Here is a 53,552-nt window from a genome sequence, read left to right on the forward strand (position 1 = left end):
CGATCACGTTGTAGCCGATCGTCGCCGCGACCAGCAGCCGGATCCGCCCGGTCAGTACGGCCCGCCGCTGCTCGGTCAACATCGCCGGAAGGGCCATCAGCAGCAGCCTTCGGTCGCGGCGTCCGGGCAGCCGGGTTCGGTGGCGACGGCCAGCACGGCGGTCCGGACGTCGTCGATCGCATGCCCGAGCCGGTGGTCGGCCAGTTCGTAGCGCTGCCGGCGGCCGTCCGGCGTGGCGACGACAAGGCCGCAGTCGCGCAGGCAGGCCAGATGGTTCGAGAGGCGGGACCGGCTGATGCCGAGGGTGTCGGCGAGGTCGGCCGGATGGGCCGGACCGTCGCGGAGCAGCAGGAGCAGCCGGCACCGGATCGGGTCGGCCAGCGCCCGCCCGAATCTCGTCATCGCCTCGATGTCCGTCGCCACGGTCAGCACATCGGTGACGATACAGGAAGTCCTGAACTCAGGAAATCCTGAACTCAGTCCTTGATCACGCGATACCAGTGCTCCGTGGTGCCGGGCAAGCGCTCGAGGCCGACCTCAGCGCCGCCGTCGTACGCTCGCGTGCCGGCGCCGAGCAGGACCGGCACGACGAAGATCAGGATCTCGTCGAGCAGCCCGGCCTCGAGACAGCTGCGCGCCGTGCCGGCCCCGAGCACGTTGACGTAGCGGTGCCCGGCCAGCTCCTTCGCGCGCGCCACCGCCTCGCCGAGCTCGGTGTGGAACTCGACGCCCGGCACCGGCCGCTCGGGCGGCCGCCGGGTCAGCACCAGGGTCGGCCCGCCGTACTGACCGGCGAACGCGCCCTCCTCCTCGGTGCCGCGATTCGGGTCGTCGCCGCGGAACGTGGTGCCACCGACCAGGACGCAGCCGATCTGGTCGACCAGGTTCGCCGCCGCCTCGCTCGGTTCGATCGGATGACGGTTCAGCCAGGACATGTCACCACCCGGGCCCGCGATGAAGCCGTCCAGCGACATCGCGGCCGAGTACAGCAGTTTCGCCACGGTGCTCCTCTCAGGGGGACCGGGTCGGTTCCATGATCACGTCGACCACCGACCCTTCGGACAGTTGCTCCGCGCGCCGGACCGCGTCCTTGACCGGCAGCGCGTACCCGCCGTCCTTGGGGAACAGCGAGGTCGTCCAGGTGGTGTCGCCGATCCGGGCCCGCACCGGGATCACGCCCCAGCCGTAGCTGAGCGCGGCGGACAGGTCGCGGAGCTGCGCACTGGCGTCCTCCGGCACGGTGATGAAGTGGAACGGCGCCGGCCCGCGCCAGTGCCAGATGTCGCCGGTGAACTCGAACGTCAAGCCGTCCATGACCCTCCTTCCAGGACGACCCTAGCGGTCGCCCCCGACAGCGCCTTGGAAGAATGCGCCCATGATCGACGGGGACATGATCGACGGCGAACAGCGACTCCGGTACGACGCACCCGCGGCGGACTGGCTGGCGGCGCTGCCGCTCGGCGACGGCCGGCTCGCGGCGATGATGTTCGGCGGGGTACGAGAACAACGGATCCAGCTCAACCACGGCTCGGCCTGGTCGGGCTCCCCGCGCAGCGGTGATCATGATCGGGCGGACGGTCCGGGCGTGCTGGCCGAGATCCGGAGCGCGCTGGCGGCTGGTGATCATGCTGCCGCCGAGACTGCCGCGGTGCGGCTGCAGGACGCGGACAGCCAGTCCTACCTTCCGTTCGTCGATCTCCACCTGGAGCAGGACGGGGTCGCCGAGCCGCTGGCGTACCGGCGCGAGCTGGAACTGCCCACGGCCACCCACACCGAGCTGATCGAGACCAAGCACGGACCGGTCCGGCGCACCGCGTTCATCGCCGCCGACCCGTCCGTCCTGGTGATCTTGGTCGAGTCCGAGCGGCCGACCGACCTGCGGCTTCGCGTCGAGACCCCGCTGCGGCTGCTCGGGACCCGCCGCGAACCGAACCTGATCACCGCGGACCTGCAACTGCCGAGCGACGTCGATCTGCGCCGCGACACGATCGGCTGGGACGACGACCCGGGCGCGGCCCTCCGTGCCGCCGTCGCCGTACGGTGGCAGCACGACGGCGCCGACCGTGCGAGCGAGGACGACCTCCGGGCCACCGGCGTTCGCCGGTGCGTGATCATGATCACCGCGGCCACCGGGCATCCCGGCCTGGCCGCCCTGGCCGGCGGCGGCGTGGAGCTCGGTGATCTCGATCGCTGCCGCCGCGATGCCGTCGAACGCCTGGACCGGGCCGCCGAACTGGGCCTGGGCGCCTTGCAGGCAAGCCATCGCGAGGACTTCGCTCGGTTGTACGGGAGGGTCGCGCTGAGGCTCGGCGGGACGCAGCAGGGGAGCGACCTGCCCACCGATCGCCGCCTGGAACGGGCCAACGCCGCCCCGGCCGGACCGCTGGCCGCGGACCTCGGGCTGGCCGAGCTCTTGTTCAACTACGGACGCTATCTCTTGATCAGCTCGTCCCGGCCGGGCGGTCATCCGGCCAACCTGCAGGGCATCTGGAACGACCGGCTGCCGGCGCCGTGGCGGTCCAACTACACGATCAACATCAATCTGCAGATGAACTACTGGGCGGCCGAGGCGACCGGGCTGACGGAGTGCCTGGAGCCGCTCTACGACCTGATCGACGTGCTCCGCCGGCGCGGTGCGGTCACGGCGCGGCAGAAGTACGGACTGCCGGGCTGGCTCGCCCACCACAACACCGACGGCTGGGGCTACACCGCGATGCCCGGGGCCGGGATCGGCCAGCCGCGCTGGTCGCTGTGGCCCCTGGGCGGCCTGTGGTTGGTCCGGCACCTGGTCGAACGGCTGGATCATCGCTGGGACGAGGACTTCGCCCGGGACCGGGCCTGGCCGGCCCTCCGCGGCGCCGCCGAGTTCGGCCTGGCCTGGCTGGTCGAGGCGGCCGACGGAACCCTCGGCACGGCACCCTCGACGTCGCCCGAGAACGCCTTCCTGATCGACGGCACCGCGTACGGCGTCGGCGTCTCGTCGACCATGGACCTGACCTTGATCAGCGACACCCTGCGGCAGTTGACCCGGCTGGCCGATCGGCTCGGCGTGGCCGACGATCCGGTGGTGACGGCGGCCGTGGCGGCCCTGCCGTGCATCCCTGCGCCGAGCCCTGGCCGCGACGGACTGATCAAGGAATGGCTGAGCGATCCGGAGCAGTCGGAACCGCATCACCGGCACGTGTCGCACCTGTACTTCTGCTACCCGGGTGATCATGACGACGCGAGCCTGGCCGACGGGGTCCGGGCCAGCCTGGACGCCCGCGGCGACGAGTCGACCGGCTGGTCGCTGGCTTGGAAGCTCGCCCTGCGCGCCCGCCTCGGCCAGGCCGACAAGGTCTCCGACCTGCTGAAGTTGATCTTCCGCGACATGACGACCGATCGTGGCGGCCAGAGCGGCGGCCTCTACCCGAACCTGTTCGCCGCCCACCCGCCGTACCAGATCGACGGCAACTTCGGCTACGTCGCCGGCCTGCTGGAAGCCCTCGTGCACAGCCACGGCGACACCCTCCGCCTGCTGCCCGCCCTCCCCGCCGAACTCCCGGACGGCACCCTGACCGGCCTCCGCGCCCGCGGCGGCCTGACCGTCTCCCTGCGCTGGGCCGCCGGCGCCCTCACCGAGGCGACCGTACAGGCTGACACCGACCGCACCCTCACCGTCAGCTGGCCCACCGGCGGGACCACCCTCCACCTGAACCCCGACACCGCGACCCCCATCCCCACCCCTTTCCGCTGAGCGGTCACCAAAGCAGCGGTTTCGGCGGCGTGTCGCTGCAGAATTGACCGGTCACTGGGGGTGAGGCGACTCGAGGTCAGTGCCAGGTTCCGCGCCAGTCGTACAACGGAGCCGTGGTCTGGTACTCGCGAAGCTCGGTGATGAGCCCGCCGCCGACGCGGGCCACCGTCGCGCCGTCGAACACGCCCCGTTCGCCCGCCCACGTGCACTCGAAGGTCCACTGCGCGACTTCCCGATCCTCCGTGCCGAAGTGATCACCGACCTCCCACCGATGCACCACCCCGCCCGCCCCGAACCATGCCTCGGCCCAGCGCCGGACCCATTCGCGCCCGCGATACACCGGCCCGTAGCACTCGGTGATCACGCAATCCTCCGCAACCACCGCGGCGATGCGTTCCAGGTCGGCGGCGACCCAGGCGTCCATGTATTCGGCGAGCGCACTCATCCGCTCAGGGTAGAAGGTCGGGTACCTTGCTCACTGCTCCGTACCGGTCGGGGCGAACTCCCGCGCTGCACCCGTACGGCAGAATGTCGATCATGAAGGCAGTCTCCAGCTGGTCCCTGCACCGCACCCTCGGCTCCTATCACTCGGGCTCGAAAGCCCCCGCGGACCCGGAGCAGTTCGCACCGCCGGCTTCCGGGCTGCCGCTGCTGGAGCTGCCGGCCGAGTTGCACCGGCGCGGGTACGACACGGTCCAGTTGTGCCATTTCCACCTGCCCAGCCGGGCTCCGAGCTACCTGGCCGAGCTGCGCGCCGCGCTCGCCGACGCGTCGATCACGCTCGATGCCCTGCTGGTCGACGACGGCGACCTGGTCGACCCGGAGGCCGCCGATGCTCATCAGGAATGGATCTCCGGCTGGATCGGTGACGCCGTGGCGCTCGGTGCGACCAGGGCCCGCGTGATCGCCGGGCGCCAGTCGCCGACCCCGGAACGGCTGGCCGAGAGCGGGCGCCGGTTGGCCGAGCTGGCCGGCCGTCATCCGGACATCAGGATCGTCACCGAGAACTGGCTCGATCTGACGCCCGGACCGGAGCAGGTGGAAACGATCTTGGACGCCGCCGGCGGCCGGGTCGGCCTGTTGATCGATCTCGGCAACTGGGCAGCGCCGGACAAGTACGCCTGGCTGGGCCGGATCGCCGGCCGGGCCGAGACCTGTCACGCGAAGTGCCATTTCGACGGCGACGAAGCCGACCGGGACGACTTCGCCGAATCCATCCGGGTGATCAACAGCGCCGGCTACACCGGCCCGCTCGCCCTCGTCTACGACGGTACGGAACCGGGGGAGTGGGACGCCCTGGAGACCGTCCACGCGATCGCGAGCGCCGGCCGCTGACCGCCGGGGCCTGTGCCGTGATCATGTCCGGTTGATCCGGTCCAGGAAGCCGTCGACGATCGCCTCGAGGCCCAGGCGGTACGTGTCGCGTACCTCGATCTCGAGCCACTCGTTCCCGATGGCGGCCAGTTCGGGCAGCGCGGTCATGTCGGCGCCGCGGAAGAACTCACCGCCCTGGATCCGCTCCGGATCTGGCCGTTCGGCCGAATGGGCCCGCACCAGGATCTCGCCGACCGTGTAGTACCAGATCGTCCGGAACAGGTCGACCGCCTGCACCCTGCTGCAGCCTGCCCGCAAGGCGCCGGACACCATCGCCTCGACCGTCCAGACGGCCGGTTCGTCGAGGCGGCCCAGGAACCCGTCCGCGGTGATCACCTCCACCGCCCAGGGCCACCCGGCCAGGGTGTCGTGCACGTAGAGGGCGGCGGTGACGATCCGGTGCCGCGGGTCGTCGGGCAGTCCGGGCCGCGGTGTCCGGGCCGCGCGATCGTTGATCAACGCGACGAGCAGGTCGTCCTTGTTGCGCACGTGGTGATAGAGCGTGGTCGGCCCGACCCCCAGTTCTTGGGCGAGCCGTCGGACGGTCAGCCGCTGCCAGCCGTCCCGGTCGATCAACAACTGCGCCGCGGCCAGGATCTCGCCACGGGAGGTCGCCGGCGGACGCCCTGCCCGGCGAGCCGGACCGTCGGCGGGCTGTGTGGACGTGGGGCGTGGCACGGTCCCATCATGCCGGGCCGCGACCGGAACGCTCGGCAGACCGGACCGATCAGGGGTGACTCAGGATCGTCCCCGACTGTGCCGGGCGGCCGCCGTTCCTATATTTAGGAACATGTTCCGAAATACACCGGGTCCCGGTCCGACGCTGGCTGCTGTGGCGGTCGTGCAGTTCCTCGTCTCGCTCGATCTCTCGGTGGTCAACGTCGGGCTGCCGCAGATCGCGGACGGCCTCGGGTTCACCGGCGTCGGCGTCACCTGGGTGATCCATGCGTACGCCCTCACCTTCGGCGGGCTGCTGTTGCTGGGCGGCAAGGCTGCGGATCTCTTCGGCCGCAGGCGGATGCTGCTGATCGGTCTCACCGGGTTCGGGGTTGCCTCGCTGCTGGGAGGCTTCGCCCAGGAGTCGTGGCAGCTGATCGCAGCCCGGGCCGGGCAGGGGATCGGAGCCGCCGCCCTGGCACCGGCCGCGCTGTCACTGCTCACGGCCACGTTCCCGTCCGGCCGGCCCCGTGTGCGCGCGTTCGGCATCTGGAGCGCGACCAACGCCGCCGGCGGAGCGCTCGGCGTGCTGATCGGTGGCTTGCTCACCCAGTACGCCGGCTGGCGCTGGGTGATGTTCGTCAACGTACCGATGGTCCTGGTGGCCGGGTTCCTGGCCCGCCGTGGCATCCCGGCCGGTGGCCGCAGCGCCACGGCACGGAGCCAGCCGGACGTGCTGGGCGCCGTCCTCGCGACCGCAGGCCTGACCATGCTCGTGTACGGGATCGTCCGCACGGACGAACTCGGCTGGGGATCGCCGATCACCCTGCTGACCCTGGCGCTGGCCGCCCTTCTGTTGATCATGTTCGTCCTGGTCGAACGCGGGACCAGGCGGGATCCACTGGTCCGGCTCGGCCTGTTCGGCAACCGGTCGGTCAGTGGCGCGAACGCCTACAACCTGCTGCTCGGGGCCGCAATGGCCTCGGCGTTCTACCTGGTGTCCCTCTATCTGCAACGGATCCTCCGGCACGGGCCGGCGCTGGCCGGGCTCGAGGTGCTGCCCTTCGCGCTGGGCGTGGTGGCCGGGTCGTTCCTCGCCGTGAAGCTCGGCTACCGGCTGGCGCCCAGGACGTTGTTGATCACCGGGGCCGTCCTCTGCGCGAGCGGCTTCGCCTGGTTCGCCGGGATCAGTCCGGACGGCTCGTTCCTGATCCACGTGCTCGGGCCGTCGCTCGTGACCAGTGTCGGCTTCGGGTTGTGCCTGGCCCCGCTGGTGTCGACCGCGACCGCCGGCGTCGCCGACCAGGAGACCGGCACCGCCTCCGGGCTCCTGAACAGTTCACGTCAGCTCGGCGCCACGCTCGGGCTGGCGGTGATCGGCACGACCGCCCAGCGCGGTGCCGGTCCCTCGCCCGAGCTCGCCGACCTCAGCCACGGGTACGCGCTCGGCTTCGGCCTCTGCGCAGCCCTGCTGATCGGGGCAGCCCTGGTCGCCGGCCTCGTCCTGCCGCACCGGGTGCGCGCCGTCGCACCATCCGGACCGTCGGCCCGAACCTCCTGAATTCCCAACCATGAAAGACATCCCGTCATGATCAAGCATCGATCCTGGGCCCTCCCGGCCTTGGTCACCGGCCTCGTCCTCAGCCTGATCGCGATCGCCGTCACGGTGGTCGACTACGCGGCCGGTGACCTCCTGCGCGGCCACATCCGGGCCGGCTATCCCACACTCGGCTCGGCGGAGATCGAGGGCGCCGCAACCTTCTACCTGACCTACCTCGCGACAGTGACCGGCCTCGCCGTGCTCTGCTGGGCGGTGACGATCTGGGCAGTCGCGCGGGGTCGCCGCTGGGCCCGATGGCTCGCGTCCGCGATCTTCCTCGCGGCGGTCGCCGTCAGCCTGATCAACCTGACGATCACCGACACCTCGGGCGACACCGGCCTGCCGCCCTTGCTGGGCTGGCTCGGCATCCTGCCCTGCCTGGCCGGCCTGGCTGCCGTCGTTCAACTGTGGCGACACCCCACCGTAGCCAACAGGTGACTCGGCGCGTCTGCCTGCAATGGCAGGCCCGCGACGCGAGACCGTGCCGATCATCGGTGACTCGATCTCGTACGCTTCTGATCATGGGACAACGTCTGGTCTTGGTCGGGGACTCGGTGACCGATTGCGGTCGGGACAGGGAGGACGACGGCGCGCTCGGCCATGGCTGGGTGTCCGTGGTCGGAGCGGAACTGCCGGATGTCACCGTGATCAACCGCGGCATCTCCGGCAATCGGGTCCGTGACCTGGTGGCCCGCTGGGACGCCGACGTGCTCGCCGCCGGGCCGGACACGGTCGGGATCATGATCGGGATCAACGACACCTGGCGGCGCTACGACCGCGACGACCCGACCAGCACCGAGGCCTTCGCCGCCGACTACCAGACCCTGCTGGACCGCACCAGAGCCGCCGGCGTGGGACGGGTGATCCTGCTCGAGCCGGTGCTGACCCCGGTCGAGGACGGCCAGTGGACCTGGCGGGAGGATCTCGATCCCAAGATCAGCGCGGTCCGGCGGCTGGCCCAGCGGCACGGTCTCGAACTGGTGCCCACCGACGCGGTGATGAACGCCGCCGCGGCCACCCGCCCGCTCGGAGAGCTGGCCGGCGACGGAGTCCATCCCTCCGAGGCCGGTCACCGAGTGATCGCGGACGCGTTCCTGCAGACCTATCGCAGCCGTCCGTCCTAGGCCTGCCGGACGAGGTCCGGATCCTCCCGGGGTTCGACGCCAGAGTCAGGAAGGTGCGTCCGGGTCGCCCCGGCCGAATCGCCGCGCGCGCTCCGCGTTCCACTCATCCATATTCCAGGCTCGCCGGGTTCGTCGTGGAGTCGGAGGAACGACTCACCGTCCGGATCCTCACCGTAGACACCCTCGTCCTGAAGCCGGGAGATCAACTCGTCGAGCGCGGATCGCAGCGCGGTGGATCGTCTGCGGTAGGCGGCGAAGTCGTGACCGTCACTCGCGATCAAGGCGGGCAGCTGGTCCCTGAATCCCTGCGGAAGCCATGCAAGATTCCGTAGACCACGCAGTTCCCGGCTGCGCCAGGGCCGCCACTTGCGGTGGTAGGCGAAGAGGGCTCGCGCGAGGTCCTGGTAGCCGGCCTGCAACCGATCGAAGGCCTCGGCGCCGCCCAACTTCCGCCAGTGGCGGTCGGCGTCACCAGCGGGGATGATCGAGATCGCCTGCCCGATCGCGTCGTCGAGGATGGCGAGCCGGTCCGGCTCCGGCATCGACGTCCGATCCTTGATCAGAGCGGCGATCTCACCCGTGCGGTCATAGGCGATCCACCCGTCGGCGAGTTCGGCCCGCCGGGGTTCCGGCCAGGTGAAGCCCGGCGATCGCCAGGTGGTGAGATCGAACCGGTCGATGTCGAGCTGAACACCCACGCGGTCCAGTTCCGGGTCGTCGGCGAAGATCGAATGGTACGTGTTGTCCGCCGGACGCCAGACGAACTCGGCCGGCAGCAGATAGGGATCGATCGGATCCATGAACACGACGGCATCGATGTCGGATCCGGGCACGGATTCATCGCCCTGGCGCGCAAGCCCGATCGCGACACTGCCCGTGGCCACAACCCCACGGACCGCCGCATGGGGAGCGAGCCGGGTCATCGCGAAGTCCAGGAGTTGGGCACGCTTGCGGTCCGACGGCGACTCCTTCCCCATGGTTCTGCACCATTCCAGCCAGGCGGCGGCGTGTCTATCCGAATTCGGAATCGTCGAGGTCCCGCGCGAGCCTCTCGACCGCGCGGTCGGGTGCCTCGACAACAGCGCTGTCCGTCATGGTGATCAACCAGGGGAGCGATTCGAAGGTACGGACGATGCGAAGCCTGCGCAGGCTGTTCCATCCGAGATGCTCATCCGTGGTCGTGCCGGTTCGTCGATCGAGCATGATCAGATAGGCACGGAACAGGTCCCGTTCGGATCGTCCGCTCTGGCTGGCCAGCGAGGGGAGCATTCCCGCGAGGTCGGTGTACAGCGGCCGCAGCGACATGGTCTCGAGATCGAAGGCGACGAGCTCCGACTGACCCTCGTGCCCCGACTCCAGCCACCCGACTTGTTGGTAGCTCAGCTCGTTGTGGTTCAGGGCCAGCGGTATCCCGTGGCTGGCGACGAGCGCCTGCCGGTAGGCGTCGAACCATCGGCTCGCGTCGTCGGTGGACGGCAGGAGGTCGATCAAGGCTTCGCGGATTCGTGCTCCGTACCCAGGATTCCCCGGGGGTGGCCGGAAGAGATCCTCCGGCGCTTCGGTGATGCTGTTGAGCTTCGCCATGAGGTCGAGGAGATCGTCGACGTCCCCGGCCGTCGTGCCGATGGTCGGCAGGAACTGCAAGATCATGATCTCGCCGGCGGTCGTGGCTGCCGTACCGAGGAGTGGTGCGACCGGAGCACCGTGCTCCCGAAGGTAACGGTACTTGGCGATCTCCGGTCGTTCCGGGTTGTTGATCTTGAGGAAGATCGTCCGCTGCTGTGACGGTCCGGCCCGGCCCTCGTACCGGATCGTCAGGATCTGCGATCGGCCCGTCTGGTGCAGTCCCCGGATCTCGTGGGTGCGGAACGCGCCGATCGGCCGGTGCAGGTCCGGGACTGCGCCGCGAAGATCGTCCCATTCCAGACCCCACGGCAGCTCGACCTCGGTCGCCTCGACCGGAGTCGGTGAGAGCCTTCCTTGATCACCGGAACTGGAGGCCACGGGATCCTCACTCGGGTCCCGACGGTGACGGCTCGACGTTGAGCGCCACGATCTCGAACAGCGGCCGCACCCCAAGCCTGCTGGCCAGGGCGGCCGAGGCCCGGTTGTCGTGGAGATGGCTGTAGAACGCGATCTTGCCGCTCTTCAGGACCTCGGTCGCCCACGCCTGCGCAACCAGGGTCCCGTAGCCCTGCCGCCGCTGGTCCGTCGCGGTCTCGATCCACAACTCTGCTGCGGTGCTGTCGCTGCGTGAAGACGAAGCGGACGCCACGCGACGACCGTCAACCAGGATCGAGAACGATTCGGCGCCGTCGCGCACGAGCGTCTGAGGTGCGTTCGCGGGCGCCCCGGCCTCGAAGGCGTAGGTGTGAAAATGATCCGCCGTCACCCGGAATCCGCGAAGACCGAGTCGCTCGACCAGATCGTCACGGTGATCGACGAGCTCATCGACGCCAAGCCCCACGAGCTCTTGGACGAACGATTCGGGCGCAGCTGCCGCGAAGGCCACCTCGGTCTCCCGCTCGCTGTAACGCACGGCGTAGCAGGCATGGAGCGGGTCAGGGTTCGGGCCTGCGGCGACCACCAACCGCCCGGCGTCGTCGAAGGCCTTGCATTCCAAGGCCAGTTGAACACGCCACAGGTCCCGGCGAGATCGGTCCGGCTTCACTCCTCCTTGATAACAGATCTCGTCAGGATGATCATCGGAGATTCCGGGCGTGTGGCACGATGCACGCGTGCAGACCTCGGTACGGCAAGCGTTGGTGGACAACGACTATCCGGGGCGCGGGCTCCTGGTGACGAGCACGCCCGCAGACGGACTTTGCGTCGTCTACTTCATGACCGGGCGCAGTGCCGCGAGTCGTGAGCGGACCTTGGTACTGGACGGTGACTCGCTCTACGCCCGGCCGCGGGGCACCACCGAGCATGATCCGTTGCGGCACTACCGGGCGGCGACGGTGGGACCCGAGTGGTGCGTCGTCGGCAATGGCGACCAGGTGGACACCGTGATCACGAACCTCGCCACGATGGCGCCGGCTCAGGCCGTGCAGGGAATCGCGTACGAGCCCGATCCGCCACTCCGGACGCCGCGGATCACCGTCGTCGCCTCCCGCACCGCGGCAGGACCGACTCTCATCGCCGGTTCGCGGGCGAGCCTGCTGGCCCCGGAGCAGACGTACGTCAGCACCCTGAGCGTGGGCGACGTAGGGACCGGATCCGGGATCCTGACGACGACGTACCTCTCTCGAGATCGGCAGGTCGTGGCGACCCATCAGCCGCCCGCGGAGGTGACCGTGGCAGCGACCGACGCGCCGGCCCTGCTCGAGCTCGTCTGGTCCTGCCTCGCGGATGATCTTCGCGTCGCCGCCGCGGTGATCAGGCCGACTGCGGCCGAGCCGCTCACGGCCGATCTCGTGCGCTCGGCCTGAGCGTCCGGGAATCAGCTCGTGTAGCGGGTGATCAACTCCACGCAGCGGCGGAACTGTGCCGGTCCGGCGGGGTTCCGCCAGCCCAGCATCTCGAGCATCCAGTCGATCGCGAAGGCGGGCACCAGTCCGGCCTCGGCGTCGGCGGGGTCGGCCACCCGGGCATATCCGTGACGGACCAGGTCCAGGCGGTCGTTGAACGGGGCACCCGCCGACACCTCCCAGCGGGCCAGGTCGAAAGCGGGCGGAGCGGTGCCGGCGAACTCCCAGTCGATCACGCCGGTCACCGCTCCGTGGTGGATCAGCAGGTTCTTGGGCATGAAGTCGCCCTGGGCCAGGGACTGCGGGGGAGTCGGCCGGGCCGAGATCTCGCGGCGCAGGAACTCCGCGCCGCGCTCGACGGTCGCCGCTGCCGCCGGGTCGAGCACGTCGCGGACGATCGCCGCGATCCTGGTGACTTCGTCGGGGTCCGGGCTGCGCAGCTCGTGCCGCAGCCCGCGTCCCTCGCCCGGGACGACACTGTGCACCCGCGCCATGACCTCGCCGGCGTCCACGATCAGTCGTTCAAGATCATCAGCGGCAAGATCACCGACCAGGTCCATCAACGAGCGCCCGGGCAGGAACTCCTGGACCGAGAACGACAACAGACCGTCCTCATGATCACGGTGGACCAGGCCGAGCACCTCCGCCGTCGGCACGCCGTTCGTGCGCGCCCGCGCCATCAGGTGCGCCTCGTCGATGAACCACGGCGTCGGCTGCCGGGCGATGCGGACGACCACGGTGATCGCCTCGCCGAGTTCCGCCCGGTAGGTCTCGTTCATCCCACCACCGGCCAGCGGAACGAGTCGCTCGACGCCGCGGCCGCAGACCGAGCGCACCACCGAGTCGATGATCGGGAGAGGCGTTGTCACCATGACCACGCAGTCTGGCCCAGCGCGCACCCTCAGGCCACCCGAATTCCCGAGACAACGACGGCGGACAGACGGTAGTTTCGTCACGATGTCGAACCAGTCCATGATCAAAGACCTGGTGGTCGTCGGTGCCGGCATCGCCGGCGCCTCGGTGGCCTACCACGCGGCCAGAGCGGGCGCAGCCGTGACTCTCGTCGACGCCGGGCGACCGGGCGGCGGCGTGACTCAGGACTCCTTCGCCTGGATCGGATCGGCCGGTGTACGGACCGGGCGCGCCGCCGAGCTGCGGATGGGTGCGACGGACGAGTACCGCCGGCTCGAGGCTGAACTGCCGGGACTTCCGGTGACCTGGTCCGGTTCCCTGTCCTGGCACTCGGGCCGGAGCGCTCCCGAGCCCGGGCCGGGGGAGGAGCTCGTCGACGGAGCCTTCGCCGCGAAGCTGGAGCCGAACCTGCGGCAGCCTCCGGAGTGGGCCGTCTGGGCGCCCGGCGACGGGGCCGTCGACGCGGTCGGCGTGATCGAACGGATGATCACCGGCGCGCGGGCCCACGCCGCTCAGGTGCACCTGGACACGCCGGTCATCGCCTTGCGACGTAACGCCGAGGGCCGGGTCGTCGGAGTCGAGACCTCGGCCGGCATCCTCTCCGGGGACGCCGTCGTGCTGGCCGCCGGAGTGGGTACGGCCGAGGTGGCGGCCTCGCTGGGCGTCGAGGTCCCGGTCGGCCCGTCGCCCGCGACGCTCTTCCGGTTCCGCGCGCCGGCCGGTCTGGTGAGCCGGGTCGTGAACTCCGAGCACTTCGATCTTCGGCAGGTCGCGCCGGATCGGCTCATCGCTGCGGCCGACTCGGCGGAGCCGACCCTTGCCGCGATCCGGTCGACCTTCCGCGGCGCCGACGACGTCGAGCTGCTCAGCGCCCGGGTGGGTGCACGGCCGATGCCGGCGGACGGCGAGCCGATCATCGGGCCGGTCGCCGAGGCGCCGGGCCTCTATCTGGCGGTGATGCACGCGGCCGTCACGCTCGGACCGGCCGTCGGGCGGCTGGTCGCGCAGGAACTGGTCGGCGGCACCACCGAGCCGTTGCTCGCCGGCTGCCGGTTCGACCGTTTCTGAAGCCCTGGTACGGATTTCAGGATTCGGCTTGCGGCGGCGCTGCCGGAAGCTGCACCGTGGCGCGGAGCCCGCCGTCCGGCCGGCCGGTCAGGGTCAGCGTCCCGTCGTGCGCCTGGGCGATGCTCTTGACGATGGCCAGGCCGAGGCCGACGCCGGAGTGATCGGTACGAACGCGCTGGGTGCCGCGTTGGAACGGTTCGGCCAGTGTGGCCACCAGCGCCGGCGTGAGCCTCGCTCCGGTGTTCTCCACGGTGATCAACACGGTCTCGGGCAGGGCGCGCGTGGTGATCCAGATGGACCCCTGTTCGGGCTGGTTGTGCACGATCGCGTTGTGGACGAGGTTCGTCGTCAGCTGCAGCAGCAATGCGTACGAACCGAGCGTCGGCGCGACGTCTCCGGAGGTCGTGATCGCCACGCCGTTCTGCTCAGCGAGCGGAAGCAGACTCTCCGTGGCCTCCTCGGCGATCAGCGACAGGTCGACCGGTTCCTTGGTGAACGTCCGCTGGTCGGCCCGGCTGAGCAACAGCAGTGCCTCGGTGAGGTCGATGGCTCGGGTGTTGACGTGCCGGAGCCGATCGACGAGTTCACGGCCGTCGTGATCGGGGTCGCTGTGGGCCACGTCGAGCAGCGTCTGGGTGATCGCCAGCGGCGTGCGCAGCTCGTGCGAGGCGTTCGCGGCGAAGCGCTGCTGCTCGGCGGCGTGGGTCTCGAGCCGCGCGAGCATGGTGTCGAACGCGTCGGCGAGCTCGCGCAGCTCGTCGTCGCGCCCTTCCAGGTGGATCCGGTGCGAGAGCGAACCGTTGGCGGCCAGCCGGGTCGCATGCGTGATCCGGTTCAACGGCGCCAGCATGCTGCCGGCCAGGAGCCAGCCACCGACCAGGCCGAAGATCAGCAGGAAGATCACGGCCCCGATCGCAGGCGGGGTGAAGGCCCGGATCAGGTCGGACTGGTTCGGTACCGCCGCCGACCGTCCTCCCGAGCCCGGCACGAGGATGACCTCGGGGACGTACCTCAGCAGGAAGACCCAGACCACCGCGAGCAGGACGCCGCCGGAGGCCATGATGCAGGCGGCGTAGCTGAGGGTGAGTTTGAGCCGGACGCTCAGCCCGGGCGCTCTAGCCACGGGCCACCGGGGCCGGACATGTCACGCCGTCGACGATCACCACATGCATGCCCTCAGTAGACAGGATCCGGCCTTTCCTTGGCATATCGACATCCGGCGAAGCGATCGTCCCGGTTCACGCTGAAGATCTTGGCGCTGCCCTAGGCTCGTCGAGTGCGCGACGACCTGTGGGCGGTGACGGAACGACTTCTGGCCGAGGCGCTCGGCGAGAACGTACGCATCGTCGGCGCGGTCGACCTCGGCGACGACTGGGCACCCGTCCAGCGGCTCAGCCTCGACAACGGTTCGACCGTCGTGGTCAAGACCAGGCGGGAGGTCGCCGGCCCATGGGGTGATGACGCGGCAGCCCTGGACAACGAGCGGCGGGGGATCGCGCTGGTGACCGAGCTCGGGGTCGAGGTCGCCCCGCAGCTGATCGCCGCCGACCAGAACGTCATTCTGATGACCGACGTCGGTACGGGCCCGTCGGTGCAGGACGTCCTGTTGTGCGGGACTGCCGAGGAGGCCGCCGCCGGCTTGACCGCGCTGGCTCGCGCGGCGGGCCGCCTGCATGCGGCGTCGGCAGGCCTGGAACCACCCTGGCGGAATCGGACGACCTTTCTCGACCGGGCCTTCGAGTACTGGCCGGAGTTGCGCAACGCGGCCGACGGCCTCGGATTTCCCGCGCCGCTGGGAGTGACCGCCGATCTGGAGGAGCTGGACTGTGCGCTGACGAATCCGGACCTCCGCGTGTTCGTCCAGGGCGATCTGGGTCCGAACAACGCCGTGCTCTCCGGCGACAGCGCGCGACTGGTCGATTTCGAGGGCTCCGGATTCCGGCACTTCGCCCTCGAAGCGGCCAATCTGCGCCTGCCGTTTCCCGCCTACGGGCATTGGGGCGTGCTGCCGGCCGAGGTGACGGCGGCGATGGACGAGGCCTACCGCGCCGAGTTGGCGGTCGGTTGGCCGGCCGCACTCGACGACGCGTCGTACGAGGCCGAGATCGCGACCGGCTGCGCGGTGTGGGCGATCATCCGGGCGCACCGGTTGCCGGTGATCGCCCTGCCGGGTCAGGACCCCGAACTGGCCTTGCGCCGGCGTACCCAGATCGTCCAGACGCTCACCTCCTTCGCCGACACCGCCATACGGGCCGGCCGTTACGAAGGCCTCGCGCGATGGTTCGTCGCGATCGCGGATGAGATGCGCGAGCGGTGGGCCGAGGCCAGACAGCCGCCGCGAACCTTTCCGGCGTTCACGGCGAGTGAGGTACCGACTCCGTAGCGCGACGGCTACTCGCCCGCCCAGGGGACGCCTCGGGTCACCAGATACGTACGCAATTGCGCCGTGTGCAACTGCAGGCGGACCAAGCCCGTGACGAGCATTTCGCCGAGCGGGGTGCCATGGTGCCGGTGCGATGCGGCGACCGGCTGCTCGGCCTGTTCGTCGGTCAGCGTGGCGAAGAGGTCGTCGGCCTTGCGCAGGCAGTGATCGACGTACGCCAGCAGTTCCTCGCGGGAGTACGTCGGCGGCACGACGTCGGGATCCTCGTCATGTGGATCCAGCGGTGGTCGCGGCACCCAGCCCTGCTCGGTGGCTGAGAGCTCCGCATCGGTGAAGAACAGGATGTGCGCTGTCGTCCACCACACCGAGCCCTGGGCCCGTCGCTTCCGCTCGGCCGTGGCCTCGTCCTCGAACGGAGGTGAGCCAGATCGATGCCATCGCCACACCGTACGAGCGGGCACTGACAAGGCCGCGCTCGATCGTCCCAGGCAACGACTTCGGTCTGCCTACTCGTCCAAACGATCCCAGGGCCCTTCGGGCGTGCCGGAGTCCTTCACGATTCTCGTCCGCCGAGTTGATGCCGGTACGGATGTCGTTCGCGCAACGCCATGCGAAATAGCCGGCCTGAACGCACAGCCGGGCCCGCAGATAGACCGCGAATCCCAGCCGAACCTCGTCGATCATGCTTGGCCGTGCCTGGAGATAGGCGGCGACGAGCGACTCGCCGGGCGTCAACGCTGCGCCGTCGTGATTGACGGCACGGTCGACGAGTTCCGGGCCGGCGTCGTCGATCGGACAGCGGAGATACATGGCCGCGGAGCTGAGGTCGTACAGCGCAGGGCCGTACATCGTGGCGCCCCAGTCGATCAGGCCCGTGTCGTTGCCCGCGACGAGGAACGCACTCGGGGGACGGGTCGCCGTGAAGCCCGGCCCAGGTCAGCGATTGCTCGGCATGAAGCTGGTCGAGGTCCCTCCGCGACGAGCGAACCACCGACGGTCATGACCGGAGCGCCGACCGAGATGCCCCGGCGGTCCAACAGGGCAGCCAGTTCGAGTCCGCGGATGAAGCCCTGGTCGCCGACGGACACCGATTTCAGGGCGAACCTGCCGGCCTCGGTGATCACCGACCAGGTCTCCGAGTTCATCGCTCCGGTCAGCGGCTCGACCTCGCCAACCGTGAGCGCCCAGTGCGTCTCGATCAGTCGGCGGAGGTCCATGCTGGCGAGCCTGTCAGGTTCACGCAGCTCGGGGCGACAGGTTTTCGGCGGTCTCTGAATGCGGTTGCAAAGTGCGGTGGGCGTCTGGAACCGTTGCCGAACATGAGGCTCCTCTTGATCATCGGGCCGCCGGCCGTCGGCAAGATGACGGTGGGCCGGGAGATCGCCGCGAAGAGCGACTTCAGGCTCTTCCACAATCACCACACGATCGAGCCGCTGGTCGAGGTGTTCGGCCACGGCTCCGAGCCGTTCAACGTCCTCAACGTCGAGTTCCGCCGCCGTGTGATCGAGGAGGCGGCACGCCACGGACTGGATTTGATCTTCACCCTGGTCTGGAACCTGCAGGACCCGGCCGACACCGCCTACGTCGAACAGTTGGTCGCCCCGTTCCAAGAATCGGGTGGCAGCATCCGCGTCCTCGAGTTGGCCGCTGATCTTGAAACGCGGCTGGTGCGCAACCGCGGCGAGAGCCGGTTGGCCGCGAAGCCGACCAAGCGGGATCTGGAGTGGTCCGACGGCAACGTACGCAGCATGGAGGCGTACCAACTCGCGACGGATCCGACCGGAGCCACACCGACTCCGGCCGACGCGTTCCTGAGCCGCTATCCGTACCTGCGCCTCGAAACGCGGGACCTGACGGCGGCCGAGGCAGCCGAGCTCGCCCTCGACTGGCTCGGCCCGCGAGAGTGATCGGCGGTGACCATGGAGAATTCGATCAAGATCCCGGCGATCCTCCGCAATCACGCGATCGCGGCCGGGGCCGCAGGCTGGCTTGATGATCTTCCACGGCTGATCAGTCGCTTCGAACAGCGTTGGGACATCACGGTCGGGCGCCCGCTCAGCGGTGCCACCGAGGCGTACGTCGCGGAGGCGACCACCGCGGCCGGGCAGCCGGTCGTGCTGAAGGTTCTGGTTCCCTTGCGCGGGGCACGGGCACGCCACGAGATCACCGCGCTGCGCCTGGCCGACGGTCGCGGCTGCGTCGAACTGCTCCGTGACGATCCCGACGCGGGCGCGCTTCTGCTCGAGCGATTGGGCCCGGCTCTGTTCGAGTTGGGCGTACCGACGGCACGCCGTCACGAGATCCTGTGCGCCACAGCGGCAAGGCTGTGGCGCCCCGCGCCGGACAGCGGACTTCCGACCGGTGCCGACCGGGCTCGACGACTGGCCGACACCGTCACGGAATCGTGGGACCGTCTTGACCGACCGTGCTCGGAGCAGGCGATCGACTACGCGCTCGCCTGTGCACGCCGGCGCGAAGCGGCTCACGATGACGAGCGGGCGGTGTTGGTGCACGGTGACGTCCACCAGCTCAACGCGCTCCAGTCGGGTTCGGAGTTCAAGCTCGTCGACCCGGACGGTCTGCTGGCTGAACCCGAGTGCGACCTCGGTACGGTGATGCGAGGCGACCCGGTCGAACTGCTCCAGGGCGACCCGCAGGAACGAGCCCGCCGGCTCGGCGCCCTGTCCGGCCTCGATGCCATGGCCATCTGGGAGTGGGGAGTCATCGAGCGGGTCGCGAGCGGCCTGCATTGCACCGAACTCGATCTCCAACCGCTCGGCCGCCAGACCCTGGCCGCTGCCGATGCCGTCGCCGGCCGAGAGTTTTCATGATCATGGGAGCCGCGCAATCATGGCATGATCGATTTCATCGGCGGCAACGGGAGGATGGCGAGTTTCGATGCTGAGGCTTGGATCGATCGTGATGCACGTGGCGGAAATCGAGAGGGCGGCGCAGTTCTGGGGCCAGGCACTCGAGTCCCAGTACGAACTGGCTCACCGAGACCACAACTCGGCGACCTTCTTTCCGAGAACCGGCCCAGGAGTCGTCCTGCAACTGACCGAGCGCAATCAGATGCACCTGGACCTGAACACCGACAGCCTGGAAGAGAACGCGGCCGAGATCAAACGCCTTGAATCACTCGGAGCCCGGCGCGTGGACTGGCCCTACCGACCGGACGTTCCTGTGATGGCAGATCCGGACGGGAATCTGTTCTGCGTGTGCTGAACGATGTCCGGACTCGGAAGCAGCAGCTGACGTTCTTCTGCGGCGGCACGAGAACCTCTCGACCTTCCGGGATCATGATCAACTCCGGCCGGCCGATCACCGAGGTCGTCGATGAGATCCTTCGTCACGTGGACGATGGTTCGGATCGCCATCGTGCAGAATCGACGGGTGCCGAACCTCGCCGTGGGCCAGGACTCCACCCGACTGATCACCCTGCGCGGGAACAGTGGGTCAGGGAAGTCGACCGTCGCGGCGGCGATCCGCGCCGCGAGGCCACCGGGGACCCTGGCGATCGTCGGGCAGGATCTGATCCGATACGAGATCCTCGGCAGTGGCGAGGATCAGGGCGGTCACCCGATCTCGCTCGCGGAGTCGATGGCCAGACACCTGCTTGACCGCGGCGTTGACGTGATCATCGAAGGGATCTTGAACGCCGCCTGGTATACGGACATGCTCGTGCAGCTGGTGGCTGATCATCGCGGGAGCTCGAGGTCGTACATCTGGAAGCTGCCCTTCGACGAGACGGTGCGCCGCACTGCGACCAAACCGGCGTCGGGGACGTCCTGGGAACACAACTTGCGTACCTGGTGGCGCGGATTCCAACCGGTTCCCGGGCTGAACGAGCGGATCATCGGTCCCGACGAAACCTTCGATGCGACCGTGGCGCGCATCCTCACCGAATGTTGGGCCTAGTCCATGGATTTTGAGGATCTCAATGCACCGCTGGAGACCGAGCGACTGACCCTGCGCCCGGTTCGTGGAGATGACCTGCCAGCGCTCATCGAACTGAAGTCAGATCCTGCGGTCAATCGCTATCTTCCGTATTCGGAACCGCCAACGCCCGAACAAGTGGCGCTGGCACTGGATGCAGAACTGGAGTTCGTCGCGACCTCCAACGGAACTCTGATGTTGGGAATTCAGCGCCATGACGCATCAGTCCTGGTAGGGCACGTTGCGATCTGGCCGAGGGAGACAGTCGATGTGCCGCGCGGAGAGCTCATCATCATGGTTGCCGCTCCACACTGGCGGCGCGGTATCGCTGCGGAGGCCTGCACGGCTGCGATTGAGCGTTGGAGGTCCGACCTTGACGGATCGATGGTCTACGCAGCCGTGCATCCCGAGAACCTCGCCTGCCAGGCGCTGATGCGGAAGATCGGACTTGACCGGGAGGTTCCGGGTCATGCATTTCCGGGGATTCATTCAGAGACCGATCGCGTCTTTTTCACGCCGACGAGACGTGGGGGAGAGGGGAGACGTGGCAACTGATTTTGCGATGCCGGAGGCGGTGCGTGAAAGCATTCGCGCGATCGCCGAAAAGTTCGGGGTGCCGGATCGGCAGGTATCGGTCGCTCCGCGTCAGGGTCAGGTGAATCTGACGATCTTTCTTGGGGACGATCTAGTTCTGCGGCTGCCCAGAAAGCCGAGGTTCGAGCAGCGGCTCGCCAAGGAGGCCGAGGTCATTCCGTTCGTCCTGGAGCACGGTGTTCCGACGTCCAAGCTGGTGGCCTTCGATGCGGGACACGAGATCTCCGACGTCACCTACCTGGTGCTGGAACGATTGCGCGGACGGGAGATCGACGACATGCCTTCACCCGCCGGTGAGGGCCGGCGCACCATGGATTCGTTGTTCGAGATCTTGTCTGTGCTTCATTCACTTCAGAGAGACGCCGAGCCGCCGATCGGTGGGGTAGCGACCGCCGAGTTCTCGTACGAGCCTCTGCTCGATCAGTTGACGAATGACGGCGAGCTCGGCGGCAACCAGACGGCATGGTTGCGGCGGTGGTTTCGCCACCTGGAAGATCTTGGTGCCCGCAGCTCGGCCCCGGTCCTCCTGCATGGTGACGTCATGCCCTCCAACCTGATCATGAACGACTCCGGCGAGGTCACCGCGATCATCGACTGGGGCTCGACGTGCTGGGCCGAGCCGACACGTGACCTGGCAGGCTTTCGGACGTCCACCCTTCCCTGGATCGTGGATTCGTATCGGAAGGTTGCCGGCGTGCCTTCCGACGGATCGCTCGAGGCGAGCGTGCTGTGGTACCAACTGTTTTTCGCCCTGGCCAAGCTGCGCGGCCGGACATCAACCTCCGAGAAGCGCAACTGGTCCGCACCACGAGGCGCACGGCTGCTGGAGATCATGCGATTCCTCTCGACCGACATCCCGGATCGCTGGAAGACGGTACTGCAGGAAGACCGACCAGAACCGCGGTAGGCGTTATGCCGTTGGCAGAAGCCCTGTCGGATCATCGATGTGAGAAGGCATTCTGAGGCGATGGAGCTGGGGTTTGGCGGCGAGGTTGCTGATCTCTATCACCGGTACCGTCGTGGCTATCCGGCAGACGTGATCACCGCCTGCGTCGATGCGTTCTCATTGAACAGCGACGATCTCGTGATCGATCTCGGTTGTGGCACGGGTCAACTGGCGACACCGATCGCCCGGCAGGTTCGGGCTGTGGTCGGGGTCGATCCGGAACCAGACATGCTGGCCCGCGCCCGCGCAGCAGCACAGGACCAGGGCGTCACGCAAGTGGCCTGGATGGTCGGCAGCGACTCCGACCTTCCGCTGTTGCGATCGCTGTTGGGTGATCGGTCAGTAGGCGCGGTGACGATCGGACAAGCACTGCACTGGATGGACCATGAGGCGGTGTTTGCCACGGTCGGTCCGCTCCTGCGTCCTGGCGGTGGGGTCATGATCGTGGCCAACGGAATCCCTTTGTGGCTGCAGGATTCGGACTGGTCACGGGCCCTACGCAGATGGCTGTCCGAATGGTTCGGTGCGCGTCCAGCCGACAGTTGCGGCACAGACAACGCAACACAAGATCGCTACTGCCAGAGCCTGACGGCCAACGGCTTCGAGGTCAGCAAGGTCGATCTCGACTACGCCGACGAACTCACCTTCGACCAACTACTCGGCGGGGTCTACAGCGCGCTACCGGTCGACCGCCTTCCATCGCACAAGGAGCGCCCACGGATCGCTGCGGAGCTCCGGGACGTGCTTCATCCCTTCCGGCCGTACATCGAGCAGGTCCCGGTGCGAGCCATCCTCGGCAAGAAGGCGGCGTGAGAGCTCGTCGGCACCGCCGGGTCAGGGGATCCTGGCGCAAAGCATGACTCCTGTGGCGTAGTCCAAGCCGGTGTACCTCCACCCGGTCAGCGAAGTCAGATGTGCGACGAGCGCATCGACGCTGGCTTGATGCCCGGACGGCCAGTTCGACTGGGGGAGCAAGTCGTCGATGACGTAGAGGCCGCCCGGAGCGACCATCGAGAGCGCTAGGTCGAGATGGCTGAACTTGCCGGGCCAAGCGTCGGCGAAGATGAGGTCATATCGGCCTTTGCTCGCTTCCTGGGACTCAAGCCAGGCGCCGCCGTCTGCGACTACGAACTCCACCCGATGATCCTCAATTTCCTCCTGCGCAATGCTCGAGAGCGCAGGATCCAGTTCGACCGTGACGAGCTGCGCGTCCTCTGACATTCCGTCGAGCAGGTGGAGCGTGCCCAGGCCGGTCCCTGTGCCGAGTTCAAGAAACTTGCCGCCGGGCTTGGTCACGGCCAGCGTCGTCAGCAGTTCGCCCACACGTTGGGCGGAGGACGCGTCAAAGCCCAACGAACTTTACCTGACATAATGTCGCTTATCGGACTAGCGTAGAAAGTGGGTCAGAGCGGTTTGCTCATGGTGTATTGGGCGACGACGCCTTGTGCCACGTCCTCGATGCGCCGCTTCAGGTCCCAGTCGACGGATCGGTCCTGGAGCCAGAGTTGTGGATGGCCTCGCCAGTCCCGCTGGGTCAGGTCGCGACCGGCCAGGACGCCGGTGATCAACTCCGTGATGATCAACTCGGGATGATCGACTTCCGGAGCGAACTGGATCAGGAGCTGCGCCTGGTAGCCGCAGGCCAGGTAGAAGTCGACCGCGCCGTCGAGGCTCCCGAGTCCGACTGTGTCGGCGCCTCGTTCACGCAAAATGCCTTCCGCATGCTCGAGCAGCCGCCGGCCGACGCCTTGGCCGCGATAGCCGTCCAGGACGGCCACGGTGCCGATCCCGTTGACGCCGTCGCAACCGACGCAACCGACGATCCGTCCTTCGTCAAGCGCGATCGACAGCAGGTCCGGGCTGGCCTGGAACAGGTCGAGATCACGGGTGCCGCGGCCGGGTCCGAGGACCGCGTCCAGCACCCGTACGGCAGCCTGGACCTCGGCTGTCGTCGCGGCACCGCGAACCTCGACGGGTGTGATCATCTCCGGAGAGCCGCCTTCACCTCTTCGGCCAGGCGTACGGCGGCTTCGATCTCCACTCGGCGCGTCGACACGCTCTCGACGTTCAGTCCGACGGGCATCTCGAGGCGCCGGCAGTACGTCAGCATGTCGAATGCCGCCGCCCGGACGTGCTCGTACGACGCTGCGAGCGTGTCCTCGCTGCGGGTGAGGTCGCGCTGGATCCAGTTCGGGACCTTGACGCCCAGCCAGGTCAGGAATTCCAGGGTCTTCAGCGAACCGCAGACCGACAGGGTGAAGGCGATCGGCCGGGGTTTCAGGCCGCGGGCCTGGCACACATCGTGATAGTCGGACACCAGATTCTTCGCGGCATTCACGTCGTACAGAACCTGGCTCACGAAGAACGAACAGCCCGCGGCCTGCTTGTCCAGCATCCGCAGATGCTCGTCTCCCCTGGCCTCGTGCCGCTCCGGAATCACGACTCCGCCGATGATCAACTCGGGCCGGATCGCTTCGCGCAGAGCGTACGCGGATCTCAGCGAGGTCTGCCCGACGTTGTGGCTGGACGACGATCCCACCAGCACCGAAAGGACTCGGTCGGTCGGTTGTGAGGCCAGCCAGGTCTGAAGATCGGGTTCGGCATACTTGCCGACCGACCGGTAGACGACCGCCGGCTTCTGCCAGGCGCTCAGCTGATCAGCGAGATAGTCGGCCGGATCGATGGTCGGCAGGAACGGGAACGGACGCTCGTCCGGGTTCCGGTCGTTCTCGTCGGCGATGTCGTACAGCACCACGGCGTCCGGGTCCACGGTCCGCAGCCGACTCAGCGTCGCCTCGGCAATGGCCTGCCGGCGCTCGGGGCTGGTGGACGCACGCGGCGGCGTGATGGCGAACAGCAGAAACTCGCGCTCGCCCGAACTGATCAGCTGCCGCAACTCCACAGAGTGACCGTACCCGAGGTGATCATCTATTGCCACGCGATGATCACGCGAATCGCCGCCCCTCTCCCCCCGGCCATGATCAACTTCCATGATCAGGTTGGACGGGCGGACGCTCAGACGTGCCCGGCTTCGATCGCGAGCCGCAACACGTCCGTCAGCGGGCCCTTGTCGAAACTCGCCAGGTCGGTCGGGAAACGTTCCTGCCAACGGCCCATGGTGGATGATCGTGTCAGACTCGGTCGGGTGAAGATCAGTCAGGCCGGCGCAGGCGACGTCACGGGATTGGCCCGGTTGCTGGCCGCGAACGCCCGTCGCGACGAGCCGGCGCAGGACCCGGACGACGCCTTCGTCGAGGAGTTCGCGAGCTGGTGGACGGCGCAGCAGGAGTCCCATATCGCCTATGTCGCGCGATCGGACGGACCGGAACTCGTCGGCATGGCCTGGGTCGCCCTGGTGCCCCGGGTTCCTCGACCCGGCAATCTGAGCCGGTTGTCCGCGGACATCCAGAGCGTCTTCGTCCGGCCGGAGCACCGCGGACAGGGCATCGGGTCCGCGCTGGTCGACGCCGCCACCGCGCACGCCCTGAGGCTCGGCGCGCTGCATGTCACGGTGCACTCCGGGCGCCAGGCCGTTCCGGTCTACGAACGGCTGGGGTTCGCTTCGTCGCCGCAACTGCTCCAACGGGCACCGGACTAGTCGATGGCGCGAAGATCATTTCACGGTGCGCCGGGCCGGTTCGAGGCGGTGGCGGAGTTCGTCGGTGATCACTTTCCGGAGGTACGGTTCGCGGCCGACGTGGCCGGCGGCCAGGGGATGCTGGCGCGGATCCTGACCAAGCGGCACAACATCGACTGCGAGGTGATCGATCCGCGCGGCTGGGTGCTGAAGGGCGTCGCGAACCGGGCACTCCCCTACACGGCCGATCTTGCCGACTACTACGACCTGATCATCGGCCTGCACCCCGATCAGGCGCTGCGGCCCGTGGTCGAGTCGGCGGCGGTCGTCCCGGTGCTGGTACTGCCCTGCTGCAACTTCTGGAGTCCCGGCACCAGGCTCGGCCGGGACGCCCTGCTCGCCGCCATCAGCAGCCATCAGCAAGCCCTCGGCGGGACCGCCGAGCCCGTCACCCTCGGCTTCGACGGCCCGATGAACCGCGGCCTGGTGCTGCGCCCGCCGACCGGCTGACCGAAATCCAGCGCACTCGGAGGAATTCGGCTCGGAAACGCCCGATCCGGGCCAAGTGCGCTGGATCTCGGTCAGCACTAGATTGACCGGATGGCGTCTCGACTCTCGGCGATCAGCTTCGACGCGAACGATCCGGACCGGCTCGGCCGGTTCTGGGCCGGCCTGCTCGGCCGGAAGGCCGACCCGGATCCGGAAGGCGGCGTGGTCCTGGAGCCGGACGACGACGGTCAGCCGCGGATCCGGTTCCGGCCGGCCCCGAACGAGAAGATCGGGCAGAACCGGATGCACTTCGATCTGACCAGCGGCTCGCTCGAAGATCAAGAACAGCAGGTCTCCCTCGCCCTGGAGCTGGGCGGACGGCACATCGACATCGGTCAGCGTCCCGACGAGCGCCACGTCGTGCTCGCCGATCCCGAGGGCAACGAGTTCTGTGTCATCGAGCCCGGCAACAACTTCCTGGCCGACACCGGCCGGATCGGCGCGCTGGCCTGCGACGGCTCGCAGCAGGTCGGGTACTTCTGGAACCGGGCCCTGGACTGGCCGCTGGTCTGGGACCAGGACGAGGAGACCGCGATCCAGTCCCCGCTCGGCGGCACCAAGATCACCTGGGGCGGGCCGCCGGTCGAGCCGCTGGTCGGCAAGGGGCGGGTGCACTTCGACCTGGTCGCCGACGACCACGGGGCCGAACTGGTGCGGCTGATCGCCCTCGGCGCACGCCGGTCCGTACTGTCGCCGGATGATCATGACTGGGTTGTCCTGACCGATCCGGACGACAACGAGTTCTGCCTCAGGTCTGCTGGATCCTGATCATGTTGCCGGCGGGATCCCGGACGGCGAAGTCGCGCACCCCGTACGGCTGATCGATCGGCTCCTGGACGATCTCGGCGCCGCTCGCCTCCAGCCGTTCGAAGGTGGCGGCCAGGTCAGCGCTGGCCAGGTTGACCCCGAAGTAGCTGCCCTTGGCCATCAGGTCGAGCAGGGTACGGCGCTCGTCCTCGGTCACCCCGGGCAGCGCGGGCGGCTGCAGCACGATCGCGGTGTCCGGCTGATCGGCCGGCCCGACCGTGATCCAGCGCATCCCGTCGTAGCCGACGTCGTTGCGCACCTCGAAGCCGAGCGCGTCGCGGTAGAAGGCGAGCGAGGCGTCCGCGTCGAGGTGCGGCAGGAAACTCGAATGAATGGTGATCGTCATGCGGCCACGCTAGGTCGCCGCGTCCGCCGATGCTTCTCGATTCCTGATCGGCCGGGTCACCTGCTTCGCGACACATGCCGGCATGCCCTCGGTGGACTCGGCCGCCTCCCGCCGGTACGTGCTCGGCGGCACCCCGACCAGCTCGGTGAACCGGGTGCTGAACGTACCCAGCGAGGAGCAGCCGACCTCGAAGCACACGTCGGTGACACTCAGATCGCCGCGCCGCAGCAGGGCCATCGCCCGCTCGATCCGCCGGGTCATCAGATACGAGTACGGGGACTCGCCGTAGGCCTGCCGGAACTGCCGGCTGAGATGCCCGGACGACATGTTCACCCCACGGGCGAGCGCCTCGACGTCGAGCGGCTGGGCGTACTCCCGGTCGATCCGATCCCGCACCCGCCGCAGCAGCGCCAGATCGCGCAGCCGGTCCGCCTCCGCATCCTTCTTGCCCACGCGTGTGATGGTGCCACGTCGAGCTCCGCCAGCCAACCGAGCGTCGCGCCTAGCCGGTGCGGTCGATCCCGAGGGTCGCGATCAGATCTTCGTGGAACTCGAACCAGACCCGATGACAGGAGTCGCGATCGGTCCCGGCCAGCCAGGCCGGATCATCGGCGATCCGGTGCAGCGCGGTGGCGAACCGCCGGTGGTAGCCGACGAACCGCTCCAGCCGTGTGAGCAGGTCCCGCTCGAACCCCGCCAGTGCATCCGCCGCCGAGCCCAACCCGGTCACCGTCGTGTCGAGATCGACCTCCTGGTCGGCCATGCCGAGCGTCGCCAACTGCCAGGCCGTGCACAGCTCCCCCACGCTTCGGTTGTACGGAAGGAAGTCGCCGTGCACCCGGTCGACCAGGCTCCGCGCGCCTGCCTCGTCCAGCTCGACGGCAAGCCGACGCTCCCCTTCGACCTTGCCCGCCTCGGTCAGCGACCAGCCGCCCTCGCCGCCGAAGGAGCTGTACCCGACCCAACCGCGATCGGCCAGCCCGGCCAGCTCCGCTTCGGTGTCGGCCACCGGTCGGCCGAAACGTGCCGCCACCCGCTCCGTCGGTGCGTAGCCGAGCAGCCGCACCGCGTGCAGAGTCAACAGGTCGGGTGTCATCAGGACTCCTTGATCATGATCGTTCCGGCGCTGCCGTCGACCAGGACGCGCTGCCCGTCGCGGAGGGACGCCAGAGCTCCGGTCGCTCCGACCACGGCTGGAATCCCGAGTTCGCGGGCCACGATCGCCGCGTGCGCCAGCTTGCTGCCGACCTCGGTGATCACCGCCGAGGCACGCCCGAGCAGGGGTGTCCAGGCCGGCGACGTGGTCCGGCAGACCAGGATCTCGCCGGCGCCGAACCGGTCGAACTCGTCCAGCGAGGTGATCAGCCGCACCGTCCCGACGACCTCGCCCGGGCTCGCCGCCGTACCGGAGATCATCATGCTGCGAGCACCTGGTCGAGCCTGTCCCGGGCGGACTGGGTGAACGCCGGTTTGCTGCCGTCCGCCAATCCGTTCGCGACGTAATTGACGAGCTCCAGCACCTCGGCGATCCAGATCCGCTCCTGGAACCGGGGCGGCAGCTCGCTCGCGTACGTGCGCAGGAACTCCTCTTCAGCGACGGCCGGGAACTCGGGCCAGACCTGCCAGCGCAGCTTGACCAGATCGGCCAGCGGATCCCAGGCCTCGGCGATGTCGAAGTCGATCACGGCGACGACGCTGCCGTCCGGGGCCGCCAGCAGGTTGTCCAGGTAGAGATCACGATGGGTGAGTCGCGGCTCGGCCACCGGGGACACGTCCTTGGCGAGGGCGAGGACCCGGTCGAACAGCTCGCGATGATCAAGTCCGGGCAACCCGCCGGCGGCTTCCAGCCGACCGACGATCTGCGGCACCCGATACGCCACGTAGTCGAACCAGCGGGCGAAGCTCGGCCGGCCGCCGAACCGCGACGCGAACCCGTCGGCCACGACCGTGTGCAGCTTCGCCACCGTCTCGCCCAGCGTCGCGAAGAACCGCCGCACCGTCTCGTCGTTGATCATGACCTCCGCCGGATGACGTCCGTCCAGGTAGCGCTGGACCCGGAGCGACCTGCCGTCGAGGGCCACGCACTCCGGCTCGACGTGCAGCAACTCCGGGACCGGTACGCCGGCCTCGGCGGCCGCCCGGTGCGCGTCAGCCGACCTGAGCAGCTTCTCCGGACCCAAGTGCGGCCGGGCGACCTTGATCAACATCGGCCCGTCGTCGGTGGCGAACCGCCAGTTCTCGTTGCCGAACCCGCGTTCGATCCGCGTGGGCACCGCCGTCACCCGTACCGCGAGCGTCTGCTCGAGATGCTCCCGGAGTCGGTCACTGATCAACACCGGGCCAGCTTAGGCCGTGACAGGATGGGCGCGATGACTGATCAGCTGCGCGACCCAGCCGTCTACGTCGTGACGGACATCGAGGTCGACGGGCCATGGCCCGGCCCCAATTCGCTGCGCTCCTTCGCCTCGGTCGCGGTGACCGCCGAGGGCCGCGAACTGGGCCGGTTCGAGGCGGTCCTGGAACCCTTGCCGGGTGCCGCTCCGAACCCGGACACGCTGGCCTGGTTCCAGACCCAGCCCGAAGCCTGGGCGGCCGCCACCACGGACCCACGTCCGGTGCCGGAGGTGCTGCGCGACTACGGCACCTGGGTCGGTTCCCTGCCCCGGCCGCGGATCTTCGCCGCCCACCCGATCGCGTTCGACGGCGGCTGGATCGACGACTACCTGCGCCGGTTCACCCGGTTCGGCCTGGTCCAGGGACCGTACGAGACCGATCCGCTGTTCGACGGCGGTGGACTCTGCCTGCGCAGCTACGCGGCAGCCGTCACCGGCCGGCCGGTGTCGGAGGTCTCGCCCGCGACGCTGCCGGCGGAATGGTTCGGGAACGTACCGCACACCCATCGCGCGATCGACGACGCCCTCGGCTACGCCCACCTCCTGGTCGAATTGTTCCGGCAGGTCCGCGCGAGAGCCGAGGACTGATAGAATCCATGTCTGCGAAGCCTCTCGGACCGGACGGGTCGGGAGGCTTTTTTCATGCCCTCACAACCCGTCCAGGGAACGCTGTTCCACTCCCATCTGACCCGTCCTCGCGGCGAACTGCTGCTGCCGCTGAACCGGCTCCGCGATGATCATCCCGACCTCTACCGGCAGCATGCCGCGAAGTACGACGGCCGGCCGCACGGCATGATCGAACCGGTGCCGCCGCTCGGCTGCACGTGGGCCGACGTCGTGTTCCTCTCCCCCGTCGATCCGGCTCCGCTGTTCGCCGCCCTGGCCCGCTCCGGCCGGCCCACCGGTGGCCAGCGGCCCGCCACCTTGGACGCCTCGCGGCTGGACCCCGACCGGTGTGTGATCAGGCTGATGCGGCACGGCAAGGACGGGCACTACCCGGATCCGCCCGACGAGCACGACTATCTTCCGTTCACCACCGCCGGCCTGCGCGCCGTCGGACGGGTCACCCAGATCGCCCTGGACCGGTTGGAACGGCTCGGGCCGGACGATCCGTGGCTGCCCTGGGTGGACGTACCGCACATCCTGCACCGGGGCCCGATCCCGCTCGCCTGGTTCACCCCGCCCGCACCATGATCAAAACCGCCATGATCAGCGGGCGTTCGTGATCACAGGACGGCCGGGTCGTCCTCGCCGGCGCCGGGACTGCGTCGCTCGATCAGCACCGTGTCCCGCCAGCGGCCGTGCTGCTGAGCGATCTTGATCCGGGTCCCGACCACCCGGAAGCCGACCGCGGCGTGCAGTGCGAGGCTGGCCTGGTTCTCCGGGAAGATCGACGACTGGATCGTCCAGACGCCCGCCTCCTCGGCCAGCTCGATCAGCCGGTCCAGCAGCCGCCGGCCGACCCCCCGACCGCGGCCGTCCGGGTGTACGTACACCGAATGCTCGATCACGCCGGCGTAGCAGGCCCGGCTGGACACCCGGGTGGCGGCGATCCAGCCGAGCACGCTGCCGTCCGGATCGACCGCGACCTGGCTGAACCCGGGCAGCCGGCTCGCGGTGAACTCGGCCCAGGTCGGCACGGTCGTCTCGAAGGTGGCGTTGCCCTCATCGATGCCGAGCTGGTAGATCGCCAGCACCGGCTCGGCGTCCTCCGGCAGCATCGCCCGAACGCTGAAACCCATGATCAGGAGTGTAGGAGGGCGGCGTCCCCGAGCACCGGGGCGACACCGCCGAACTCCGCGGTGAGGCCGAACCGGTCGCCGCGCACGACCGTGTGCCGCCACTCCACCGCGCGCCCGCGCACCCGGCCGAGCCGGTGGATCGAGAACACGGCGGTGCCGGCGGGGCAACGCAGCAGGGTCCGCTCGGCCGTCGTCGGTACGACAGCGTGCAGCTCCTCCCGGCCGCGGTCCGGCCGGACCCCGACGCGAGCGGCGAGCTCGCCGTACAGGCTGGTCTCGGAGAAGTCCGCGACCAGCAGCGGGCCCGCGAAGTCGGCCGGCAGCCAGGCTCGGTCCAGCGCCAGCGGCTCGCCGTCCGCCATCCGGATCCGCTCCAGGTAGACCAGCGGCGTCGACGCCTCGAGGCCGAGCCGTTCGGCCACCACACCGTCCGCCCGGCGGTCCAGACAGCGCACGACGCTGCGCTGCGTCAGACCGGCCGCCCGGACCGCGGCGAACAGGCTGTAGAGCGTGCCCAGCGGCTGGTTGATCTCGGTCGGCGGGGTCACCCGCGGCTGCCGGCCGCGTTCGGCGACCACCCGGCCGTCGCCGCGCAGCTGGCGCAGGGCCTGTCGGACCGTGTGCCGACTGACGCCGTACTCGTCGGCCAGCGCGTGCTCGCCGGGGAATCCGGCACCGAACTCGTCCGCCTCGATGCGCGCGGTGAGGTCGTCCTGCAGCTGCCGCCACAGCGGTGTCCCGGACGCCCGATCCAGCCGATTCGACGCCACTCCGCCCTCCCCTCGCTCGGCGGTTACCCTACTGGTGTGAAATGTACGCACATTTCGATGAACGGGTGGCTGAGATGACCGGCGGATACCTGGCCCGAGGCCGATCCGTGGCGCCGGGGCTCGCCGTGGTCGGGGCCGGGTCGGTCCTGGCCTCGCTGCTGGGACGGCTGGCCCCGCTGGTCGGCGCGCCCGTCTTCGGTCTGGTGCTCGGCGCGCTGGCCGCCGCTGTCGTACCGCGGCTCAGGTCGGCCACCCTGACCCCCGGGTACGGCCTCGCCGGGCGGTTCCTGCTCCAGGCGGCGATCGTCGTCCTCGGCACCGGCCTGTCGCTGCGCCAGGTGATCACGGTCGGCCAGGAGTCGCTGCCGGTGATGATCGGGACCTTGATCATCGCGCTGCTCGGCGGCGCCGCCCTGGGCCGGCTGTTCCGGCTGGACCGGGAGACCACGCTGTTGATCACCGTCGGCACCGCGATCTGCGGCGCGTCCGCGATCGCCGCCACGTCGGCCGTGATCAAGCCCCGGGAGCGCGCGATCGGGTACGCCATCGGCACGATCTTCACGTTCAACGTCGCGGCGGTGATGATCTTTCCGCCGCTGGGGCACCTGCTCGGGCTGGACCCGGCGGCGTTCGGGCTGTGGAGCGGAACGGCGGTCAACGACACCTCCTCCGTCGTCGCCACCGCCTATGCGTTCGACCCGGCGGCCGGACCGCAGGCGCTGGTGGTCAAGCTGGCGCGCAGCCTGATGATCATCCCGGTCGTGCTCGTGATCGCGGTGATCAACTCACGCGGGCGGTCCGCCGCCGAACGGGCCACCACCCGGCCGAAGCCCTGGCGCCTGGTGCCGCCCTTCCTGATCGGCTTCCTGCTGGCGGCCGGCCTGCAGACCGTCGGGCTGATCCCGGCGTCCTGGCAGCCGGCACTGGCTGCGCTCGGGCTGTTCCTGATCACGGCCGCGCTGACCGGGATCGGCCTGTCCCTCCGGCTGGCCGACCTGCGGCGCTCGGGGCCGAAGCCGCTGCTGCTCGGTGCCCTGCTCTGGATCGCCGTGGCCGTCGCCAGCCTCGCACTGCAGGCGAGCACCGGACTGCTCTGACAAAAGTCAGTTGTGCCGACCCGACGGTCGGTGTTGTACTGCCCGGGAACGATCACCCGAGGAGGGCCGAGCCATGCCGGCAGCTGTCATGACCAACAGCTCTGTCAGCACGCACTCGAAGGACTTGAGGCTTGGTTCGCACACTCAACCTGGGGATCGTGGCGCATGTCGACGCCGGTAAGACCAGTCTGACCGAACGGCTGCTCTATGCGGCCGGGGTGATCGACGAACTGGGCCGGGTCGACGACGGCAGCACCCAGACCGACACCCTCGCGCTGGAACGGCGGCGCGGCATCACGATCAAGACCGCGGTCGCGTCCTTTCCGGTACGGGACGTGACGGTGAACCTGATCGACACACCCGGACACCCGGACTTCATCGCCGAGGTCGAGCGCGCCCTGGCTGTGCTCGACGGCGCGGTGCTCGTCGTGTCCGCCGTCGAGGGCGTCCAGGCGCAGACCCGCGTCCTGTTCCGCGCGCTGCGTCGGCTGGGTATCCCGACCGTGATCTTCGTGAACAAGATCGACCGGCGCGGCGCCCGCTCGGACGACCTGCTGGTCGACCTGGCGGAACGGCTGGAGACCGTCGTCGTACCGATGACCGAGGCCCGGTCCCTCGGCAGCCGGCAGGCGTCCGTACGGCGACTCCGCGACAACGCCCCGGAGGTGTTGAACCGGCGGGTCGAACTTCTCGCCGAGCACGACGACGCGCTGCTCGCGGCCTATGTCGGCCAGGCGCCCGCTCCGTCCGCGGCTGCCGTACACCGTGCTCTGCGGCGACAGCTCCGGGCCGGCCGGGTCAGCCCGGTCTACGTCGGGTCGGCCGTCACCGGTGTCGGCGTCGCCGAGCTCACCGACGGCCTGCTCCGGTTCCTGCCGTCCGGCCGGTTGCGGATGCCGACCACGTCCGCGCGCGTGTTCAAGATCGACCGCGGCGCCCACGGGGAGAAGGCTGCCTACGTCCGGGTCTTCGGCGGCGCGCTGCGGGTCCGCGACCAGGTCCCGCTCGCGTCCGGCGGTCGGGGCCGGATCACCGGGCTGGAACTGGTCGAGCGCGGCGCTCCGGCCGAGACGGACGTGCTCGGGGCCGGGCAGATCGGCCGGGTCCGCGGGCTGCCCAAGATCAGGATCGGCGACGTGATCGGCGCCGCCGACCCGCTGGCCGAGGCGCACCAGTTCGCGCCGCCCACCCTGGAGACGATCATCGCCCCGGTCGACCCGACCCAGCGGGGCGCCTTGTTCAGCGCGCTGTCCCAGCTCGCCGAGCAGGATCCGTTGATCAATCTCCGCTCCGACGACAGCCGTCAGGAGCTGTCCCTGTCGCTGTACGGCGAGGTGCAGAAGGAGGTGATCGGCGCGACGCTGGCCGACGAGTACGGCATCGACGTGGAGTTCGCCGAGACCTCGATCATCTGCATCGAGCGTCCGATCGGGACCGGCGCGGCCGTCGAGTTCAACGGAGTCGCGCCGAATCCGTTCCTCGCCACGGTCGGATTGCGGGTCGAGCCGCTGATCGGCGACGAGAACACGTTCCGGCTGGAGGCCGAGCTCGGCTCGATGCCGCCCGCGTTCTTCAAGGCGGTCGAGGACACCGTCCGGACGGCGCTGCGTCAGGGACTGTACGGCTGGCAGGTGCACGGTTGCGCGGTGATCTTGACCCACACCGGCTATTCGCCGCGGCAGAGTCACGCGCACCAGAAGTTCAACAAGGCGATGTCCAGCACCGCCGGGGACTTCCGCTACCTCACGCCGCTGGTCCTGATGGCCGCTCTCCGGCGGGCCGGCAGCCGGGTGCTCGAGCCGCTGCACCGGATGCGGCTGGAGGTTCCGGCCGATCTGGTCGAGGTCGTCCTGCCCGCGGTCGTCCGCCTGGAGGCCGTACCGCTGGGTTCACGGCCGCACCGGCGGTCGGTGATCATCGACGGCGAGCTGCCGGCAGCCCGGGTGCACGAACTGCAGCAGCGACTGCCCGGGTGGACCCGCGGCGAGGGCGTGCTGGAGACCGAGTTCCAGGGCTATCGGCCGATCCGTGGCGCGGCGCCGAGACGACACCGGACCGACGGCAACCCGGTCGACCGCAGGGAGTACCTGAGCGGGCTCGAGAACACCGGGCGAACCCTCTCGGCACCGATCGGATGATCATGACACTAGGGTGAGGCGCATGGCGGAGGGACCGGTCGGCTGGCGGGTGGATTGTTGGTTCGATCCCTCGTGTCCGCTGACCTGGCACACGGCTCGGTGGCTGCTCCGGCTCGTCGACCGGGGCATGATCACCGTCGACTGGCACCTGATGAGCCTCTCGGTGCTCAACGAGGGGCGGACTGACGATCCCGAGGGCGACCCGGAGGGCTACCTCTGGGTGCCGGTACGGATCTGTGCCGCCGTGCTTCACCGTCACGGCGCGGCGGCGCTGCTCCGGTTCTACCGGGCGCTCTGGGAACGCGAGCCGGGCGCCGAACCCGAGCACGACTGGCTGAACGACCTCACCGCCTCGCTCCGGCTGGCCGGTCTGCCCGAGGATCTGGCCACGGCCGGCGAATCGGGCGAGTTCGACGCGGCGATCCGTGCTTCGCATGCGCGCGGCGTGGAACTGGTCGGCCCGGGGCTGGGCACACCGGTGGTCTGGATCCGCGACCACCACACCGTGGATCGCGCCTTCTTCGGGCCGGTGATCACCGCGGCGGTCGGGGACGACGAGGGGCTGCGGCTGTGGCGCGGAGTCACCGAGCTGGCCCGGGTCGCCCCGTTCACCGAGTTGCAGACCAGGCGATAGCCTGACCGATCATGATCAACGAGCCACTGCAGCAGGGTCCTTGGATCCATCCGTCGCCGGACTTCCCGGCGGAGCCCAGGTGGGGTTTCGCCGACGGCATCCAGCTCGGCATCGCGCCACTCGGCGGCCCTCGCGGTCTGCTCCGGATCTACGCCCCGTATCTTGATCATCCCCGTGATCGCTTGATCAACTTCATCGCGATCGAGCCGATCCCCGACGGCGCGGACCGGCGCGGCTACTCCGAGCTGGAGCCGAGCCGTCTGGATCCCGAACGCGGCAAACGATTCTGGAGCGCGCCCTCCGTCGACGCCCCGGAGATCGGACTCGGTGATCACCCGGTGCCGGGCGAGCTGAGCACGATCGACGGCGTCGAGCAGCTGAGTGTGGTGATCGTCTCGGAGCGGTTCGACAACGGTGCCGACGTGGCGGTCCGGATCACCTTCCGGGCCGACCGGCCGCACGAGTTCGGCATCGCGGCGTATCGGCGGCCCGGCTCGGTGCCGCTGCAGGCCTGCGTCCTGACGGCCACGATGGGCAACTTCCCGCGGCTCCGGCTGCTCGACCTCGCCGACCGTACGGTCACGCCGGCCGAGCTGTGGCCGGACTTCGGCGGGACCGCGTTCGCGCCGCACGCGAAGTTCGGCCTGCCGGACCTGACCCGGACTGCCGACGGCACCGCCGTCGCTTCGGCGCGCCCGGACGAAGTCGATCATGGTGCGGCGAGCTACGCGGAGGGCACCGCCGAACACTGGAAGTACTACGGGCGGCGTGCTGTCCAGACCTGGCGGGCCGCGGATCCGGACCCGGAGGTGGTCGCCTGCGTGAACGGCCGATTCACCTACTGGGCCAGCGAATCCCCGATCCCCGGTGGCGTCTCGTACGAGAACGTCGAACTGATCGAGCCGTTCCGCGACGGCCGCGAGTTCACCTTCTCCGTCGAGCCGCTCGACTGACGCGGCTCAGTCCCGCGGCGGGAAGACCGGCAGCTGGTCGGTGCGGACGTCGGTGTCCGGCCAACGCCGGCGCAGCAGCCGGCCGAGGTCGCGACACCAGGCGACCAGGGCCGGCCAGGCGCCGCGCGACTCGGCCAGCTCGGCCGCCGACTCGATCGTGTTCCGGCGCTCCAGCCGACTGCGGTCACCGGCCGGGCGGGCGTCGACCTTGGGCAGGTTGCCGAGCCGGCCGAAGGCATGCAGCAGGCCGGCCGCGGCAAGATCATCGCCGAACCGACGGTCGTCCATGGTCTCCGGGATCACGTTGCCCAGCGCCGACCGATAGGCGGGCTCGAAGCCGGAGGCGACGGCGTCGGGCACGGTGGCCCAGCGTGGGCCGGGCAGGTAGAAGTCGGTCAGATCGGTCAGGCAGTGCCGATTGCCGGCGAACTCGTAGTCGATGATCACCGCCGTGCCAGGAGCCGCGACCAGCACGTTGTTGGTCGCGGAATCCCCGTTGGACAGGGCCGAGAACGGGCCGGGACGATCAAGCCGGTCGTAGCACGCCTCGGCCTCGGCGACGGCCTCGGCTGGCGGCGGCCGGCCCAGGTCCGTGGCGTGGCGGCGCAGGTTCCGCCAGTCCTGCGCCATGAAGCGGCGGCGCACGCGTACCGGATCGACGGCCAGCCGTCCGGTGAACCGACTCAGGTAGTCGGTGTCCCGGCCCGCCGTCCTCGCGTGCCGGTCGGCCAGCAGCCCGGCGGCCTCGATCATGCCCGCACGCGCGATCTCCGGGTCGTCCCGATCCCGGATCAGCCGGTCCAGCGGTACGTGAGTCGGGAAGTCCTCCATGATCACGAGCCCGTCGCCGGCCGCGATCAGCCGCGGCGCCCGTACACCGTGATCGGCGAGGAACTCCAGGGCGATCCCCTCGGTGATCGCCTGGGTCGGATCGGCCCGCGCGGAGGGGTCGTCGGCCTCGCCGTCGCGGACCCACTTCATGATCACCGATGCCACCGGCCCGCCCCGCACCGTCAGCCGGGCGACACTCCACGGCACGAGCCGCTCGGCCGCGACGACCTCGACCGAGGGACCCCAGAGCGTCGAGAGCAGGTCTCGAGCGGCGGTGACGATGGACATTCGGGCCAGTCTAGGATCGATCGCCGTGGAGTCCGCTTTCGAGGAAGAACCGTTGGCCGGTGGCAACGTCGCCGACGCTGTGGTCAGGGTCGGCGAGACCGTACGCAAGCCCGCCACACCGTCCACCCCGGCGGTGCAGGCTCTGCTCCGTCATCTGCGCAGCAGCGGCCTGGACACCGTGCCGGAGCCGTACGGGCTGGACGAGCAGGGCCGGCAGGTCCTGGAGTACGTCCCCGGACGGCTCGCCCATGATCATCCGCCGCTGGACCTGGACGGGCTGCACCGGATCGGCCGGATGATCAAGGATCTGCACGACGCCGCCGAGTCCTTCGCGGCGCCGCCGGAGCCGGCCTGGGACGTGGTGATCCCGCCGGACCGGGAGGATCTGATCTGTCATCACGATCTTGCTCCGTGGAACCTGGTCCAGGACGGCGACCGCTGGGTCTTCATCGACTGGGACGGGGCCGGGCCGGGATCGCGGCTCTGGGACCTGGGCTACGCCGCCCACGGGTTCGTCGTGATCGCCGCGGGCAACGCCCCGGTCGTCGACGGCGAACGGCTCGCGGCCCTGGTCGACGGCTACGGCCTCGACGCCGAGGGGCGGCACCGGCTGCCGCGGGCCATGATCGACCACACCCGCGGGATGGAGCGGCTGCTGATCGACGGACACCGGACCGGCACCCAGCCGTGGGCCCGGCTCTACGCCGAAGGGCATGCCGACCACTGGGGGCCGGCCGCCGACTACCTGGAGGAAAACCATGATCATTGGCTGTCGGTCCTGCTCTAGGATCCGATGCCATGGAACCACGGCCGTTCGTCCCGGATGACTTCGATCCGCCGACCTCGCTGAGCACGGACCGGTTCCGGCTGGAACAGCTCGGCGAGCGGCACAACGTCTCCGATCACGCAGCCTGGACGTCGAGCATCGACCACATCCGTTCGACCCCTGGCTATCCGGACGGCTCCTGGCCGCCGGCCGCCGGGATGTCGCTGGAGGACAACGCGCGTGACCTGCGCCGCCACGCGGACGACTTCGTGGCCCGCAAGGGCTTCACGTTCACGGTCCTCGACCCCGGGAAGGGGGACGTGATCGGCTGCGTCTACCTCTACCCCGCGGACCGCGAGGAACACGACGTCTCCGTGCAGTCCTGGGTCCGCGCCGACGTGGCCCACCTCGACGGGCCACTCGCCGACGCGGTGGCGGCCTGGCTCGAGGCCGACTGGCCCTGGCAGAGCCCGGACCGCTACGGCCGCTGACCGTTGTATTCTTGAGCTTCCGCCGCGGGTCCCGCGGCCCGTCGATGGCCCCGATGCGCCGCGAAGCATCGATGATCATGAACGATTCCCCGGTCCGGAAGGGTCTTCCGGCTCGCCCATGACGGCGCGGCGGATCCGCGTCCGCACCCGTACCGATCTTCGAACGCAGCGACGGCGCCGATCCCACCGCTGCTGGGACCACCTGATCGCCGCGCCGCTGTGGCCCAAGCACGGTGTCAATCTCGGCACCCTACTGCGCACCTGCGACGCGGTCGGCGCCTGCCTCGCCGTCCCCCGACTGCCCTGGGTCCCGGAGGCCCTGGACAAGGGCAACACGCTGCGCAAGCCCAGCTGCGTGCACTGGACTCCGCGTGACCCGTCCGACTGGCTGGATCGGCAGCGTGACGAGGGCAGCCGGATCGTCGGTGTCGAGCTGATCGAGGAGTCCATCCGCCTCGGCGACCTGCCCGCCGCCCGCCAGCGCACGGTGATGCTGCTCGGCCACGAGACCGACGGCCTGCCACCCGCCGCCCTGGAACGCCTGGACGAGGCCGTCGAGATCCCCATGATCGGCACCGGCCTCAGCCTCAACGTCGCCGTAGCCGGCTCCCTCGTCCTCTACCGCCTGGCCGGCCTCCTCTAACCCAGTGCCGACCGGTCACAGAATCTGGCGTTCTGGCGGCGTGTCGCTGCGGAAGTGACCGGTCGACCATCCGTGCCGGAGGACGCCGAGCCCGGATCTGACGAACGCGTCTCTCCGCTCGGGTTGACGATCCCTGGCGCTGAGGGCGGCCCGACGTTCCCGGTCGACGACGTCCTCCCGATCGCGCACGCCGAACTGCCCCGGCGGCGATCCCGCGTCGAGCAAGCGGTGGACGCCGCCCAGCCGAGACGTCGCGCCGGCTGCCTCGAGTTCCCCCTCCCCTCCCCCTGACGCCGACCGGTCACCTCCGCAGCGACACGCCTGCTTTTGTGACCGGTCGGCGGATCTGTTGGGGGTGGGAGGTCAGGAGAGGTACGGGAGTTCGGTGAGGCGGAGGCGGGCGGAGCCGTAGGGCACCAGGTGCAGGGGTACCGACTCCTGCCCCTCGGTGTCGCAGACCAGGGGCGGGGCGGCGGCACTGTTGTGCTTCAGGCCCCAGTTGCGGACCAGGCGACCGCGGGTGCGCAGCCGGACCGGGGCCTGGACCGCCTGGAACGGCTGGCGAGGCACAGCGGCGAGTTCCACCTCGAAGCCGGCGTCGGCATCGATTCCGTACTGCCACTGCGAAGCCGGCAGGATCTCCCAGTCGCTGAAGCGTTCCCGGGTGCGCAGCGGGCGCCAGTCCTCGGCGATCGGCAGCGCGTAGACGAGCGGGCCGCGGCGGACGGAGACGGACGGCTCCTGGTGACGCACCAGCCGGACCTCCATCGGCAGCGTCAGCTCGAGCCGGTCGCCGTCGCGCCAGTCCCGTTCCAGCACGGCGAAGCCGCGGTCGCGGCGGTCCAGTGCGATCGACGTGCCGTTGATCGACGCCGTCGGCGCCGCGCACCAGCCGGGGATCCGGAGCCGGAGGGCGAACCGGGCCGGCCGGTCCAGTTCCAGAACGATGCCGATGCTCTCCCGGAACGGGTAGTCACCGGTCACCTCCAGGCCGAGCCGAGCACCGTCCGCGACCTCGGTCTCGACCCGGCACGGCGCGTACCCGACGGCCACCAGACCGCCCTCATGATCACCGAACCACAGGTGCGAGACCAGCTTCGGCCAACCCTGGTGCAGGTTCGCCGTGCAGCAGCCGAAGTGCGGCTCCAGTCCGAACAGGTTCGCGTCCGGGCCGTTGCTCCACGGCCGGTCCGCCACGGTGCAGGAGACCTGGTTGGCCTGCTGGTCGTACTGGTGCGAGGTCCAGTCGGCCGAGATCGTCGCCGGGAGCGCGTTGTAGGCTGCGAGTTCCAGCAGATCGCCGAACTCCCCCTCGCCGAAGATCGACACCAACTGCTCCATGCTGAACAGGTACTCGACGACGGCGCACAGCTCCAGGCCCTGACTCGGATGGGTGCCGCTCAACCATTCGTCCCCGGAGAACAGGCCGTGCGCCTGTCCGTGGTACGTGTTCAGGGCGACCAGCCCGGCTCGGACCGCCGCCAGCTCGGACCGGTCACCGGTGACCAGGCTCCGGATCGCCGGTGCCCGCAGGCCCATCGCGACGTTGACCCCGTGCGACCGCGGATCCCACACGGTCACCTTGCGCCGGAACGGGAAGTCGGTGAAGGTCGCCGTCCAGTCCAGGGTCTGTTCCATGATCAACTCGGCCAGCTTCGGCCATCGGTCGTCCGGCGCCTGCCGGTGCAGCCAGAGGATGCTCAGCACCAGGTCGGCACCGCGGGCCCGGGCCCACTCCTCCAGCGGCCGGCCGGGCAGTTCGCGTTCGAGGTGGGCGGCGTAGCGCTCCAGGAACGGCACGATCCGCGGATCGCCGGTCGCCTCGGCGTGCTGGGTGAGCACCTTGAGCATGATCATGAACTGCCACCAGTCGTGGCTCTTGTCCCGGCCGCTGCTGGTCTCCAGCCCGTGCGGCCCGAAGCCGCCGTCCGGACGCTGGCTGGTCAGGGCCGCCTCGACCCACCGGTTCGCCTTGGCGATCAGGCGCTCGTCCTCCAGCAGGTACGCCAGCGGCAGCAGCCCGTCCAGGTAGTACGGGCCGCGCTCCCAGCCGTCGCCGGCACCGCCGAGCCAGGCGTTGTCCGGGCCGACGTCGGCCCAGTGCTCGTCCAGGTGTCCGGTCAGGCCGTCGGCCTGCAGCCGCAGTTGATCACGCAGCCAGCCGCGCGGCTTGATCGTCCCGAGCGGCAGCGGTTCGAACGCGGTCATGCGGCGCGCTCCGCGAAGATGATCACGAAGTTCGGCAGCTCGACGTACGCCTCGATGCCCTCGGTGCCCGACTCGGCGGCGACCTTCGCGTCGAGACCCGGCTCGATCACCTTGCGGAGCAGGCAACCGGCCTCCATGATCGCGTTCAGGTACGCGGACAGGGGCCGGTGGAAGTCGGAGGCGAGCGGCCCCGGCAACTCGTACTCGCTCAGATAGCGGTCCACCCGGTAGGCGCCGTCGTTCTCCCGCCAGGTGGTCCACAGGTTCTCGAACGCCGGATGGACCAGGTTGATCACCAGCCGCCCGCCCGGCCGCAGCGAGCGGACGCAGGACTCCAGGGCCGGGCGCCAGTCCGGGATCGCCATCAGCACCATGCTGCAGACCACGACGTCGAAGGCCTGCTCCGGTTCGTACTCCAGCAACCCGGCCTGGTGGATGGTCAGGCCGAGCTGCTCGGTCCGCTCCCGTTCCCGGATCCGGTCCACCAGCGCCTGGGCGGGCTCGACTGCGGTCACCGTCGCCCCGGCCCGGGCCAGGATCCGGCTCAGGTAGCCGTCACCGGCACCGGCGTCGAGCACCGAGACGCCGGTCAGGTCGCCGAGTTCGGCCAGCAGGTGCGGATTGATCAGGTTGCGCTTGGCGAAGTCGCCGTCGTTCTCGTGCTTACGGATCAGTTCTTCCGGCATGACCGCCCAGCGGGCGATCGCGGCAACGTTGTCGGGGGTCTCGATCACGAGACACCAGTCTGTCAGCCCAGTCGTTCGGTCTCCAGCCGCCCCGGCCGACCCGTCGGTGGGTCAGCTCGAGCCAGCCGACGATGATCACAGCCAAGATCACGAAGGCGATCGTGCTGATCATGACGGCTCCAGCCGGACCGCCAACCGGCGCAGGAAGAACTGCACCAACGGCCCGATCGCGAGCGCGTACGCGACCGTACCGACGCCGACCGTCCCACCGAGGACGAACCCGATGATCAACACCACGACCTCGATGCCGGTCCGGATCAGGCGCAGGCTGCGACCGGTCCGAGCAGCCAGCCCGGTCATCAGCCCGTCCCGCGGGCCCGGGCCGAACTGGCTGCCGATGTAGGTCGCCCCGGCCACCCCGTTCAGCACGATGCCGCCGGCCAGCAGGGCGATCCTGATCAGCCAGTCGGTCTGCGCCGGGATCAGCCATAGACCGAGGTCGACGGCGAGACCGACCACGATGACGTTGGACAAGGTGCCGAGGCCGGGCCGCTGCCGCAGCGGCAGCCAGAGCAGCAGCACCAGGGCGCCGACCAGGATGGTGATCGTGCCGAAGCTGACCGGGATCCAGCGGGACAGTCCCTGCGCCAGCACGTCCCACGGCGGCAGACCGAGGTCGCCGCGCAGCATCATCGCGAGCGAGATGCCGTAGAGCAGCAGGCCGGCGTAGAGCTGCGGCAACCGGCGGCCGAGCTTGCCGGCCCGGAGTTGCTGCAGCGGACCGAGGGTCGTGACGGGAGAGGGTGCGGGCACGCTTCGAAGTCTCTCCGCTGATTGGTCGGTCAGCACAGGGCCAATCGGCAACAAGTGGCACGATTGCTGGAGCTTGACCAGGCCGCTTAAGCTCTGTACATGGCGACCCGATGGATCTCTGCCTCCAGAGTGGCCCGATTGCTCGGCGACACCGACTGGGCCTCGCCGGCCTACCAGGACCTCGCCGAACGGCTCCGGCTGCTCATCGTCGACGGCCGGATCGGCCACGGTTCCCGCCTGCCCAGCGAACGCGACCTGGCCGGCGAACTCGGGTTGAGCCGGTCCACCGTCGCCGCCGGGTACGCCGAGCTCCGCGACCGGGGCTATGCGGAGGCCCGCCGCGGCTCCGGGAACTACGCGATCGCCGGCTCGGCCGGATCCGCCGGGCTGCTCGGGACCGAGGGTCCGACGGACGGGCTGATCGAGTTCAACCGGGCCGCGCCGCAGGCGACCCCGGGCCTGCTGATCGCGTACGAACGGACGATCGGCGAGCTGCCGGGGCTGCTCGGCAGCACCGGGTACGAGCCGCAGGGCGTGCCCGTCCTGCGGGAGGCGATCGCGGACCGGTTCGCGCAGCGCGGGCTGCCGACCGATCCCGACCAGATCCTGGTCACCTCCGGCGCGCTGTCGGCGCTGGCGGTGCTGGCCCGTTGCCTGCTCTCCCGCGGCGACCGGGTGCTGGTCGACGCACCCACCTATCCGAACGCGATGGACGCCTTCCGGCAGCACGGTGCCCGGCTGGTCGCGCAGCCGCTCGGCGGCGACGGCTGGGATCCGGAGGCGACCGAACTGCTGGTCCGGCAGACCTCGCCGCGGCTGGCGTACCTGGTGCCGGAGTTCCACAATCCGACCGGCCGGCTGATGCCCGAGTCGGCCCGAGCCGCGCTCCGCGACGTGTTCCGGACCCAGCGGGTGACCATGATCATCGACGAGACGATGGTCGAGCTGGCCCTCGACGACCCGGCCGCAATGCCGCCGCCGCTGGCCACCGGCGCGGCCGATGCGATCACGGTCGGCTCGGCCAGCAAGGCGTTCTGGGGTGGGCTCCGGGTCGGCTGGATCCGGGCGCCGCGGTCACTGATCCGGCCGCTGGTGCAGAGCCGGGTCGCACTGGACCTCGGCACTGCGCCCCTCGAGCAGCTCGTCACGGCGGGCCTGCTGCGCGACGCGTCGACCCTGTTGGAACTGCAGCGGGAACGGCTGACCGAGCAGCGGGACCGGTTGATCACCGAGCTGGCCGAGCGGCTGCCCGGCTGGACCTGCGAACGGCCGGCCGGTGGTCTGTCGCTGTGGATCACGCTGCCGCGCGAGGTGTCGTCCCGGCTGGCCGGCAACGCGGATCGGTATGGCCTGCAACTGACGCCGGGCGGCCAGTTCTTCCCGGACGGCGGCGGCGAGCGGATGCTCCGGCTGCCGTACACCCTGTCGATCGAGACGCTGACCGTGGCGGTCGACCGGCTCACCGAGCTCTGGGCCGACGTCGCCTCCCGGCCGGTCAGCCCCGGCCGATTGTCGCTGACGGCCTGACGGTCACTTCTCGGCGGCCTTGGCGGCGGCCTTCTTCTCCTTCTTGTAGCTGCGCACCTTGAGCAGGGACTCCGGGTCGACCACGTCGGCCACCGAGCGGTACCCGTCCAACGCGTAGTCGCCGGCCGCCTTCTCCCAGCCGTCCGGCTTCACCCCGGCCTGCTTGGCCAGCAGTGCGACGAAGATCTGTGCCTTCTGCTTGCCGAACCCGGGCAGCCGCTGCACCCGCTTGAGCAGGTCGGCGCCGTTCGCGGCCTCGGTCCAGATCCGGGACGCGTCGCCGTCGTACTCGTCGACGACCACCCGGGCCAGTTCGCGCAGCCGGGCCGACATCGCGCCGTGGAAGCGGTGCACGGCGGGCGGCACGGCGCAGAGGGCGGCGAACTTCTCCGGATCGGCGTCGGCGATCGCGACCGGGTCGATCGAACCGAACCGGTCCAGCACCTTCCACGGGCCGCGGAACGCGTGCTCCATCGGGTGTTGTTGATCAAGCATCATCCCGGCGAGCAGGGCGAACGGCGACTGATCGAGGACGGCGTCGGCTTCGGCGAGCCCGGTGATCTGGTACGACATGCACCCATCCTCTCGCATCCCACCGACAGCAACGGATTGTGAGTTGCATCACACGAGTCGTGCATTGGCCAGGCCCGATGTGATTGGCTCGCGGAGCGCGCAGAACCCTTTGACCGTCACCGCCCGGTTCGGCCTATTCTGGGCCCGCCTGGACAAGGCCCGGGCGGAGCGATCCGCCTAGTTCCGTTACGAACGAAGGGTCTTGTCATGCCCAGGCTCCCCCACTCCGTCCGCCGGCTGGCGCGCCATCTGTGGCTGCTCTGGCACGCGGCACCCGTCCACGTGCTGGCCTGCTTCACCCTGTCGGCCCTCCAGGCTGCGTCGGCCGTCGCCGCCATGATCACCTCGGGCCGGTTGGTCGGCGCGCTCGCCGACGTCCTCGCCGGAGTCGGTTCGCCGACGGCGGTCGGGATCTGGCTGGCCGCCACCGCGGCGGCGCTCGTCGCGGGCCCGCTGCTGGCGGCGGTCTCCGGCGGCGTCGAGGAGGTCACCGGTGCCCGCTACCTGAGCGCGTACCAGGATCTGCTGCTCGACACCGCGACCCGTCCGTACGCGCTGAGCTGGGTCCGGTCACCCGCCGGAGCGGAGGCGCTGGACCAGGCGGCCGGGGCGTTGCAGCACTGGCTGTTCCTGCGCGGGGTGGGCGGCCTCTGGGGCGTCGTCGCGTCCCGGCTCTCCGGGGTCGGTGCCCTGGTGATCGTCGCCGGCTGGCGGTGGTGGGTCGCGGCCGTCCTGCTGATCGGCTGGTTGACCCTGTCCCGGACCACGGCCCGCTGGCGCGCCGTGCTGATGGACGATGCCGGCTCGATCCCGTTGCGGCACCGGGCGTCCTACCTGCAGCGCGTCGTGCTGGAACGGTCGTCGGCCAAGGAGGTGCGGCTGTTCGGGCTGGCCGACTGGTTCGTCGACGCGTTCGTCGCGCTCCGGCACCGGATCATGATCGACGTCGCCGCAAACCGGCGCCGAACGGTGCGCGGGACGGTCGGTTCGCTGATCCTGTTGTTGCTGCTGCACGCGGGCGCGTTCGGCTTCTTGATCATGGACGTCGTCGGCGGGGCGGTCACGGTCGCGTCGCTGGCCACCCTCGTGCAGGCGCTGTTGGGGCTGAGCGTCTTCGGCCGGCAGGACGACGACGAGACCTCGTTGGACCGTACGGCCACCGAACTGTCCCGGCTGATCGACTTCCGTGCCTCGCTCGGACTGCCCTTTCCGCAGCCGGTCCCGGACGATCATGATCAGGTCGATGGCGGGCGGCCGGGGCAGGCGCGGGTCGAGTTCCGTGGAGTCGGTTTCGGCTATCCGGGCACGGATTCACCGGTGCTGGAGAACCTGGACTTGATCATCGAGCCCGGCGAGTGTGTCGCGATCGTCGGGCCGAACGGGGCCGGCAAGTCCACCCTGCTCGGGCTGCTCTGCGGCTTGTGGTCGCCCGATGCGGGCACGGTTCGGATCGACGGCCGCGACCCGGCGACGGACCCGCGGGCCCGGTCCCGGATCGCGCCGATCTTCCAGCAGTTCCTCCGGTTGCCGCTCAGTGCAGCCGACAACCTGGCCGCTGGGAACCGTTGGCTGCCCGGCACGGACTGGGTGCGGGCTGCCGAGCGCGCGGGGGCCGACGCGGTCCTGGCCGAACTGCCCCGCGGGCCGGAGACGGTGCTGTCGGCCGAGTTCGACGGCGGCACGAACCTGTCCGGCGGCCAGTGGCAACGGATCGCGCTGGCCCGGGCACTGACGGCGATCGAGTCTGGCGCCGGGCTGCTCGCGCTGGACGAGCCGACCGCGGCCCTGGACGTCCGGGCCGAGGCGGCGCTGTTCGAGTCCGTCCTCGATCATGGGGTCTGCAGTACCACCGTGTTGATCACCCACCGGTTGTCCTCGGTACGGCACGCGGACCGGATCGTCGTGCTCGGCACCCCACCCGGCAGGTCCGGAGCCCGGGTGATCGAAACCGGCAGCCACGAGGAACTGATCCGGTCCGGCGGGAGCTACGCGCGGATGTTCGAGTTGCAGGCGGCACGGTTCCGGGGTGAGCTGTGATGCGATCACTGGTCCGAGCCCTGCACCTGCTCGTCTCCACCTCGATCCGGGTGGCCCCGGTCGCGTCCCTCGGCTGCCTCGCCGAGCCCGTCGGGGTGCTCGTCGCACTGCTCCAGCCCTGGTCGCTGGCGATGTTCATCGGCGGCGCCACAACCGGAGATCCCCAGCGGATGATCACCGCGGCTGCGGTCTTCGTCCTGCAGGTCGCGGCGTCCCGCGTGCTGTTCATGATCGGGATCAGCTCGCGGATCAACCAGATGGAACGAGTCGGGGCCACCTTCGCTGCGGAGATCGCCCGGATCACCGCAGCGATCCCGACCGTCGATCATTTGGACGACCCGCGTTACCTCGATCAACTCCAACTTCTGCGGGAGCGCTCCGGCGCCGTCGGCCTGGCCATCAACACCATGCTCAACCAGCTGAGCTCCGTGGTCGGGGTGATCGGCGTGCTGGCCCTGGCCACGTCGGCGGATCCGCGGATGCTGCTGGTCGCCCTGGCCGGCGTACCGACCGTGCTGGCCGGGCCGATCGTCGCCCGGTGGCGCGGCCGGGCGGAGGCGGCGAGCGCCGAACCGGGCCGGCTGGCCCGGGCCTTGCTCAGGTTGGGCATCGATCCCGAGCACTTCGGCGAGGTCCGGGTGTTCCGGCTGGCCGACGGGCTACGGTCCCGGCTGCTCGCGGCGAGCCGGGCCTGGCGCCGACCGATGGTCGCGCTGGCCCGGCGCGAGGCGACCTTGACCGCAATCGTCCAGGTGATCTTCTTCGGCGTCGCGGCGGCCGTCCTCGCGGTCCTGGTCCAGGACACGCTGACCGGTCGGGGAACGATCGGCGACCTCACCCTGGCCCTGCTCCTGGTCACCCGGCTGCAGGGAGTCAGCAGCCAGTTGAGATCCGTGATCAGCGAGGTCGCCGACATGTCCCGGACCGCGGGCCGCTACCTCTGGCTGCTGGACACGGCGGACAAGATCACCGAGGACCATCCGGGGCGTGCCGCGCCGCCCGGACGACCGGGCCGGCTCGTCCTGACCGATGTCGGCTATCGCTACCCCGGCTCGGGTCGGGACGCGCTGAGCGGCGTCGAGCTCGATCTTGCTCCCGGGACCGTACTCGCGGTGGTCGGGGAGAACGGTGCCGGGAAGTCCACCCTGGTCGAGTTGATCACCGGGCTCCGTACCCCGTCGTCGGGAACGATCAAGATCGGCGAGGTGGCGCTGAACGATCTTGACCCGGCGGCCTGGCGGAGCCGGATCGGCGGCGCGTTCCAAGATCATGTCCGGTTCGAGCTGGTGCTGTCCGAGACGGTCGGCATCGGTGATCTGCCGCGTCGCGATGATCAGGCGGCGGTACGGGCAGCGCTGATCGCCGGTGCCGCGGAGCAGGTGGCGGACGGGTTGCCGGACGGGACCGCCACCCAGCTCGGCACGGCCTGGCCGGGCGGTGTCGACCTGTCCGGCGGCCAGTGGCAGCGACTCGCCATCGCCCGCGGGCTGATGCGGCCCGCTCCCCTGGTCCGGGTCCTCGACGAGCCGACCGCGGCCCTGGACGCGATCACCGAGCACCAGCTCTTCGACCGCTATGCGGCGGCGGCCCGGGCCGGCCGGAGTGCCGGGACGATCACCATCCTGGTCACCCACCGGTTCTCCACCGTCGCCTCCGCGGATGTGATCGCCGTGCTCGACCGCGGTCGGCTGATCGAGTACGGCAGCCATGCCGACCTGGTTGCGGCCGGCCGCCACTACGCCCATCTCTACGAACTCCAGGCGCGCGGCTACCGGTCATGATCACCGGACGGCGGTAGCCTCCCGCCATGAGACCCTTCTCACCGACCCGGTGGCGCCTTCCGATCATGGTCGGAGTCGTCGCCGCACTGACGGTGATCACGGGCTGCGGACCTGCGGTGCCACCGTCACCGAGTGCCACGCCCGCCGTGCGCGTGGCGACGTTCCGGGTCGCCGACAGCGAGACCTTCCGGGTCGAACTGGCGACGCCCGAACTGGTCGCGCACGCCGAGAAGCTGCTCGCCGGCGAGGACGTCGAGGCGATCCCGCTCGGCCGGGTCGTCCGCGGCGACCCGGGACCGAACGCGCCGTGGACCTGGCACCTCGACCCGGCCACGTTCTCCTTCGCCTTCGCCACGACCGAGGTCTGCGACGGCCTGCCGTCCTTCGTCGAGGACGAGACGATCACCAGCGACGACTACTGCCCGTGGTCGGCCAAGGTGATCGCCGTCGACTGAGGCCAGCGGCTCGACCGGCTAGACCTTGATCACGTCGAGACCCGGCATCTCGTCGTAGTCGTTGTCCTGGGTGGCCAACGGAACACCGTGCGCGATCGCCGTGGCCGCGATCCAGGTGTCGTTGATCGGCGCCTTGGCACCCGCCGAACGCAATCGCGAGACCAGCAGTGCCCAGGCCTCGGAGACCCGCTCGTCAATCGGAAGCGGCTCGCACCGGAAGGCGATTCAGAACGCTTCCGCGGCGCCGAACCGCAGGGCTGCGGTCAGGGCCAGTGGGACCGGCGGGTCGGGAGCAGCCGGAGCCGGACGGCGTCCGGGGCGCCGGGTGCCGGCGCTCCCGTACCGACTGTCACCACGACGTCGGCGTCGCGCACCGGCAGCCCCGGGTAGCCGTTCTCGGCGTGCAGGGTCTCGAACCGGGCCAGCGGACGGAACCCCGGCTCCGGCGCCGGCAGCGGCCCCGGCGCGCTGATCGCCACCTCGACCGGCGGCCGCGCGGCTCCATGATCAGGGGCGTGCTCGTCCACCGTGATCGGTCTGAGCAGCAGGACGTCGTCGGAGTCGATCATGGTCTCGTTCGCGGCCCGGGCATGCCGCGCCCAGACCGGACCCTCGTAGAACCCTTGCAGGGCGGCGATCCGGGACTCCAGATCGCGATAGCCGCGGAACCAGACGAAGCGGTCGTCGGCTCCGTCCTCCCGGAACAACCCGAGCAGGCAGATGCCCTGTTCCTGCTGGGACTCCACGAATTCGCGCTCGAAGAGTTCGATCAGTTCGTCGCGCCGGCCGGGCCGCAGCAGGTAGCGGCGCAGTTCGACGACTCCGCACTCCGACGGGTCCATCAGGCCACCGTACGGGTGCTGGTCATGATCCAGTTGAGATGCCAGGTCGCGCCCTCGTCGAAGGAGAAGAACTGCCGCCAGCGCGCCGAGTCCTGGGTGATGTCGGACCAGACGTAGCGGACCAGCAGCTCGACGCCGTTCACCACGTCGCGGCACTCGAACGTACCGACGCCGTCCACGAACCGGCCGACCACCGGCTCGTCCAGGACGCCGGGGCGGCCGGTCGAGGCCCACCAGATCCGCCACAGCCCGGTCTCCGGCTCGAACAGCCGCAGCGTGAAGCCCTCGATGCTCCCGCCGTTCGGCAGCTCCGGCACCCGCAGCGTGTCGCAGTTGCCGAGGCCGCCCAAGATCAACCGGACCTCGTCGGTGCCCTCGAACTCGATCCACTCGTCGCAGTCCGGGTCGAGCGCGTCCGTGACCCGGCGGTGGTGGACGTGCCAGCTGCCGGCGAAGAAATCGAAGTCGTGCCGGCCGTCGGCGATCGGTTCGGCGTCGAGGGTGTCAGTCGTCATGGCGGCACTCTGGCAGCGAATCACTGCCATCTCCTGTCAGTGTTTCACCGATACTGGTGTCATGCGTGCCAGCCGGCTGGTCAGTGCCCTGATGCTGCTGCAGGCACGCCGCACCATGACGGCGCGGGAACTGGCCGACGAGCTCGAGGTCTCGGTCCGCACCGTCTATCGCGACATGGAGTCGCTGCAGCACTCCGGCGTACCCCTCTACGCCGACTCCGGCCGCTCCGGTGGCTATCGCCTGGTCGAGGGCTATCGCACCCGGCTCACCGGGCTCACCCACGACGAGGCGCAGGCGCTGTTCCTGACCGGGCTGCCGCAGGCCGCCGATCAGCTCGGTCTCGGTGCCGTGCTGGCCAGCGCCGAACGCAAGCTGCAGGCGGCGCTGCCGGAAGAGTTGCGGACCCGCGCCGAGGAGGTACGGGAGCGGTTCCACCTCGACGCACCGGGCTGGTACGCCGAGCGGGACGAGCCGCCCTGCCTGGCCGAGGTCGCCGCCGCCGTCTGGCAGCAACTGCGGATCACCGTGATCTACCGGCGCTGGCGGGAGCCCAGCGTGGTCCGCCGTACCCTGGAGCCGCTCGGCATGGTGCTCAAGGCCGGCCGCTGGTACGTCGTCGCGCGGTCGGCCGACGGCGGGCCGCCGAGGACGTACCGGGTCAATCAGGTGCTCGGCGTCGAAGGCACCGGCGACCCGTTCGAACGCCCCGCCGACTTCACCCTGGCCGATTATTGGCGTGCCCAGCTGGAAGGTTTTCAGGAGCGGCTGATCCAGGGCGCCGCGACGGTTCGGCTGTCCCCCGCCGGCCTGGACCGCAGCCGCGACGTCTGGAGCGACGCCGCGACCGCCTCGGTGACCGCCACCGCCACCGAGCCGGATCCGGACGGCTGGATCACCGCCAGCCTGCCGATCGAGTCGCTGACCCACGCCGAGACCGAGATGCTCAAGCTCGGCGCCCAGGTCGAGGTCCTGGAGCCGCCCGAGCTCCGGGAACGCCTCAGCCGCACCGCCGCCGAGCTTGCCGCCCGCTATCGCGCCTGATCCGGACGCACATGCTCGATCCTTGGCCGCACCCGCGACTTCCCAATACTTCCTGACGCTTTACCCAGGTTGCTTCTCGTGCAAAGCGCCGGTTTTTCACGTTAACGTGAAAAACTTGTGACCAGTGTGACGCCCGATGCAGATCAGATGTTGATCATGTGGCCGGCGATGCCGTGTGCGGCTTCCTTGATCGACTCCGAGAGGGTCGGGTGGGCGTGGATGTTGCGGGCGATCTCCTCGGCGGTGAGGTCCCAGAGCTGGGCCAGGGTCAGCTCCGGCAGCAGCTCGGTCACCTCCGGGCCGACCAGGTGCGCGCCGAGCAGTTCGCCGTACTTGGCGTCGGCGACGATCTTGACGAAGCCGGTCGCGTCACCGAGGCCCCAGGCCTTGCCGTTGGCCGAGAACGGGAACTTCGCCACCTTGACGTCGTACCCCTTCTCCTTCGCCTGCGCCTCGGTGTAGCCGAAGGAGCCGATCTGCGGCTGGCAGTAGGTCGCCCGCGGGATGAAGTCGTAGTTGATCTCCTGGGTCGGCGCGCCGGCGATCGTCTCGGCGGCCACGATCCCCTGAGCCTCCGCGGTGTGCGCCAGCATCAGCTTCGCGGTGACATCGCCGATCGCGTAGATGTGCGGCACGTTGGTCCGCATGAAGCCGTCGATGTCGATCGCGCCGCGTTCGGTCAGCTTCACGCCGGCCGCCTCGAGACCGTAGCCCTCGGTGCGCGGGGCGAAGCCGATCGCCTGCAGCACCTTGTCGGCCTCGAGCACCTGGCCCTCGCCGCCGGCGGCCGGCGACACCGTCACCTTGACCTTGTCGCCGGAGTCGTCGATCGCGTCCACCTTGGTCGAGGTCAGCAGGGTCACCCCGAGCTTCTTGTACGCCTTCGCCAGCTCGGCCGAGACGTCCTTGTCCTCCAGCGGCACGATCCGGTCCAGGTACTCGACGATGGTGACCTTGACGCCGTAGTTGCTCAGCACGTACGCGAACTCGACGCCGATCGCGCCGGCGCCGGCGATGATGATCGACTCCGGCAGCGTGTCGGTGAGGATCTGCTCCTCGTACGTCACGACCCGCTCGCTCAGCTGGGTGCCCGGCAGCAGCTTCGTGGTCGCGCCGGCGGCAATGATCATGTTGTCGAACGTGATCGTCTGTGCCTCACCGGAGTCACCCTGAACCGACAGGGTGTGATCGTCGACGAAGGTGCCCCAGCCGTCGATCTCGGTGATCTTGTTCTTCTTCATCAGGAAG

Annotated in this window: 63 protein-coding genes (2 of these 63 running past the window's edge); 32 read left to right on the forward strand and 31 right to left on the reverse strand. The window is 69.6% G+C overall.

The features are described from left to right. The 4 genes in view from AC6CCG_RS19080 to AC6CCG_RS19095 are tightly spaced (at most 44 nt apart) and all read right to left on the reverse strand, a layout consistent with a single transcriptional unit that may run on beyond the window. Positions 1–97, reverse strand: the beginning of a protein-coding gene (locus AC6CCG_RS19080) for a cation efflux transmembrane domain-containing protein (protein ID WP_496656171.1). The gene continues 611 nt to the left of window position 1, outside the view; 97 of the gene's 708 nt are visible here — the first part of the coding sequence; it begins with the start codon at positions 95–97; its stop codon lies beyond the left edge, outside the window. Beyond that, positions 97–432, reverse strand: a complete 336-nt coding sequence (locus AC6CCG_RS19085; protein ID WP_496656172.1) for an ArsR/SmtB family transcription factor — start codon at positions 430–432, stop codon at positions 97–99. The genes AC6CCG_RS19080 and AC6CCG_RS19085 overlap by 1 nt, the downstream gene beginning before the upstream one ends. Before the next feature lie 44 nt (positions 433–476). Beyond that, positions 477–1,001 carry a dihydrofolate reductase family protein gene (locus AC6CCG_RS19090; protein ID WP_496656174.1) on the reverse strand — a complete coding sequence of 175 codons (525 nt, stop codon included), beginning with the start codon at positions 999–1,001 and terminating at the stop codon, positions 477–479. Positions 1,002–1,011: 10 nt separating this feature from the next. Continuing rightward, positions 1,012–1,314 (reverse strand): DUF1905 domain-containing protein, encoded by a 303-nt coding sequence (locus AC6CCG_RS19095; RefSeq protein ID WP_496656175.1) that lies wholly within the window; start codon positions 1,312–1,314, stop codon positions 1,012–1,014. A 61-nt stretch (positions 1,315–1,375) separates the two neighbouring features. Here AC6CCG_RS19095 and AC6CCG_RS19100 point away from each other — a divergent pair, with 61 nt between their 5' ends. Continuing rightward, positions 1,376–3,736 (forward strand): glycosyl hydrolase family 95 catalytic domain-containing protein, encoded by a 2,361-nt coding sequence (locus tag AC6CCG_RS19100; RefSeq protein WP_496656176.1) that lies wholly within the window; start codon positions 1,376–1,378, stop codon positions 3,734–3,736. 76 nt (positions 3,737–3,812) lie between these two features. Here the strand turns inward: AC6CCG_RS19100 and AC6CCG_RS19105 are convergent, their stop codons facing one another. Further along, positions 3,813–4,181: a nuclear transport factor 2 family protein gene (locus AC6CCG_RS19105; RefSeq protein ID WP_496656177.1), complete on the reverse strand. Its 369-nt coding sequence runs from the start codon at positions 4,179–4,181 to the stop codon at positions 3,813–3,815. A gap of 92 nt (positions 4,182–4,273) precedes the next feature. On the opposite strand from AC6CCG_RS19105, the gene AC6CCG_RS19110 reads away from it, so the two are divergent. Beyond that, positions 4,274–5,071, forward strand: coding sequence for a sugar phosphate isomerase/epimerase family protein (locus tag AC6CCG_RS19110; RefSeq protein WP_496656178.1), 798 nt, complete (start codon positions 4,274–4,276; stop codon positions 5,069–5,071). 21 nt (positions 5,072–5,092) lie between these two features. Here AC6CCG_RS19110 and AC6CCG_RS19115 read toward each other — a convergent pair whose 3' ends face one another. Then, positions 5,093–5,788, reverse strand: coding sequence for a TetR/AcrR family transcriptional regulator (locus tag AC6CCG_RS19115; RefSeq protein WP_496656179.1), 696 nt, complete (start codon positions 5,786–5,788; stop codon positions 5,093–5,095). A 154-nt stretch (positions 5,789–5,942) separates the two neighbouring features. Between AC6CCG_RS19115 and AC6CCG_RS19120 the strand changes: the two genes are divergently transcribed. From AC6CCG_RS19120 to AC6CCG_RS19130, 3 genes are all read left to right on the forward strand, one after another. Continuing rightward, positions 5,943–7,328, forward strand: a complete 1,386-nt coding sequence (locus AC6CCG_RS19120; RefSeq protein WP_496656180.1) for an MFS transporter — start codon at positions 5,943–5,945, stop codon at positions 7,326–7,328. Positions 7,329–7,355: 27 nt separating this feature from the next. After that, positions 7,356–7,805 carry a hypothetical protein gene (locus AC6CCG_RS19125; RefSeq protein ID WP_496656181.1) on the forward strand — a complete coding sequence of 150 codons (450 nt, stop codon included), beginning with the start codon at positions 7,356–7,358 and terminating at the stop codon, positions 7,803–7,805. 83 nt (positions 7,806–7,888) lie between these two features. Next, a complete protein-coding gene (locus AC6CCG_RS19130; protein WP_496656182.1) occupies positions 7,889–8,491 on the forward strand; it encodes an SGNH/GDSL hydrolase family protein in 603 nt (200 codons plus the stop codon). On the opposite strand, the gene AC6CCG_RS19135 is transcribed toward AC6CCG_RS19130, so the two are convergent. Genes AC6CCG_RS19135 through AC6CCG_RS19145 form a run of 3 tightly spaced genes read right to left on the reverse strand, consistent with a single transcriptional unit; the run spans position 8,488 to position 11,264 of the window. Further along, positions 8,488–9,468 carry a hypothetical protein gene (locus tag AC6CCG_RS19135; RefSeq protein WP_496656184.1) on the reverse strand — a complete coding sequence of 327 codons (981 nt, stop codon included), beginning with the start codon at positions 9,466–9,468 and terminating at the stop codon, positions 8,488–8,490. The genes AC6CCG_RS19130 and AC6CCG_RS19135 overlap by 4 nt on opposite strands. A gap of 34 nt (positions 9,469–9,502) precedes the next feature. Further along, entirely contained in the window at positions 9,503–10,495 is a 993-nt protein-coding gene (locus AC6CCG_RS19140; RefSeq protein WP_496656185.1) for a hypothetical protein, read from the reverse strand. A gap of 7 nt (positions 10,496–10,502) precedes the next feature. Next, on the reverse strand, positions 10,503–11,264 hold the full coding sequence (locus AC6CCG_RS19145) for a GNAT family N-acetyltransferase (RefSeq protein WP_496656186.1): 762 nt from the start codon (positions 11,262–11,264) through the stop codon (positions 10,503–10,505). Between AC6CCG_RS19145 and AC6CCG_RS19150 the strand changes: the two genes are divergently transcribed. Next, entirely contained in the window at positions 11,257–11,922 is a 666-nt protein-coding gene (locus tag AC6CCG_RS19150; protein ID WP_496656297.1) for an IMP cyclohydrolase, read from the forward strand. The two genes, AC6CCG_RS19145 and AC6CCG_RS19150, sit on opposite strands and share 8 nt — an antisense overlap. A gap of 11 nt (positions 11,923–11,933) precedes the next feature. Here the strand turns inward: AC6CCG_RS19150 and AC6CCG_RS19155 are convergent, their stop codons facing one another. After that, positions 11,934–12,833, reverse strand: coding sequence for a phosphotransferase family protein (locus AC6CCG_RS19155; protein WP_496656187.1), 900 nt, complete (start codon positions 12,831–12,833; stop codon positions 11,934–11,936). 85 nt (positions 12,834–12,918) lie between these two features. On the opposite strand from AC6CCG_RS19155, the gene AC6CCG_RS19160 reads away from it, so the two are divergent. After that, positions 12,919–13,941 carry an NAD(P)/FAD-dependent oxidoreductase gene (locus tag AC6CCG_RS19160; protein WP_496656188.1) on the forward strand — a complete coding sequence of 341 codons (1,023 nt, stop codon included), beginning with the start codon at positions 12,919–12,921 and terminating at the stop codon, positions 13,939–13,941. A gap of 16 nt (positions 13,942–13,957) precedes the next feature. Here AC6CCG_RS19160 and AC6CCG_RS19165 read toward each other — a convergent pair whose 3' ends face one another. After that, on the reverse strand, positions 13,958–15,064 hold the full coding sequence (locus AC6CCG_RS19165) for a sensor histidine kinase (RefSeq protein ID WP_496656189.1): 1,107 nt from the start codon (positions 15,062–15,064) through the stop codon (positions 13,958–13,960). 153 nt (positions 15,065–15,217) lie between these two features. Between AC6CCG_RS19165 and AC6CCG_RS19170 the strand changes: the two genes are divergently transcribed. Then, a complete protein-coding gene (locus AC6CCG_RS19170) occupies positions 15,218–16,324 on the forward strand; it encodes a hypothetical protein (RefSeq protein WP_496656190.1) in 1,107 nt (368 codons plus the stop codon). Positions 16,325–16,332: 8 nt separating this feature from the next. Here the strand turns inward: AC6CCG_RS19170 and AC6CCG_RS19175 are convergent, their stop codons facing one another. Further along, positions 16,333–16,785 (reverse strand): DinB family protein, encoded by a 453-nt coding sequence (locus AC6CCG_RS19175; protein ID WP_496656298.1) that lies wholly within the window; start codon positions 16,783–16,785, stop codon positions 16,333–16,335. An 858-nt stretch (positions 16,786–17,643) separates the two neighbouring features. Between AC6CCG_RS19175 and AC6CCG_RS19180 the strand changes: the two genes are divergently transcribed. The 7 genes from AC6CCG_RS19180 (at position 17,644) to AC6CCG_RS19210 (ending at position 22,613) form a co-directional block, all read left to right on the forward strand. Beyond that, positions 17,644–18,231 carry a DEAD/DEAH box helicase family protein gene (locus AC6CCG_RS19180; RefSeq protein ID WP_496656191.1) on the forward strand — a complete coding sequence of 196 codons (588 nt, stop codon included), beginning with the start codon at positions 17,644–17,646 and terminating at the stop codon, positions 18,229–18,231. 12 nt (positions 18,232–18,243) lie between these two features. Next, positions 18,244–19,155: an aminoglycoside phosphotransferase family protein gene (locus tag AC6CCG_RS19185; protein WP_496656299.1), complete on the forward strand. Its 912-nt coding sequence runs from the start codon at positions 18,244–18,246 to the stop codon at positions 19,153–19,155. Between the two features lie 67 nt (positions 19,156–19,222). Continuing rightward, positions 19,223–19,549: a VOC family protein gene (locus AC6CCG_RS19190; protein WP_496656192.1), complete on the forward strand. Its 327-nt coding sequence runs from the start codon at positions 19,223–19,225 to the stop codon at positions 19,547–19,549. Positions 19,550–19,660: 111 nt separating this feature from the next. Then, the gene (locus AC6CCG_RS19195; protein WP_496656193.1) at positions 19,661–20,242 is read left to right on the forward strand and encodes an AAA family ATPase; all 582 of its coding nucleotides are present in this window, start codon (positions 19,661–19,663) and stop codon (positions 20,240–20,242) included. 3 nt (positions 20,243–20,245) lie between these two features. Then, positions 20,246–20,815, forward strand: coding sequence for a GNAT family N-acetyltransferase (locus tag AC6CCG_RS19200; protein WP_496656194.1), 570 nt, complete (start codon positions 20,246–20,248; stop codon positions 20,813–20,815). Beyond that, positions 20,805–21,761: a phosphotransferase family protein gene (locus AC6CCG_RS19205; protein WP_496656195.1), complete on the forward strand. Its 957-nt coding sequence runs from the start codon at positions 20,805–20,807 to the stop codon at positions 21,759–21,761. Before AC6CCG_RS19200 ends, AC6CCG_RS19205 begins: the two co-directional genes overlap by 11 nt. Before the next feature lie 60 nt (positions 21,762–21,821). Further along, positions 21,822–22,613: a class I SAM-dependent methyltransferase gene (locus AC6CCG_RS19210; protein WP_496656196.1), complete on the forward strand. Its 792-nt coding sequence runs from the start codon at positions 21,822–21,824 to the stop codon at positions 22,611–22,613. Positions 22,614–22,634: 21 nt separating this feature from the next. On the opposite strand, the gene AC6CCG_RS19215 is transcribed toward AC6CCG_RS19210, so the two are convergent. The 3 genes from AC6CCG_RS19215 to AC6CCG_RS19225 are packed head-to-tail and all read right to left on the reverse strand — an operon-like array spanning position 22,635 to position 24,792. Then, positions 22,635–23,153, reverse strand: a complete 519-nt coding sequence (locus AC6CCG_RS19215; protein WP_496656197.1) for an O-methyltransferase — start codon at positions 23,151–23,153, stop codon at positions 22,635–22,637. Between the two features lie 50 nt (positions 23,154–23,203). Then, positions 23,204–23,785: a GNAT family N-acetyltransferase gene (locus AC6CCG_RS19220; protein WP_496656198.1), complete on the reverse strand. Its 582-nt coding sequence runs from the start codon at positions 23,783–23,785 to the stop codon at positions 23,204–23,206. Continuing rightward, on the reverse strand, positions 23,782–24,792 hold the full coding sequence (locus AC6CCG_RS19225; protein WP_496656199.1) for a 5,10-methylenetetrahydrofolate reductase: 1,011 nt from the start codon (positions 24,790–24,792) through the stop codon (positions 23,782–23,784). The genes AC6CCG_RS19220 and AC6CCG_RS19225 overlap by 4 nt, the downstream gene beginning before the upstream one ends. A gap of 153 nt (positions 24,793–24,945) precedes the next feature. On the opposite strand from AC6CCG_RS19225, the gene AC6CCG_RS19230 reads away from it, so the two are divergent. The 3 genes from AC6CCG_RS19230 to AC6CCG_RS19240 all read left to right on the forward strand — a co-directional run bounded on the left by AC6CCG_RS19230 (position 24,946) and on the right by AC6CCG_RS19240 (position 26,694). Next, positions 24,946–25,398, forward strand: coding sequence for a GNAT family N-acetyltransferase (locus AC6CCG_RS19230; RefSeq protein WP_496656200.1), 453 nt, complete (start codon positions 24,946–24,948; stop codon positions 25,396–25,398). Positions 25,399–25,401: 3 nt separating this feature from the next. Further along, the gene (locus tag AC6CCG_RS19235) at positions 25,402–25,887 is read left to right on the forward strand and encodes a hypothetical protein (RefSeq protein ID WP_496656201.1); all 486 of its coding nucleotides are present in this window, start codon (positions 25,402–25,404) and stop codon (positions 25,885–25,887) included. 90 nt (positions 25,888–25,977) lie between these two features. Then, positions 25,978–26,694: a VOC family protein gene (locus AC6CCG_RS19240; RefSeq protein WP_496656202.1), complete on the forward strand. Its 717-nt coding sequence runs from the start codon at positions 25,978–25,980 to the stop codon at positions 26,692–26,694. Here the strand turns inward: AC6CCG_RS19240 and AC6CCG_RS19245 are convergent. From AC6CCG_RS19245 to AC6CCG_RS19265, 5 genes are read right to left on the reverse strand one after another with little or no spacing between them, the layout of a single operon-like run. Then, positions 26,675–27,079: a VOC family protein gene (locus AC6CCG_RS19245; protein WP_496656203.1), complete on the reverse strand. Its 405-nt coding sequence runs from the start codon at positions 27,077–27,079 to the stop codon at positions 26,675–26,677. The two genes, AC6CCG_RS19240 and AC6CCG_RS19245, sit on opposite strands and share 20 nt — an antisense overlap. A gap of 9 nt (positions 27,080–27,088) precedes the next feature. Continuing rightward, positions 27,089–27,532, reverse strand: coding sequence for a helix-turn-helix transcriptional regulator (locus AC6CCG_RS19250; RefSeq protein WP_496656204.1), 444 nt, complete (start codon positions 27,530–27,532; stop codon positions 27,089–27,091). A 49-nt stretch (positions 27,533–27,581) separates the two neighbouring features. Then, positions 27,582–28,175: a transcriptional regulator gene (locus AC6CCG_RS19255; RefSeq protein WP_496656205.1), complete on the reverse strand. Its 594-nt coding sequence runs from the start codon at positions 28,173–28,175 to the stop codon at positions 27,582–27,584. Next, positions 28,175–28,498: a PEP-utilizing enzyme gene (locus AC6CCG_RS19260; RefSeq protein WP_496656206.1), complete on the reverse strand. Its 324-nt coding sequence runs from the start codon at positions 28,496–28,498 to the stop codon at positions 28,175–28,177. The genes AC6CCG_RS19255 and AC6CCG_RS19260 overlap by 1 nt, the downstream gene beginning before the upstream one ends. Continuing rightward, positions 28,495–29,415, reverse strand: a complete 921-nt coding sequence (locus AC6CCG_RS19265; RefSeq protein ID WP_496656207.1) for a phosphotransferase family protein — start codon at positions 29,413–29,415, stop codon at positions 28,495–28,497. Before AC6CCG_RS19265 ends, AC6CCG_RS19260 begins: the two co-directional genes overlap by 4 nt. A 33-nt stretch (positions 29,416–29,448) precedes the next feature. Between AC6CCG_RS19265 and AC6CCG_RS19270 the strand changes: the two genes are divergently transcribed. Both AC6CCG_RS19270 and AC6CCG_RS19275 read left to right on the forward strand, forming a co-directional pair. Next, positions 29,449–30,060 (forward strand): 3'-5' exonuclease family protein, encoded by a 612-nt coding sequence (locus AC6CCG_RS19270; RefSeq protein WP_496656208.1) that lies wholly within the window; start codon positions 29,449–29,451, stop codon positions 30,058–30,060. A 54-nt stretch (positions 30,061–30,114) separates the two neighbouring features. Then, a complete protein-coding gene (locus AC6CCG_RS19275) occupies positions 30,115–30,666 on the forward strand; it encodes a hypothetical protein (protein WP_496656209.1) in 552 nt (183 codons plus the stop codon). 32 nt (positions 30,667–30,698) lie between these two features. Here the strand turns inward: AC6CCG_RS19275 and AC6CCG_RS19280 are convergent, their stop codons facing one another. Both AC6CCG_RS19280 and AC6CCG_RS19285 read right to left on the reverse strand, forming a co-directional pair. Beyond that, positions 30,699–31,214, reverse strand: a complete 516-nt coding sequence (locus AC6CCG_RS19280; protein ID WP_496656210.1) for a GNAT family N-acetyltransferase — start codon at positions 31,212–31,214, stop codon at positions 30,699–30,701. Between the two features lie 2 nt (positions 31,215–31,216). After that, the gene (locus AC6CCG_RS19285) at positions 31,217–31,984 is read right to left on the reverse strand and encodes a GntR family transcriptional regulator (protein WP_496656211.1); all 768 of its coding nucleotides are present in this window, start codon (positions 31,982–31,984) and stop codon (positions 31,217–31,219) included. Between the two features lie 74 nt (positions 31,985–32,058). Between AC6CCG_RS19285 and AC6CCG_RS19290 the strand changes: the two genes are divergently transcribed. The 4 genes from AC6CCG_RS19290 (at position 32,059) to AC6CCG_RS19305 (ending at position 36,806) form a co-directional block, all read left to right on the forward strand. Beyond that, positions 32,059–33,081, forward strand: a complete 1,023-nt coding sequence (locus tag AC6CCG_RS19290) for a YeiH family protein (RefSeq protein ID WP_496656300.1) — start codon at positions 32,059–32,061, stop codon at positions 33,079–33,081. A gap of 131 nt (positions 33,082–33,212) precedes the next feature. Beyond that, positions 33,213–35,219 (forward strand): GTP-binding protein, encoded by a 2,007-nt coding sequence (locus AC6CCG_RS19295; RefSeq protein WP_496656212.1) that lies wholly within the window; start codon positions 33,213–33,215, stop codon positions 35,217–35,219. Positions 35,220–35,241: 22 nt separating this feature from the next. Then, positions 35,242–35,853, forward strand: a complete 612-nt coding sequence (locus AC6CCG_RS19300) for a mycothiol-dependent nitroreductase Rv2466c family protein (RefSeq protein ID WP_496656213.1) — start codon at positions 35,242–35,244, stop codon at positions 35,851–35,853. 11 nt (positions 35,854–35,864) lie between these two features. Then, positions 35,865–36,806, forward strand: a complete 942-nt coding sequence (locus AC6CCG_RS19305) for a hypothetical protein (protein ID WP_496656214.1) — start codon at positions 35,865–35,867, stop codon at positions 36,804–36,806. A gap of 6 nt (positions 36,807–36,812) precedes the next feature. Here the strand turns inward: AC6CCG_RS19305 and AC6CCG_RS19310 are convergent, their stop codons facing one another. Then, a complete protein-coding gene (locus tag AC6CCG_RS19310) occupies positions 36,813–37,925 on the reverse strand; it encodes a hypothetical protein (RefSeq protein ID WP_496656215.1) in 1,113 nt (370 codons plus the stop codon). 25 nt (positions 37,926–37,950) lie between these two features. Here AC6CCG_RS19310 and AC6CCG_RS19315 point away from each other — a divergent pair, with 25 nt between their 5' ends. The 3 genes from AC6CCG_RS19315 (at position 37,951) to AC6CCG_RS19325 (ending at position 39,825) form a co-directional block, all read left to right on the forward strand. Further along, complete coding sequence (locus AC6CCG_RS19315) at positions 37,951–38,712, forward strand: phosphotransferase (RefSeq protein WP_496656216.1); 762 nt, start codon at positions 37,951–37,953, stop codon at positions 38,710–38,712. An 11-nt stretch (positions 38,713–38,723) separates the two neighbouring features. Continuing rightward, positions 38,724–39,182 carry a GNAT family N-acetyltransferase gene (locus AC6CCG_RS19320; protein WP_496656217.1) on the forward strand — a complete coding sequence of 153 codons (459 nt, stop codon included), beginning with the start codon at positions 38,724–38,726 and terminating at the stop codon, positions 39,180–39,182. Positions 39,183–39,300: 118 nt separating this feature from the next. Next, on the forward strand, positions 39,301–39,825 hold the full coding sequence (locus tag AC6CCG_RS19325; protein WP_496656218.1) for a TrmH family RNA methyltransferase: 525 nt from the start codon (positions 39,301–39,303) through the stop codon (positions 39,823–39,825). A gap of 363 nt (positions 39,826–40,188) precedes the next feature. Here AC6CCG_RS19325 and AC6CCG_RS19330 read toward each other — a convergent pair whose 3' ends face one another. From AC6CCG_RS19330 to yczE, 3 genes are all read right to left on the reverse strand, one after another. Next, positions 40,189–42,033 (reverse strand): beta-L-arabinofuranosidase domain-containing protein, encoded by a 1,845-nt coding sequence (locus AC6CCG_RS19330; RefSeq protein WP_496656219.1) that lies wholly within the window; start codon positions 42,031–42,033, stop codon positions 40,189–40,191. Continuing rightward, on the reverse strand, positions 42,030–42,767 hold the full coding sequence (locus AC6CCG_RS19335; RefSeq protein ID WP_496656220.1) for a class I SAM-dependent methyltransferase: 738 nt from the start codon (positions 42,765–42,767) through the stop codon (positions 42,030–42,032). The genes AC6CCG_RS19330 and AC6CCG_RS19335 overlap by 4 nt, the downstream gene beginning before the upstream one ends. 120 nt (positions 42,768–42,887) lie before the next feature. Then, positions 42,888–43,532: a membrane protein YczE gene (gene yczE / locus AC6CCG_RS19340; protein WP_496656221.1), complete on the reverse strand. Its 645-nt coding sequence runs from the start codon at positions 43,530–43,532 to the stop codon at positions 42,888–42,890. Positions 43,533–43,631: 99 nt separating this feature from the next. On the opposite strand from yczE, the gene yczR reads away from it, so the two are divergent. Further along, entirely contained in the window at positions 43,632–45,059 is a 1,428-nt protein-coding gene (gene yczR, locus AC6CCG_RS19345) for a MocR-like transcription factor YczR (protein WP_496656223.1), read from the forward strand. Between the two features lie 3 nt (positions 45,060–45,062). Here yczR and AC6CCG_RS19350 read toward each other — a convergent pair whose 3' ends face one another. Next, the gene (locus AC6CCG_RS19350) at positions 45,063–45,632 is read right to left on the reverse strand and encodes an HhH-GPD-type base excision DNA repair protein (RefSeq protein ID WP_496656224.1); all 570 of its coding nucleotides are present in this window, start codon (positions 45,630–45,632) and stop codon (positions 45,063–45,065) included. A 207-nt stretch (positions 45,633–45,839) separates the two neighbouring features. Here AC6CCG_RS19350 and AC6CCG_RS19355 point away from each other — a divergent pair, with 207 nt between their 5' ends. From AC6CCG_RS19355 to AC6CCG_RS19365, 3 genes are read left to right on the forward strand one after another with little or no spacing between them, the layout of a single operon-like run. Continuing rightward, positions 45,840–47,669 (forward strand): ABC transporter ATP-binding protein, encoded by a 1,830-nt coding sequence (locus AC6CCG_RS19355; RefSeq protein WP_496656225.1) that lies wholly within the window; start codon positions 45,840–45,842, stop codon positions 47,667–47,669. Then, on the forward strand, positions 47,669–49,450 hold the full coding sequence (locus tag AC6CCG_RS19360; protein ID WP_496656226.1) for an ABC transporter ATP-binding protein: 1,782 nt from the start codon (positions 47,669–47,671) through the stop codon (positions 49,448–49,450). The genes AC6CCG_RS19355 and AC6CCG_RS19360 overlap by 1 nt, the downstream gene beginning before the upstream one ends. Before the next feature lie 26 nt (positions 49,451–49,476). Then, positions 49,477–49,905 carry a BP74-related protein gene (locus AC6CCG_RS19365; protein ID WP_496656227.1) on the forward strand — a complete coding sequence of 143 codons (429 nt, stop codon included), beginning with the start codon at positions 49,477–49,479 and terminating at the stop codon, positions 49,903–49,905. 18 nt (positions 49,906–49,923) lie between these two features. On the opposite strand, the gene AC6CCG_RS19370 is transcribed toward AC6CCG_RS19365, so the two are convergent. From AC6CCG_RS19370 to AC6CCG_RS19380, 3 genes are read right to left on the reverse strand one after another with little or no spacing between them, the layout of a single operon-like run. Further along, the gene (locus AC6CCG_RS19370; protein WP_496656301.1) at positions 49,924–50,130 is read right to left on the reverse strand and encodes a PIN domain-containing protein; all 207 of its coding nucleotides are present in this window, start codon (positions 50,128–50,130) and stop codon (positions 49,924–49,926) included. A gap of 38 nt (positions 50,131–50,168) precedes the next feature. Continuing rightward, complete coding sequence (locus tag AC6CCG_RS19375) at positions 50,169–50,747, reverse strand: NIPSNAP family protein (protein WP_496656228.1); 579 nt, start codon at positions 50,745–50,747, stop codon at positions 50,169–50,171. Next, complete coding sequence (locus AC6CCG_RS19380) at positions 50,747–51,262, reverse strand: hypothetical protein (protein WP_496656229.1); 516 nt, start codon at positions 51,260–51,262, stop codon at positions 50,747–50,749. The genes AC6CCG_RS19375 and AC6CCG_RS19380 overlap by 1 nt, the downstream gene beginning before the upstream one ends. A 61-nt stretch (positions 51,263–51,323) precedes the next feature. On the opposite strand from AC6CCG_RS19380, the gene AC6CCG_RS19385 reads away from it, so the two are divergent. After that, positions 51,324–52,304 (forward strand): helix-turn-helix transcriptional regulator, encoded by a 981-nt coding sequence (locus tag AC6CCG_RS19385; RefSeq protein WP_496656230.1) that lies wholly within the window; start codon positions 51,324–51,326, stop codon positions 52,302–52,304. 143 nt (positions 52,305–52,447) lie between these two features. On the opposite strand, the gene lpdA is transcribed toward AC6CCG_RS19385, so the two are convergent. After that, on the reverse strand, positions 52,448–53,552 hold the 3' portion of the coding sequence (gene lpdA, locus AC6CCG_RS19390; protein ID WP_496656231.1) for a dihydrolipoyl dehydrogenase. It continues 296 nt past the right edge of the window; the window shows 1,105 of its 1,401 coding nt (coding positions 297–1,401); its start codon lies off the right edge, out of view; its stop codon occupies positions 52,448–52,450.

This window comes from Microlunatus sp. YIM B11417 (assembly GCF_059617205.1).

Coding starts and splice junctions, on each gene's coding strand:
- AC6CCG_RS19095 (WP_496656175.1), bottom strand. CDS start 1,314: ATGGACGGCTTGACGTTCGAGTTCACCGGCGACATCTGGCACTGGCGC.
- AC6CCG_RS19100 (WP_496656176.1), top strand. CDS start 1,376: ATGATCGACGGGGACATGATCGACGGCGAACAGCGACTCCGGTACGAC.
- AC6CCG_RS19105 (WP_496656177.1), bottom strand. CDS start 4,181: ATGAGTGCGCTCGCCGAATACATGGACGCCTGGGTCGCCGCCGACCTG.
- AC6CCG_RS19110 (WP_496656178.1), top strand. CDS start 4,274: ATGAAGGCAGTCTCCAGCTGGTCCCTGCACCGCACCCTCGGCTCCTAT.
- AC6CCG_RS19125 (WP_496656181.1), top strand. CDS start 7,356: ATGATCAAGCATCGATCCTGGGCCCTCCCGGCCTTGGTCACCGGCCTC.
- AC6CCG_RS19130 (WP_496656182.1), top strand. CDS start 7,889: ATGGGACAACGTCTGGTCTTGGTCGGGGACTCGGTGACCGATTGCGGT.
- AC6CCG_RS19135 (WP_496656184.1), bottom strand. CDS start 9,468: ATGGGGAAGGAGTCGCCGTCGGACCGCAAGCGTGCCCAACTCCTGGAC.
- AC6CCG_RS19155 (WP_496656187.1), bottom strand. CDS start 12,833: ATGGTGACAACGCCTCTCCCGATCATCGACTCGGTGGTGCGCTCGGTC.
- AC6CCG_RS19160 (WP_496656188.1), top strand. CDS start 12,919: ATGTCGAACCAGTCCATGATCAAAGACCTGGTGGTCGTCGGTGCCGGC.
- AC6CCG_RS19180 (WP_496656191.1), top strand. CDS start 17,644: ATGAGGCTCCTCTTGATCATCGGGCCGCCGGCCGTCGGCAAGATGACG.
- AC6CCG_RS19185 (WP_496656299.1), top strand. CDS start 18,244: ATGGAGAATTCGATCAAGATCCCGGCGATCCTCCGCAATCACGCGATC.
- AC6CCG_RS19190 (WP_496656192.1), top strand. CDS start 19,223: ATGCTGAGGCTTGGATCGATCGTGATGCACGTGGCGGAAATCGAGAGG.
- AC6CCG_RS19195 (WP_496656193.1), top strand. CDS start 19,661: ATGAGATCCTTCGTCACGTGGACGATGGTTCGGATCGCCATCGTGCAG.
- AC6CCG_RS19200 (WP_496656194.1), top strand. CDS start 20,246: ATGGATTTTGAGGATCTCAATGCACCGCTGGAGACCGAGCGACTGACC.
- AC6CCG_RS19210 (WP_496656196.1), top strand. CDS start 21,822: ATGGAGCTGGGGTTTGGCGGCGAGGTTGCTGATCTCTATCACCGGTAC.
- AC6CCG_RS19220 (WP_496656198.1), bottom strand. CDS start 23,785: ATGATCACACCCGTCGAGGTTCGCGGTGCCGCGACGACAGCCGAGGTC.
- AC6CCG_RS19225 (WP_496656199.1), bottom strand. CDS start 24,792: ATGGAAGTTGATCATGGCCGGGGGGAGAGGGGCGGCGATTCGCGTGAT.
- AC6CCG_RS19235 (WP_496656201.1), top strand. CDS start 25,402: ATGGCGCGAAGATCATTTCACGGTGCGCCGGGCCGGTTCGAGGCGGTG.
- AC6CCG_RS19240 (WP_496656202.1), top strand. CDS start 25,978: ATGGCGTCTCGACTCTCGGCGATCAGCTTCGACGCGAACGATCCGGAC.
- AC6CCG_RS19245 (WP_496656203.1), bottom strand. CDS start 27,079: ATGACGATCACCATTCATTCGAGTTTCCTGCCGCACCTCGACGCGGAC.
- AC6CCG_RS19255 (WP_496656205.1), bottom strand. CDS start 28,175: ATGACACCCGACCTGTTGACTCTGCACGCGGTGCGGCTGCTCGGCTAC.
- AC6CCG_RS19260 (WP_496656206.1), bottom strand. CDS start 28,498: ATGATGATCTCCGGTACGGCGGCGAGCCCGGGCGAGGTCGTCGGGACG.
- AC6CCG_RS19270 (WP_496656208.1), top strand. CDS start 29,449: ATGACTGATCAGCTGCGCGACCCAGCCGTCTACGTCGTGACGGACATC.
- AC6CCG_RS19275 (WP_496656209.1), top strand. CDS start 30,115: ATGCCCTCACAACCCGTCCAGGGAACGCTGTTCCACTCCCATCTGACC.
- AC6CCG_RS19280 (WP_496656210.1), bottom strand. CDS start 31,214: ATGGGTTTCAGCGTTCGGGCGATGCTGCCGGAGGACGCCGAGCCGGTG.
- AC6CCG_RS19290 (WP_496656300.1), top strand. CDS start 32,059: ATGACCGGCGGATACCTGGCCCGAGGCCGATCCGTGGCGCCGGGGCTC.
- AC6CCG_RS19300 (WP_496656213.1), top strand. CDS start 35,242: ATGGCGGAGGGACCGGTCGGCTGGCGGGTGGATTGTTGGTTCGATCCC.
- AC6CCG_RS19305 (WP_496656214.1), top strand. CDS start 35,865: ATGATCAACGAGCCACTGCAGCAGGGTCCTTGGATCCATCCGTCGCCG.
- AC6CCG_RS19310 (WP_496656215.1), bottom strand. CDS start 37,925: ATGTCCATCGTCACCGCCGCTCGAGACCTGCTCTCGACGCTCTGGGGT.
- AC6CCG_RS19320 (WP_496656217.1), top strand. CDS start 38,724: ATGGAACCACGGCCGTTCGTCCCGGATGACTTCGATCCGCCGACCTCG.
- AC6CCG_RS19325 (WP_496656218.1), top strand. CDS start 39,301: ATGACGGCGCGGCGGATCCGCGTCCGCACCCGTACCGATCTTCGAACG.
- AC6CCG_RS19330 (WP_496656219.1), bottom strand. CDS start 42,033: ATGACCGCGTTCGAACCGCTGCCGCTCGGGACGATCAAGCCGCGCGGC.
- yczR (WP_496656223.1), top strand. CDS start 43,632: ATGGCGACCCGATGGATCTCTGCCTCCAGAGTGGCCCGATTGCTCGGC.
- AC6CCG_RS19350 (WP_496656224.1), bottom strand. CDS start 45,632: ATGTCGTACCAGATCACCGGGCTCGCCGAAGCCGACGCCGTCCTCGAT.
- AC6CCG_RS19355 (WP_496656225.1), top strand. CDS start 45,840: ATGCCCAGGCTCCCCCACTCCGTCCGCCGGCTGGCGCGCCATCTGTGG.
- AC6CCG_RS19360 (WP_496656226.1), top strand. CDS start 47,669: ATGCGATCACTGGTCCGAGCCCTGCACCTGCTCGTCTCCACCTCGATC.
- AC6CCG_RS19365 (WP_496656227.1), top strand. CDS start 49,477: ATGAGACCCTTCTCACCGACCCGGTGGCGCCTTCCGATCATGGTCGGA.
- AC6CCG_RS19375 (WP_496656228.1), bottom strand. CDS start 50,747: ATGGACCCGTCGGAGTGCGGAGTCGTCGAACTGCGCCGCTACCTGCTG.
- AC6CCG_RS19380 (WP_496656229.1), bottom strand. CDS start 51,262: ATGACGACTGACACCCTCGACGCCGAACCGATCGCCGACGGCCGGCAC.
- AC6CCG_RS19385 (WP_496656230.1), top strand. CDS start 51,324: ATGCGTGCCAGCCGGCTGGTCAGTGCCCTGATGCTGCTGCAGGCACGC.